The sequence below is a fragment of the Jezberella sp. genome (assembly GCF_964834465.1).
The window spans coordinates 57119-114789 of record NZ_CBAZRM010000012.1 but is presented as its reverse complement, the minus strand read 5'-3'; the positions used below and the strand labels follow the sequence as shown (position 1 = coordinate 114789).

The 57671-nt window shown below is 51.7% G+C and carries 55 protein-coding genes and 1 tRNA gene (2 of these 56 running past the window's edge); 27 read left to right on the top strand and 29 right to left on the bottom strand.

The genetic code is table 11. The features are described 5' to 3' along the window. From recJ to lysS, 4 genes are all read left to right on the top strand, one after another. A protein-coding gene (gene recJ / locus AC1W8Y_RS11000) for a single-stranded-DNA-specific exonuclease RecJ (RefSeq protein WP_482014519.1) crosses the window boundary here: on the top strand, positions 1-644 show its 3' end. The gene continues 1066 nt to the left of window position 1, outside the view; the window shows 644 of its 1710 coding nt (coding positions 1067-1710); the start codon falls outside the window, past its left edge; its stop codon occupies positions 642-644. Positions 645-746: 102 nt separating this feature from the next. Continuing rightward, positions 747-1851, top strand: a protein-coding gene (gene prfB / locus AC1W8Y_RS10995) for a peptide chain release factor 2 (RefSeq protein ID WP_482014518.1) whose coding sequence is annotated in 2 segments (ribosomal slippage) — positions 747-827 and positions 829-1851 — 1104 coding nt in all. Because the reading frame shifts where the segments join, the coding sequence is not laid out codon by codon here. Between the two features lie 2 nt (positions 1852-1853). Further along, positions 1854-2621, top strand: coding sequence for an SDR family NAD(P)-dependent oxidoreductase (locus AC1W8Y_RS10990; protein WP_482014517.1), 768 nt, complete (start codon positions 1854-1856; stop codon positions 2619-2621). Between the two features lie 3 nt (positions 2622-2624). Beyond that, positions 2625-4139 (top strand): lysine--tRNA ligase, encoded by a 1515-nt coding sequence (gene lysS / locus AC1W8Y_RS10985; RefSeq protein WP_482014516.1) that lies wholly within the window; start codon positions 2625-2627, stop codon positions 4137-4139. A 76-nt stretch (positions 4140-4215) separates the two neighbouring features. Here the strand turns inward: lysS and AC1W8Y_RS10980 are convergent, their stop codons facing one another. Beyond that, the gene (locus AC1W8Y_RS10980) at positions 4216-5847 is read right to left on the bottom strand and encodes a thiamine pyrophosphate-binding protein (protein ID WP_482014515.1); all 1632 of its coding nucleotides are present in this window, start codon (positions 5845-5847) and stop codon (positions 4216-4218) included. Positions 5848-5861: 14 nt separating this feature from the next. Further along, a complete protein-coding gene (locus AC1W8Y_RS10975; RefSeq protein WP_482014514.1) occupies positions 5862-6854 on the bottom strand; it encodes a tripartite tricarboxylate transporter substrate binding protein in 993 nt (330 codons plus the stop codon). Between the two features lie 199 nt (positions 6855-7053). On the opposite strand from AC1W8Y_RS10975, the gene AC1W8Y_RS10970 reads away from it, so the two are divergent. Then, positions 7054-7608 carry a metal-dependent hydrolase gene (locus tag AC1W8Y_RS10970; RefSeq protein ID WP_482014513.1) on the top strand — a complete coding sequence of 185 codons (555 nt, stop codon included), beginning with the start codon at positions 7054-7056 and terminating at the stop codon, positions 7606-7608. Here the strand turns inward: AC1W8Y_RS10970 and AC1W8Y_RS10965 are convergent. The 10 genes from AC1W8Y_RS10965 to uvrB all read right to left on the bottom strand — a co-directional run bounded on the left by AC1W8Y_RS10965 (position 7605) and on the right by uvrB (position 16818). Then, entirely contained in the window at positions 7605-8384 is a 780-nt protein-coding gene (locus tag AC1W8Y_RS10965; RefSeq protein WP_482014512.1) for a hydroxypyruvate isomerase family protein, read from the bottom strand. The genes AC1W8Y_RS10970 and AC1W8Y_RS10965 overlap by 4 nt on opposite strands. 62 nt (positions 8385-8446) lie before the next feature. Next, complete coding sequence (gene fdx / locus AC1W8Y_RS10960; protein ID WP_482014511.1) at positions 8447-8785, bottom strand: ISC system 2Fe-2S type ferredoxin; 339 nt, start codon at positions 8783-8785, stop codon at positions 8447-8449. A 55-nt stretch (positions 8786-8840) separates the two neighbouring features. After that, positions 8841-10700 carry a Fe-S protein assembly chaperone HscA gene (gene hscA / locus AC1W8Y_RS10955; protein WP_482014510.1) on the bottom strand — a complete coding sequence of 620 codons (1860 nt, stop codon included), beginning with the start codon at positions 10698-10700 and terminating at the stop codon, positions 8841-8843. An 18-nt stretch (positions 10701-10718) separates the two neighbouring features. Further along, complete coding sequence (gene hscB, locus AC1W8Y_RS10950; protein ID WP_482014509.1) at positions 10719-11252, bottom strand: Fe-S protein assembly co-chaperone HscB; 534 nt, start codon at positions 11250-11252, stop codon at positions 10719-10721. Positions 11253-11255: 3 nt separating this feature from the next. Beyond that, complete coding sequence (gene iscA / locus AC1W8Y_RS10945) at positions 11256-11579, bottom strand: iron-sulfur cluster assembly protein IscA (protein WP_482014508.1); 324 nt, start codon at positions 11577-11579, stop codon at positions 11256-11258. Between the two features lies 1 nt (position 11580). Then, positions 11581-11964: a Fe-S cluster assembly scaffold IscU gene (gene iscU / locus AC1W8Y_RS10940; protein WP_482014507.1), complete on the bottom strand. Its 384-nt coding sequence runs from the start codon at positions 11962-11964 to the stop codon at positions 11581-11583. Positions 11965-12004: 40 nt separating this feature from the next. Beyond that, complete coding sequence (locus AC1W8Y_RS10935) at positions 12005-13216, bottom strand: IscS subfamily cysteine desulfurase (RefSeq protein ID WP_482014506.1); 1212 nt, start codon at positions 13214-13216, stop codon at positions 12005-12007. A 24-nt stretch (positions 13217-13240) separates the two neighbouring features. Further along, positions 13241-13786, bottom strand: a complete 546-nt coding sequence (locus tag AC1W8Y_RS10930) for a Fe-S cluster assembly transcription factor (protein WP_482014505.1) — start codon at positions 13784-13786, stop codon at positions 13241-13243. Between the two features lie 198 nt (positions 13787-13984). Further along, positions 13985-14476: a low molecular weight protein-tyrosine-phosphatase gene (locus tag AC1W8Y_RS10925; protein WP_482014504.1), complete on the bottom strand. Its 492-nt coding sequence runs from the start codon at positions 14474-14476 to the stop codon at positions 13985-13987. Positions 14477-14709: 233 nt separating this feature from the next. Next, the gene (gene uvrB, locus AC1W8Y_RS10920) at positions 14710-16818 is read right to left on the bottom strand and encodes an excinuclease ABC subunit UvrB (protein WP_482014503.1); all 2109 of its coding nucleotides are present in this window, start codon (positions 16816-16818) and stop codon (positions 14710-14712) included. Between the two features lie 152 nt (positions 16819-16970). On the opposite strand from uvrB, the gene AC1W8Y_RS10915 reads away from it, so the two are divergent. After that, positions 16971-18170: an amino acid aminotransferase gene (locus tag AC1W8Y_RS10915; protein ID WP_482014502.1), complete on the top strand. Its 1200-nt coding sequence runs from the start codon at positions 16971-16973 to the stop codon at positions 18168-18170. Positions 18171-18297: 127 nt separating this feature from the next. After that, complete coding sequence (gene lexA, locus AC1W8Y_RS10910; RefSeq protein WP_482014501.1) at positions 18298-18993, top strand: transcriptional repressor LexA; 696 nt, start codon at positions 18298-18300, stop codon at positions 18991-18993. An 8-nt stretch (positions 18994-19001) separates the two neighbouring features. Here the strand turns inward: lexA and AC1W8Y_RS10905 are convergent, their stop codons facing one another. The 6 genes from AC1W8Y_RS10905 to AC1W8Y_RS10880 all read right to left on the bottom strand — a co-directional run bounded on the left by AC1W8Y_RS10905 (position 19002) and on the right by AC1W8Y_RS10880 (position 25572). Then, the gene (locus tag AC1W8Y_RS10905; protein WP_482014500.1) at positions 19002-19391 is read right to left on the bottom strand and encodes an RNA-binding S4 domain-containing protein; all 390 of its coding nucleotides are present in this window, start codon (positions 19389-19391) and stop codon (positions 19002-19004) included. 22 nt (positions 19392-19413) lie between these two features. Beyond that, complete coding sequence (gene lon / locus AC1W8Y_RS10900) at positions 19414-21870, bottom strand: endopeptidase La (RefSeq protein ID WP_482014499.1); 2457 nt, start codon at positions 21868-21870, stop codon at positions 19414-19416. Positions 21871-22051: 181 nt separating this feature from the next. Further along, positions 22052-23353, bottom strand: a complete 1302-nt coding sequence (gene clpX / locus AC1W8Y_RS10895) for an ATP-dependent Clp protease ATP-binding subunit ClpX (protein ID WP_482014498.1) — start codon at positions 23351-23353, stop codon at positions 22052-22054. Positions 23354-23419: 66 nt separating this feature from the next. After that, positions 23420-24088: an ATP-dependent Clp endopeptidase proteolytic subunit ClpP gene (gene clpP / locus AC1W8Y_RS10890; protein ID WP_482014497.1), complete on the bottom strand. Its 669-nt coding sequence runs from the start codon at positions 24086-24088 to the stop codon at positions 23420-23422. Next, entirely contained in the window at positions 24089-25399 is a 1311-nt protein-coding gene (tig, locus tag AC1W8Y_RS10885; protein WP_482014496.1) for a trigger factor, read from the bottom strand. Between the two features lie 86 nt (positions 25400-25485). Further along, positions 25486-25572 (bottom strand) — tRNA-Leu (locus tag AC1W8Y_RS10880). An 86-nt stretch (positions 25573-25658) separates the two neighbouring features. Between AC1W8Y_RS10880 and dapC the strand changes: the two genes are divergently transcribed. The 6 genes from dapC to AC1W8Y_RS10850 all read left to right on the top strand — a co-directional run bounded on the left by dapC (position 25659) and on the right by AC1W8Y_RS10850 (position 32518). Next, complete coding sequence (gene dapC, locus AC1W8Y_RS10875) at positions 25659-26852, top strand: succinyldiaminopimelate transaminase (RefSeq protein ID WP_482014546.1); 1194 nt, start codon at positions 25659-25661, stop codon at positions 26850-26852. Between the two features lie 57 nt (positions 26853-26909). Beyond that, entirely contained in the window at positions 26910-27731 is an 822-nt protein-coding gene (dapD, locus tag AC1W8Y_RS10870; RefSeq protein ID WP_482014495.1) for a 2,3,4,5-tetrahydropyridine-2,6-dicarboxylate N-succinyltransferase, read from the top strand. A 33-nt stretch (positions 27732-27764) separates the two neighbouring features. Continuing rightward, positions 27765-28673, top strand: coding sequence for a 50S ribosomal protein L3 N(5)-glutamine methyltransferase (prmB, locus tag AC1W8Y_RS10865; RefSeq protein ID WP_482014494.1), 909 nt, complete (start codon positions 27765-27767; stop codon positions 28671-28673). Further along, a complete protein-coding gene (locus AC1W8Y_RS10860; protein WP_482014493.1) occupies positions 28670-30631 on the top strand; it encodes an ATP-binding cassette domain-containing protein in 1962 nt (653 codons plus the stop codon). Before prmB ends, AC1W8Y_RS10860 begins: the two co-directional genes overlap by 4 nt. Before the next feature lie 152 nt (positions 30632-30783). Further along, positions 30784-32034 carry a dicarboxylate/amino acid:cation symporter gene (locus AC1W8Y_RS10855; protein WP_482014492.1) on the top strand — a complete coding sequence of 417 codons (1251 nt, stop codon included), beginning with the start codon at positions 30784-30786 and terminating at the stop codon, positions 32032-32034. Positions 32035-32044: 10 nt separating this feature from the next. Beyond that, complete coding sequence (locus AC1W8Y_RS10850; RefSeq protein ID WP_482014491.1) at positions 32045-32518, top strand: acyl-CoA thioesterase; 474 nt, start codon at positions 32045-32047, stop codon at positions 32516-32518. 34 nt (positions 32519-32552) lie between these two features. Here the strand turns inward: AC1W8Y_RS10850 and AC1W8Y_RS10845 are convergent, their stop codons facing one another. From AC1W8Y_RS10845 to purN, 4 genes are all read right to left on the bottom strand, one after another. Next, positions 32553-34820: a UvrD-helicase domain-containing protein gene (locus AC1W8Y_RS10845; protein WP_482014490.1), complete on the bottom strand. Its 2268-nt coding sequence runs from the start codon at positions 34818-34820 to the stop codon at positions 32553-32555. Next, on the bottom strand, positions 34817-36037 hold the full coding sequence (locus AC1W8Y_RS10840) for a DesA family fatty acid desaturase (RefSeq protein ID WP_482014489.1): 1221 nt from the start codon (positions 36035-36037) through the stop codon (positions 34817-34819). Before AC1W8Y_RS10840 ends, AC1W8Y_RS10845 begins: the two co-directional genes overlap by 4 nt. A 95-nt stretch (positions 36038-36132) precedes the next feature. Next, on the bottom strand, positions 36133-37413 hold the full coding sequence (locus AC1W8Y_RS10835; protein ID WP_482014545.1) for an RsmB/NOP family class I SAM-dependent RNA methyltransferase: 1281 nt from the start codon (positions 37411-37413) through the stop codon (positions 36133-36135). 127 nt (positions 37414-37540) lie between these two features. Continuing rightward, on the bottom strand, positions 37541-38200 hold the full coding sequence (gene purN / locus AC1W8Y_RS10830) for a phosphoribosylglycinamide formyltransferase (RefSeq protein WP_482014488.1): 660 nt from the start codon (positions 38198-38200) through the stop codon (positions 37541-37543). Between the two features lie 92 nt (positions 38201-38292). Here purN and AC1W8Y_RS10825 point away from each other — a divergent pair, with 92 nt between their 5' ends. From AC1W8Y_RS10825 to dut, 6 genes are all read left to right on the top strand, one after another. Continuing rightward, complete coding sequence (locus AC1W8Y_RS10825) at positions 38293-39246, top strand: bifunctional riboflavin kinase/FAD synthetase (RefSeq protein ID WP_482014544.1); 954 nt, start codon at positions 38293-38295, stop codon at positions 39244-39246. Beyond that, on the top strand, positions 39236-42085 hold the full coding sequence (gene ileS, locus AC1W8Y_RS10820) for an isoleucine--tRNA ligase (RefSeq protein ID WP_482014543.1): 2850 nt from the start codon (positions 39236-39238) through the stop codon (positions 42083-42085). Before AC1W8Y_RS10825 ends, ileS begins: the two co-directional genes overlap by 11 nt. Then, positions 42082-42555 carry a signal peptidase II gene (lspA, locus tag AC1W8Y_RS10815; RefSeq protein WP_482014487.1) on the top strand — a complete coding sequence of 158 codons (474 nt, stop codon included), beginning with the start codon at positions 42082-42084 and terminating at the stop codon, positions 42553-42555. Before ileS ends, lspA begins: the two co-directional genes overlap by 4 nt. Next, the gene (gene coaBC / locus AC1W8Y_RS10810; protein WP_482014486.1) at positions 42536-43738 is read left to right on the top strand and encodes a bifunctional phosphopantothenoylcysteine decarboxylase/phosphopantothenate--cysteine ligase CoaBC; all 1203 of its coding nucleotides are present in this window, start codon (positions 42536-42538) and stop codon (positions 43736-43738) included. Before lspA ends, coaBC begins: the two co-directional genes overlap by 20 nt. A gap of 122 nt (positions 43739-43860) precedes the next feature. After that, positions 43861-44292 (top strand): DedA family protein, encoded by a 432-nt coding sequence (locus AC1W8Y_RS10805; RefSeq protein ID WP_482014485.1) that lies wholly within the window; start codon positions 43861-43863, stop codon positions 44290-44292. A 53-nt stretch (positions 44293-44345) separates the two neighbouring features. Continuing rightward, complete coding sequence (gene dut / locus AC1W8Y_RS10800; RefSeq protein ID WP_482014484.1) at positions 44346-44795, top strand: dUTP diphosphatase; 450 nt, start codon at positions 44346-44348, stop codon at positions 44793-44795. A 13-nt stretch (positions 44796-44808) separates the two neighbouring features. Here the strand turns inward: dut and AC1W8Y_RS10795 are convergent, their stop codons facing one another. The 5 genes from AC1W8Y_RS10795 to clpS form a co-directional block, all read right to left on the bottom strand. Further along, a complete protein-coding gene (locus tag AC1W8Y_RS10795) occupies positions 44809-45408 on the bottom strand; it encodes a PqiC family protein (RefSeq protein ID WP_482014483.1) in 600 nt (199 codons plus the stop codon). Positions 45409-45416: 8 nt separating this feature from the next. Beyond that, positions 45417-47069: a PqiB family protein gene (locus AC1W8Y_RS10790; RefSeq protein WP_482014482.1), complete on the bottom strand. Its 1653-nt coding sequence runs from the start codon at positions 47067-47069 to the stop codon at positions 45417-45419. Positions 47070-47079: 10 nt separating this feature from the next. Then, positions 47080-48219: a paraquat-inducible protein A gene (locus AC1W8Y_RS10785; protein ID WP_482014481.1), complete on the bottom strand. Its 1140-nt coding sequence runs from the start codon at positions 48217-48219 to the stop codon at positions 47080-47082. Positions 48220-48229: 10 nt separating this feature from the next. Beyond that, positions 48230-50545 carry an ATP-dependent Clp protease ATP-binding subunit ClpA gene (gene clpA / locus AC1W8Y_RS10780; RefSeq protein ID WP_482014480.1) on the bottom strand — a complete coding sequence of 772 codons (2316 nt, stop codon included), beginning with the start codon at positions 50543-50545 and terminating at the stop codon, positions 48230-48232. 108 nt (positions 50546-50653) lie between these two features. After that, positions 50654-50974 carry an ATP-dependent Clp protease adapter ClpS gene (gene clpS, locus AC1W8Y_RS10775; RefSeq protein WP_482014479.1) on the bottom strand — a complete coding sequence of 107 codons (321 nt, stop codon included), beginning with the start codon at positions 50972-50974 and terminating at the stop codon, positions 50654-50656. Positions 50975-51238: 264 nt separating this feature from the next. Here clpS and AC1W8Y_RS10770 point away from each other — a divergent pair, with 264 nt between their 5' ends. Together AC1W8Y_RS10770 and AC1W8Y_RS10765 are read left to right on the top strand one after the other, a co-directional pair. Further along, positions 51239-51472 carry a cold-shock protein gene (locus AC1W8Y_RS10770; protein ID WP_482014478.1) on the top strand — a complete coding sequence of 78 codons (234 nt, stop codon included), beginning with the start codon at positions 51239-51241 and terminating at the stop codon, positions 51470-51472. Between the two features lie 33 nt (positions 51473-51505). Beyond that, on the top strand, positions 51506-51973 hold the full coding sequence (locus AC1W8Y_RS10765; RefSeq protein ID WP_482014477.1) for a DUF192 domain-containing protein: 468 nt from the start codon (positions 51506-51508) through the stop codon (positions 51971-51973). An 82-nt stretch (positions 51974-52055) separates the two neighbouring features. On the opposite strand, the gene sodB is transcribed toward AC1W8Y_RS10765, so the two are convergent. After that, positions 52056-52634, bottom strand: a complete 579-nt coding sequence (gene sodB, locus AC1W8Y_RS10760) for a superoxide dismutase [Fe] (RefSeq protein ID WP_482014476.1) — start codon at positions 52632-52634, stop codon at positions 52056-52058. Between the two features lie 85 nt (positions 52635-52719). Next, positions 52720-54063, bottom strand: coding sequence for an exodeoxyribonuclease VII large subunit (gene xseA, locus AC1W8Y_RS10755; protein WP_482014475.1), 1344 nt, complete (start codon positions 54061-54063; stop codon positions 52720-52722). 333 nt (positions 54064-54396) lie between these two features. On the opposite strand from xseA, the gene AC1W8Y_RS10750 reads away from it, so the two are divergent. The 6 genes from AC1W8Y_RS10750 to adk all read left to right on the top strand — a co-directional run. After that, complete coding sequence (locus AC1W8Y_RS10750; RefSeq protein ID WP_482014542.1) at positions 54397-55005, top strand: MotA/TolQ/ExbB proton channel family protein; 609 nt, start codon at positions 54397-54399, stop codon at positions 55003-55005. A 4-nt stretch (positions 55006-55009) separates the two neighbouring features. Further along, a complete protein-coding gene (locus tag AC1W8Y_RS10745) occupies positions 55010-55420 on the top strand; it encodes an ExbD/TolR family protein (protein WP_482014474.1) in 411 nt (136 codons plus the stop codon). Beyond that, complete coding sequence (gene lpxK / locus AC1W8Y_RS10740; RefSeq protein ID WP_482014473.1) at positions 55417-56523, top strand: tetraacyldisaccharide 4'-kinase; 1107 nt, start codon at positions 55417-55419, stop codon at positions 56521-56523. The genes AC1W8Y_RS10745 and lpxK overlap by 4 nt, the downstream gene beginning before the upstream one ends. Positions 56524-56528: 5 nt before the next feature. After that, positions 56529-56726, top strand: a complete 198-nt coding sequence (locus AC1W8Y_RS10735) for a Trm112 family protein (protein WP_482014472.1) — start codon at positions 56529-56531, stop codon at positions 56724-56726. Position 56727: 1 nt separating this feature from the next. Continuing rightward, positions 56728-57498: a 3-deoxy-manno-octulosonate cytidylyltransferase gene (gene kdsB, locus AC1W8Y_RS10730; RefSeq protein WP_482014471.1), complete on the top strand. Its 771-nt coding sequence runs from the start codon at positions 56728-56730 to the stop codon at positions 57496-57498. A gap of 82 nt (positions 57499-57580) precedes the next feature. Beyond that, positions 57581-57671, top strand: the start of a protein-coding gene (gene adk, locus AC1W8Y_RS10725; protein WP_482014470.1) for an adenylate kinase. The gene runs 563 nt beyond the window's last position; only the first 91 of its 654 coding nucleotides appear in the window; its start codon is at positions 57581-57583; its stop codon lies off the right edge, out of view.

Genomic DNA, 57671 nt, shown 5'->3' with positions numbered 1-57671 from the left:
CAAGCGTCTGTGTCTTTCATCCTGATTGGCATCAGGGTGTCGTCGGGCTGGTCGCGTCGAGATTGAAAGAAAAATTTTTTCGACCAACCTTGGCCTTTGCGCCTGCTTCGGACGACGAGATCAGAGGGTCTGGACGCTCCATCCCCGATGTCCATCTGAGAGACGCCCTGGATCTCGTTTCTAAAAGACACCCCGGTTTAATCAGAAAATTTGGCGGACACGCGATGGCTGCAGGTTTGACACTCGCGCGTGATGATTTTGACTATTTTGTGCCGGCGTTCGATGCTGCTGTCATTGAATTAACAGGTAGCAGCAGCTTTGAACCTCATATCGAAACGGATGGGTCGCTCGAATCAGGCTTTGCCAATGCTCAGGTAGCCGGCATGCTGAACCAAGAGGTCTGGGGGGCAGGTTTTGCCGCCCCACTTTTTTTAGATGAATTCACCGTTCGTAGCCAACGATTAGTCGGCGAAAAGCATCTAAAACTCAATCTCGAACGCGGTATTCAGCGTTTTGACGCCATCTGGTTCGGTCACGCTGACAGTCTGCCTGAACGCATTCGAGCTGCCTATAAACTTGAGCAAAATATCTGGAATGGGATGGTGAACGTTCAACTGGTCATTGAGTATGCGTGCGCCGCTTAAGATCAATCACCAATATATTTGCATGATTGCCCCAGTCTGCGCTCAAGTTCAACTGCGCTAAAATGGTCGGTTAATTGTGTAAATAGCCGGATATACAGAGAAATGGAAGCAGAACGTCAGAATATGATTGCCAGCCGTCTGGCTGATTACGCCGCCCGAGAGCTCGCACTTCGGGGGTATCTTTGACTACGAAGCAAAGGCTGAACGCCTGCACGTGGTCAATGCCGAGCTAGAAGATCCCACCGTCTGGAACGACCCAAAGCGCGCACAAGAGCTTGGGCGAGAAAAAAAGAATATTGAAGGTGTCGTTGACACCCTGACACAACTGGCACAAGCGATTGCCGACTCGGCTGAGCTCTTTGAATTGGCCGCTGCCGACGCTGATGACTCGACCCTTGAGGCCATTGAGCAAGACGCGGATCAATATCAAGCGAGTCTTGAAGGGATGGAGTTTCGCAGGATGTTCTCAAACCCTGCCGATCCGCTCAATTGCTTTCTTGATATCCAAGCGGGCGCAGGTGGGACCGAAGCTCAGGATTGGGCATCAATGTTGCTGCGTCAATACCTTAAATACGGTGAACGAAAAGGGTTCAAGGCTGAGTTGCTCGAAGAGTCAGACGGTGAGGTTGCAGGGATCAAATCCGCAACCATCAAATTTGAAGGCGAATACGCGTTTGGTTTTTTGAGAACCGAGTCAGGGGTGCACAGACTCGTTCGTAAAAGTCCGTTTGACTCTTCAGGTGGCCGCCATACGTCTTTTGCGAGCGTGTTTGTCTACCCCGAAGTAGACGATTCGATTGAAATTGATATCAATCCAGCAGACCTGCGTGTCGACACCTATCGTGCCAGCGGTGCAGGTGGGCAGCACATTAACAAGACTGACTCCGCTGTCCGGATTACCCACATCCCGACCAATATTGTTGTGCAATGCCAGAATGATCGGTCACAGCATCGTAATCGCGCCGAAGCGATGCAAATGCTCAAGTCACGCTTATTCGAACTAGAGATGCGCAATCGGATGGCAGAACAGCAGAAGATGGAAGATGCCAAAACAGACGTTGGTTGGGGGCATCAGATCCGCTCATATGTCCTTGACCAAAGCCGGATTAAAGATTTACGAACCAACGTTGAGATTTCCAATACGCAGAAAGTATTGGATGGCGATCTCGATCCATTCATCGAAGCGAGTCTAAAACAAGGGGTGTAATGATGGGGGTGTTGTTTATACTGACCGGGACGACCAAAGGCTTGGGCGAAGCACTCGCCAGACAAATCCTGATGAGCGCCTCAAATGAAGAACGTCATCTGGTCACACTGTCGCGAAAGCCTACCCAAGCGCTGACGGATCTTGCCACCAAACATGGGGTCAAACTCACCCACATCAACGTTGATTTGCAAGATGCAGTCGCCGTTAACCTCGCAACCAAACAGGTCAGTGACCTCATTGCAGCAACGCCAGTCACCTGGAAGCTACGGGTGATTCAGAACGCTGGCGTCGTCTCTCCCGTACTCGCCGCGAGCAAACTGACCGAGCTCGAGGTCATCAACACCGCGTTTCAAATTAACATTACTGCACCCATCGTGTTGAATGGATCCATTCTCTCAGCGGCTCAGCGCATGCTGGATAAGCGCATCATGCTGATTTCATCAGGCGCTGGTCGCTCACCCACGGCTGGATGGGGTGTCTACTGCGCCACCAAGGCCGCCATGGATCGCTATGTTGAAGTCGTCGCGCTTGAACAAGGCGACAAGCTTCGGATTACCTCGATGGCACCGGGCATTATTGATACCCAGATGCAGGTACAAATTCGCGAAAGCAATCCTGAAGACTTCCCTGCGATCGATCGCTTTAAGGGGTTTCATGAGCAAGGGCAGCTTGGCTCGGCTGAGACGATTGCCAGCCGTCTTCTTATCGCTTTCGAATTAGCCGAATACGGTTCAAAGCCGATCGACGATATTCGTCAATACACTTTCTAAATCATGACAGAACAAACTGCTCCGCAACACGACGAAAACCACCTGATCGCAGAACGACGCGCCAAGCTCGCCCTGCTGCGTGCGGGCGGCGTCGCCTTCCCCAATGATTTTGTCCCAACCGATCGCGCACAACCATTGCACGATAAGTACGGCAATGATGAAAAGCCTACTTTGGATGAAGCCAGACACCCCGCCTCGGTTGCCGGGCGGATGATGCTTAAACGTGTCATGGGCAAAGCGAGCTTCGCCACGTTGCAGGACAGTACTGGGCGAATCCAGATCTATTTGGATAGAAACTCACTGGGTGACGCGTTATACGATCATTTCAAGCAATGGGACATTGGCGACATCATTGCAGTCACAGGTTTTGTTTTCAAAACAAATAAGGGCGAATTGTCGATACACGCTTTAACCGCGAAAATTTTGTCCAAATCGTTGCGCCCCCTGCCAGACAAATTTCATGGTGTGTCGGATCAAGAAATTCGTTACCGTCAACGTTATGTTGATTTGATCATGACAGAGCAAACGCGCACCACCTTTTTGGCGCGTAGCAAAGCAGTCAGTGTCATTCGTCAAGTCATGACGGATGCCAGCTTTCTGGAAGTCGAGACGCCCATGTTGCATCCCATTCCGGGCGGCGCGGCAGCCAAACCATTCGAGACGCACCACAACGCTCTCGATATGCAGATGTTTTTGCGAATCGCACCTGAGCTTTACCTCAAGCGGTTGATCGTGGGTGGTTTTGAAAGGGTATTTGAAATCAATCGCAATTTCCGTAACGAAGGCGTGAGCCCTCGCCATAATCCCGAATTCACCATGATGGAGTTCTATGCAGCCTATGCAGACTACCAATGGTTAATGGATTTCACCGAAAACCTGATCCGCGAGACCGCCCTGCGAACCTGTGGCACTGCAACGTTGACTTACCAAGGTCGCGTGTTGGATCTGTCTCAGCCCTTTCATCGGTTGACCATTGTGCAAGCCATCATGCAGCATGCGCCGCAATATAGCGAAGCGCAATTGAATGATATCGAATTCGTCAAGCCAGAACTGAAAAAATTTGGCGTTGATATCCATGCCCCAAACTTTATGCATGCAGGATTAGGTGCCTTGCAACTCGCGCTGTTTGAAGAAACGGCAGAATCAAAGCTTTGGCATCCGACTTACATCATCGACTATCCCATCGAAGTGTCGCCGCTCGCCAGAGCGTCGGACACCCGACCTGGCATCACCGAGCGGTTTGAGCTATTTGCCACCGGACGCGAGATTGCCAACGGTTTCTCAGAGCTAAATGACCCGGAAGATCAAGCGGCACGTTTTCAGGCACAGGTGCATGCGAAAGACGCTGGCGACGAAGAGGCCATGTATTACGACTCGGACTACATCCGAGCACTGGAATATGGTATGCCACCAACAGGCGGTTGCGGCATAGGGATCGATCGTCTTGTCATGTTGTTGACTGACAGTCCCAGTATTAGAGACGTGATACTGTTTCCGCACTTACGAAAAGAGGACTAACCCGTCCTGTTCAAGCCGAGGTCTTTCGATGCAAAAGTTACATAATCCGCAGATAGACCTAGGCTGCCTAGTCCCATCAGCGTCTGATATTTGGAGCCGCCAAGCCATCAATTAAGATATTCAAGCATGCGGGCAATCGACTGGTTTGAGCTCTCTGTGCAGCCGCTAACACCTCTGCGGGGTCAGTGACAAGTTCGCCGTATCCCCCAAAGGCCGAACACACCTGATCATAACGCGTGGGCAAGAGTTCACAGCCAATCGTTCGAGACGCACCGTATTCGCGAAGTTGAATTTGATATTCGGCATTCCAGCGGGCATCGTTGCCAATAACAGCAACGAACGGCGCTTGATACCGCAGCGCAGTATCCAGCTCAGCACAATGAAAACCAAAGGTGCCATCACCCATCACGGCAACGACGGGCGTATTCGGGAAAGCCAGGCTTGCTGCCACGGCAAAGGGCAATGCAGAGCCAATCGCGCCAGCAACACCGTTAATCACACGGTTGGGTGCATGCAGGCATGCTTGAGCCCATTGCCCGATTTCACCCCCATCGCTCACCAATACAGCATCGGGGTGTGCATCCAGCAACGCCTGAAGCGGACGCAACGCTTGAACGGGATGCATCCCCTGGGGGCTAGTTGCGACGTCGGCCCATTGGCTAGGTCGAAACGCAATTGCGCTCTCCACCTGCGCCAGCCAACTCGCGTGAACCGGCGATCTTGTTGCGACACCAAGTAAGGCCTCCATGGTGGAGGTCAGATCCGACAGCGCCCATTCAACCAGACGGTGACCGACGTTGAGCTTGCTACGATCAATTTCAGACTGCTCTGCGTCAATCTGTACGAACTGCGCGGCCGCAGAGATCGCGGGGGCTTGACCGAATTTCAGCGTGAAATCTAACCGTTTACCGAGCAGCAAAATAAAGTCGGCTTGTGCCAACACTTGAGCAAAAGCACCTAGGCTTGGATCACCCACCCCACGTGGGCTTTCCATCCCGACCACGGGGATACCCAGCGCCGTTTGAAGCTGGTCTAGTGTTGCACGCCCTGCCCTTGTCATCGATTGTGGGCCAACCAACACGAGTGGTTGCTTTGCCGTTTGTAGACGGTTGATGAGGGATCGCGCCAGCGCTGGGTCAAGCGGTTGTGACACGGGCGCACAATCGGCCTTGCCAGGAAGAGGGGTTTGCTCGGCAAATTCAGCGTCAAGCACATCGTTAGGCAGGCTCAAATGGACAGGGCCCGGGCGACCACTCGCAGCCAGCTGAATCGCTCGGGCAAGCTCTCTGGGTAGCGCCTGTACACTCGACGCTGTCCAAGACCCTTTGGTCAGTGGTTCAGCCAGATCAGCCTGCCGCATCTCTTGAAACGCGCCCCTACCCAGCTGGTTATTCGGGGCATGGCCTGACAATAAGACAACGGGTGAATCACTCATGGCTGCCGTGTAGAGAGCGCCCACTGCGTTCGCGTGACCCGGACCACCGGTGACCAGCGCGATCCCCACCTCACCGGTCAAACGAGCCCATGCATCTGCCATATGCACAGCAGCGCCTTCATGCCGGGTGTGGATCAACTCAATGCCAGAGGCGAAACACGCATCGAACACCGGCATAATGTGATTGCCCGACAACGTAAAGATACGTGTGACGCCTTGGTTTTTTAGTGTCTGAACAAGTGCGTCGGCACCGCGAAGTTTTGGGGTAAACATAAGTGCTGCTCTTATTAATTGAGGTTGATGTTTAACTGTTGACCCAGTCGCTGGTATAAATCATATTGATCCATCACAAATTGCCGAGTTTGCTCAGGCGACAGCAGATGGGGCACACCGCCATAGGTCGCATTCGCATTGAGCCAAGATTGATTCTGGTGAAGATCACTGAGCAAACTGACCCAACGATTCGTTGCTATCTTATCCATGTTCGCTGGCCCAGCCAACGCGCTCCAACCGACAATTTGTTCAAGCTGTGGATAGCCTAACTCTCTCGCTGTGGGGATATCTGGCAAGTCAATGAGTCTGGATGTCGTTGTCGTCACCAGCGCGCGCAGGGCGCCTGACTGAATATGATTTAAGGAGGAGCTCAAATTGCCGCAACTAAAATCGACCTGATGTGACATCACGGCCACCACGGCTTCTGAACCACCCTTATAAGACACATGAGTCGCCTGATCAGGGCTCAATTGCAATAATTGAAACAACAATTGAGGCCCGAGTTGTTGGATTGAACCAACCCCTGCCGAGCTGTAGTTCAACTTACCGGGTTTGTCGCGCAATGCGCGAATCAAGTCAGAAAATTGCTTGATACTTGAATCGGCGTTAACGACACAAACGACCGGATTCAATTCGAGCAACCCTAAATAAGTAAAATCTGCGGGTAAATAGCCAACCCCTGTTTTCAGGGCGGGCAAGATCGACTGAGATCCAATACGAGCCAATAGCAAGGTATAGCCATCGGGGTTCGCGTCGCGCGCAGTGTGTGTCCCTAACGCCCCACTGGCGCCAGCTTTGTTGACAACCACCACAGATTGCCCAAGCGTTGCGGTCACTGCCTGCGCCAGGTTGCGAGCAGAAAGATCTGCATCGCCGCCCGCAGCAAAGGGGGCAATCAGTGTGACCGCATGGGTGGGATAAGCGGATATCTCAACAGCGCGACAGCCTTGCGGGTTCAAGGCAAATAAGCAACAAACAACCAGCAGATAAGCGATCCGGCACATCATGGTTTGGTCTCCTTTTGTCGCTCAAACAAACGAGCTTTTTTTTTGCTTTTATCTATTACAACAGGACTTTGAATTTCTTGTCTGACATACCTTCAACATCTCGATGCCCATGGTGGTGTTGCACCCGTGATGACCATGAGCATTTGGCGTATATTCTGGGGGCGATTAATGACCGATGCCGACACCTCCAGGCTCTATTATGCCCACCCTATTGACTCACGCGGCAGTACCACTTGCCATTGGCATTGGCCTAGGCAAAAACGAGATCTCTCAACGTCTGGTGATCGCGGGCATCTGTGCGTCAATGCTTCCGGATCTTGATGTCTTGGCATTTCGGTTCAATATTGTATATGACAACGCCTTAGGACATCGAGGGGCCAGTCACTCGATCGTTTTTGCGTTGTTAATTGCCTGCGTGATGTTGTTTTTTTCGAGATCCTTGAGATCGACACCGTTAAAAACATTTGCGTTCATTTTCATGAGCGCGGTTTCGCACGGGTTACTCGACGCCTTGACCAACGGTGGGAAAGGCGTTGCGTTCTTATGGCCATTTTCAACTCAACGCTTCTTTGCTTTTTGGCAGATGATTGAAGTTTCCCCGCTGAGTTTGAAGCGGATATTGAGCGCTTCGGGTCTCAAGGTCTTGGCGTCAGAACTGACTTGGGTCTGGGTGCCCGCCATCGCTCTCTGTGCACTGCTGATAGTCTCGCGATTGGCGTTCATGAGAAAAAGCGACAGCAGGACAGCTGACTAATGATGGGTATATGGCCTCATCCAGCCTAAGCCCGCCTCAACGCTTGCACGAGGTTTGTACTCTGCGCCAATCCAACCCTGGAAGCCGAGCGCATCGATATGAGCAATGACAGCTTCGTAATTGATCTCGCCTTCATCGGGTTCTGCACGACTAGGGACTGCAGCAATCTGGATGTGCCCAATATGGGGCAGAAACTGCTCGAGTTTCTTCATCACATCGCCTTCAGAAACACCCACATGATAAACATCGAACATCAACTTAACGTTATCTCGTTGGCACGCGGACCGGATCGCATTCGCCTGTGACTGGCGAGAATAGAGATACGCAGGTTTATCTCGCTCATTGATGGCTTCTAACAAAATGGTGATGTTTTTCTCTGCAGCTAAATCAGCCGCCCATTTCACATTTTCGATCATGGCAAGAATACCCTTGTCGATCATATTGGTCGCAACCACACCAGCCATGACATGTATTGCACTCGCCCCGCTGTCAACACACCATTGCAAGGTTTGTTGAAACCCTTTGCGAAAATCTTTCTGACGACCGGGTAATCCAGCAAGCCCTGACTCGCCCAGACTGGTATCACCTAAAGGCGTATTGATCCCCAGTAAGGTAAGACCAAGTTTTGCGCAAGCCGCTTTCACCTCTGACGCTGGGGTTTCGTAGGGCCAATGTAGTTCAATCGCTTTGAAACCTGCGGCTGACGCCTTCTCAATCCGTTCGAGCAAGGGTAGATTCGCCCAAAGAAATCCCAAATTAGCTGAAAACCGAGCCATTCATTTATCCCTTTTTTTTGTTAATGACTTTTTATTCATGACTTTTTATTCATGACTTTTTATTAATGACTTTCTTTGGCGTGATTAATCGTGTAGCGGGGGATCTCAATAACCAAGTCGATCTCTGCTAATTTGGCTTGGCAGGACAACCGGGAGGTGGTCGAAAGGCCCCAAGCACGATCCAGCAAATCCTCTTCCGCGTCCGTCGCAGCCTCTAACGAAGCGTACCCTTCTTTGATGATCACGTGACAAGTCGTGCAGGCACATGAGAGCTCGCAAGCGTGTTCAATCTCGATGTGGTGATTTAAGAGCGCGCGGCAAATTGACTGACCAGCGGGGGCCTCAATTGTTGCGCCGTCAGGACAAACATCAGGATGCGGTAAGACAGTTATGTTAGGCATATTCGAAGGTCAAAGGTCAAAATTCAGGATTCACAGCCGTCGTAAATTGATACCGTCAGGTAATGTCGTTGAGTGATTTACCCGTCAACACGGCTCGGATACTCCGATCCATTCGTTTTGCCGCAAAATCATCCGTTGCGCCAGAGAGTGCCTTGGTAGCGGCTCTGATGGTCTCAGCATCGCCGGTATCGCAAGCCGTTTGAGTATTCGACAGTAATTGCTCAATATGTTTGAGCGCTTCGGTAGACAATAGATCACGATCGGCCATCAGCGCGCCGCGAACAGACTCAATTAACCCAGTCGCTTCGACCTGCTGTTCGCGCAGCATGCGTGCTTTCGCATCGTCATCCGCCTTGGACAAAGCGTCAGACAGCATTTTTGCAATCTCATCATCCGTGAGACCGTAGGACGGTTTCACCGTCACCGACGCCTCGACCCCCGAGACCTGCTCTCTTGCTGTGACGCTGAGCAACCCATCAGCATCGACCTGAAACGTCACACGAATCCGAGCCGCGCCTGCGACCATCGGTGGAATATCACGTAACTCAAACTTGGCCAGCGATCGGCAATCCGACACCAGATCGCGTTCTCCCTGCACGATATGCAAGGACAAGGCCGTCTGGCCGTCCTTAAACGTGGTGAACTCTTGGGCCCTAGCCACTGGGATGGTGCTATTTCTGGGGATAATATGTTCGACTAGTCCACCCATGGTTTCTAGGCCAAGGGTCAACGGCGTCACATCGAGCAGTAACCAATCATCATCACTGCCTCGGTTACCTGCCAGTAAATTGGCCTGCAAGGCAGCCCCGAGAGCAACCACTTGATCTGGGTCCTGATCAATCAGAGGCTCAGATCCGAACAAATCCTTGACCTTGGCGCGCACGATCGGCATACGGGTCGCGCCCCCCACCATCACCACCCCTTTCACGTCCCTCGCCGTCAGCCCGGCGTCTTGTAATGCCCGCTTGGCGCTGACGAGCGTTCGATTCACCAAGGGGGTCGAAATTTGCTCAAAATGTGTTCGGTCAAGCGATAAACTCAACTCGCGACCTGCAACCACGAGCGTCTCTGATGCGGTCATTCGATCACTGATTGCCTCTCGCAGGCGCCGTGCGGCCGACAGCATGGCTCTACGATCTCGTAACGACAGCTGGCCAAGGGCATGTTGAGCCACAAAGTCATTGACGATCAATTGATCAAAGTCGTCTCCGCCTAGCGCTGTATCACCACCTGTTGCAATCACCTCAAAAACCCCGCGTGTAAGACGCAGTAAAGAGACGTCAAAGGTGCCGCCACCCAAATCATAAACCGCGTAAACCCCTTCAGATCCATGATCCAAACCGTAGGCAATGGCTGCGGCTGTGGGTTCATTTAATAAACGCAAGACATTCAAACCGGCCAGACGTGCGGCATCGCGCGTTGCTTGACGTTGCGCGTCGTCAAAATAAGCAGGTACGGTAATGACGGCGCCGACCAGATCGTCGCCCAGGGTCATCTCTGCCAGTCGCCTTAGCTTGTCGAGCACCTTCGCTGCAACTTCGACGGGTGAGATTGACTCAAATGTGGTTTTAATACGAACCGATTGGCCATCTTCAACAAAGTCATAAGGCATCTGGGTTTGCATGGCATCGGCATAAGATCTGCCCATGATGCGTTTAATTGACATCAGCGTGTCGGCCGGATGTGACCCAAGCTCGTCGAGGGCGTCCACGCCCACCTTGTATTGCTGGTGTTCGCCAACAAAGACCACAGAAGGCACCAGTAAGTGGCCGGCTTCATCAGCAAGTACCTCTGCCACACTGCTTCGCACCGATGCCACCAAACTATGGGTGGTACCCAGGTCAATGCCCACAGCGCTGCGTCGTTGATGGGGTGCCGGGGACTGTCCGGGCTCAGAAATTTGCAATAAGCTCATTGTTCAACTTTGTGGATATCAGTTCGGACGGCTGTCTGTCTCGTGAGAGTTGGCCTGACGGATTTGAGACATCAGCTTCTCGAGAAACATCCACTCGCGAATCTTGATGGATGCACCCAAGTAATCGGCGTGAGACAACAACACCCCACATTGACGGATTAATTCGGTCAGCGATTGAGACAACTCTGCTTCGAAATGGGCGATTGCCGTCGCATCACCCGCCTCGGAAATCTCATCCAATTGCTCATGCCATTGCATTTGTTGAAGCAAGAACTCAGGGCGCATGGCGGTATTGGTCTCAGTTTGCAAATCGATCCCCGCAAGCTCACATAAATAGGCCGCCCGCAGCAACGGCTGTCGCAAGATCCGATAGCCCTCGTTCGCCCGCGAGCTCCATTGCATCGCTACCCTGCGCTCTGCGGCTGACGCAGTCGCGAATTTGTCGGGATGAACGGCCAAAGCGACGCGCTTCCATGCCTGCTCTAGTTCGGTCGCATCCAGCGTGAAAGAGCGCGGCAGGCCGAACAACGCAAAGTAATCAGTATCGTTCACAGCTTAAACAGTGAAGGATTCACCGCAGCCGCAGGTCGCTTTCTCGTTAGGATTACGAAACTTGAAGCCTTCGTTCAAGCCTTCCCGAGCGTAATCGAGTTCTGTCCCATCCAAATAAGACAGGCTTTTGGGATCAATAAAAACTTTGACGCCAAAGCTCTCAAAGACCTGATCCTGATCAACGGGTTCATCGACATATTCAAGCTTATAGGCCATGCCCGAACAACCGGTCGTTCGAACGCCCAAGCGCAAACCAATGCCTTTACCGCGCTTTTGCAAATATTTACCGATGTGATCGGCAGCTTGTGAGGTAAGTGTGACAGCCATATCAACCTGCGTGCTTTTCTTTGTAGTCTTGGACAGCCGCTTTGATCGCGTCTTCTGCCAAAATTGAACAGTGAATCTTGACGGGGGGCAACGCCAACTCTTGGGCAATTTGCGTGTTACGAATCGTCAGTGCTTCGTCGAGTGTCTTGCCTTTTACCCATTCGGTGACCAACGAGCTGGATGCGATGGCTGAGCCGCAACCATAGGTCTTGAACCGTGCATCCTCAATGATGCCGGCGTCGTTCACACGGATTTGCAACTTCATCACATCGCCACAGGCGGGCGCACCGACCATCCCAGTGCCAACGCTTGCGTCGCCCTTATCGAACGTGCCCACATTGCGGGGGTTTTCGTAATGATCTAGTACTTTTTCGCTATAAGCCATGGTGATTCTCCAGTCTGTAGATTCTGTGTGCAGGCGCTAATTAGTGCGCTGCCCACTGAACGGAATTCAAATCGATACCCTCTTGTGCCATTTCCCAAAGAGGAGACATATCGCGCAGTTTGCCGACACGTGCTTTCAGCAGGTCAACCGCGAAATCAATTTCCTTCTCTGTTGTGTAGCGACCGATCGTGAATCGGATCGAGCTGTGCGCCAGTTCATCGTTGCGCCCTAGCGCACGCAACACATAAGAAGGCTCAAGACTCGCCGAGGTACAGGCCGATCCGCTCGATACGGCAATCTCTTTAATTGCCATAATCAGTGACTCGCCTTCAACATAATTAAAACTAACGTTCAGATTGTGAGGCACACGATGCTCAAGATCGCCATTCAAATACACCTCGTCCATCTGCGATAGCCCTGCCCACAGGCGATCACGCAGCATGCGGATACGTTCATTCTCAGCACTCATCTCAAGTTTGGCGAGATGAAAGCACTCACCCATCCCGACAATTTGATGCGTCGCCAACGTGCCAGAGCGAAAACCTCGCTCGTGACCACCGCCGTGCATTTGCGCCTCGATACGGATACGAGGCTTACGACGCACATACAAGGCGCCTATCCCTTTCGGACCATAGGTTTTGTGCGCGCAGAAAGACATGAGATCTACTTTCAACACCTGCAGGTCGATCACAACCTTGCCCGTTGCCTGAGCGGCATCGACGTGAAAAATCGTGTTGTTTGCGCGACAAAGCTCACCCAGTGTGGCTATGTCTTGAATCACGCCAATCTCGTTATTCACAAACATCACGGATACGAGCACCGTGTCTGGACGAAGCGCCGCTTTAAACACATCCAGATCGATCAGACCGTTTTCTTTGACGTCAAGATAGGTGACTTCAAATCCCTGTCGCTCTAGCTCACGGCAGGGGTCGAGGACTGCCTTATGCTCTGTTTTAACCGTAATAATGTGCTTGCCACGTTCTGCGTAAAAACCAGCGGCACCTTTGATCGCGAGATTATTGGATTCAGTAGCGCCCGATGTCCAGATGATTTCTCTGGGATCCGCATTGACCAGCTCAGCCACTTGAACGCGGGCGTGTTCCACAGCTGCCTCGGCTTCCCAGCCATAAGCATGACTGCGAGACGCAGGATTACCCGCATGCTCATAAAGCCAGGGCACCATTTTATCCACCACACGTGGATCGACGGGTGTTGTCGCCGAGTAATCAAAATAAATAGGAAGCGTTGACATGAATACTCCGATCACGAATAGATGTTAAGCAGTTGCGTGCGACACACGTTTGGTTACATCACCAGAACCATTTGCGTTGGTCGGGTCTGTGTGGCCGATGGAACTGACCATCACACCAACCCCCTTGGTTGTGCTTTCAGCCAATTGCCGGATACGTTGCTGGTCAACCAGGTCTTGAACAGAAACAGAATCCAGGAAATCAACCATTTTTCGGTTCAGCGCTGACCACAACTCGTGCGTCATGCAAATCCCTGGTTTACCGTCAATACCGGTATTACAGTCCGCCTTACCACTACAGTTCGTGGCATCGAGAGGCTCATCAACGGCAAAAATAATATCGGCTACCGTGATTTCACGAGCGAGTCTTGCCAAGTTATACCCACCGCCTGGGCCACGAACGCTTTCAACGAGTTCATGACGGCGTAATTTGCCGAACAATTGCTCAAGATAGGAGAGTGAAATATCCTGCCGCTGGCTGATCGCAGATAACGTAACCGGACCGCTTTGCTGACGCAACGCTAAATCGATCATTGCCGTAACTGCAAACCTGCCTTTCGTCGTAAGCCTCATGACAGCATCCTTAAGATAGACCTTTATCGATCAGCTTAGAGGCAACCCCTCAATCCGATCAAGCGTAACGGTTAACCTAGTAATATAGTCAAGTATAACAAATTCCCGACTAATTTACTAGGGTAATCGATATATGACGTGCAGAAAAAGGCTAAAAAAATACCGCGTCACGGCGCGGTATTTTTTTCTGAGTGACGATCAGGCAGCTTGGTACTGTGTTGCGCGCTTGCGAACCAGTTCAAGAACACCTTGGCAGGCGTCTTCGAGATAATCCAGTACTTTATTGAAACCCTCGGGGCCACCGTAGTACGGATCTGGCACCGTTGCTTCTTCGAACTCATTGGCAAAACGCATCATGAGCATCAGTTTGTGCTGATGCAGTTTGGGACATTGCTGCTGCAATGCAGAGAGGTTTTCCCAATCCATCGCGAGGATCAAGTCATATTCGCAGAAATCTTCAGCGCTGACCTGCCGAGCTTCACCGTGACTAATTTCGTAGCCACGTTTACGCGCAGCAGCGACTGCTCGGGCATCCGGGGCCTCACCGACGTGAAAATTGTGTGTACCCGCCGAATCAATGCCTACAACGTCGGCTAAACCAGCCTCGTTGAGCAAATGGCGGAACACGCCTTCAGCCGAGGGCGAGCGGCAAATATTGCCCATGCATACGAATAGAACTTTTGTCATCATGGTGCATATTGTGCGGGGAAACCCGTAACTTGTCTAGCGATTTTTGTGTAAAAAACAAGCTAAGAAAAATAATTATAAATTCAAAATATTTGTTATATTTCAATTATTTATTTATTGAATATGAAATTTTACATTAACATCATTATCAATATTTAAACATCTCCATAACTACCTCAGCAATTTGTTACTGATAGATTTCACCACGATGGTTCATTTTGACCTCAAAAAATGTGTTATGCCCCATAACGGAGCACTTGATCTTGCAGGGTTTTAAGACGATCTCTCACCGCTGCAGCCTGCTCAAACTCAAGATTTTTGGCATGATCGAACATCATGCGCTCGAGTCGTTTCATCTCACGCGCCACCGCCTTTTCATCTTTCAGCAACTCAAGAGGGATGGCTTCGATTTCTTCTTCGTCGGCGGTGGGTACCAAGATGCCATCAATCAGCTCACGAACGGCCTTTCTGACACTACGGGCTTCGATCCCATGTTCGATATTGAAGGCAAGTTGAGTGTCTCGGCGCCGCTGGGTTTCACCGATCGCGCGGTTCATTGAATCAGTCATTCGATCAGCGTAGAGAATCGCCCGTCCATTCAGGTTGCGCGCGGCACGCCCAATCGTCTGGATCAAACTTCGTTCAGAACGTAAAAAACCTTCTTTGTCCGCATCCAAGATTGCCACCAGCGATACTTCAGGGATATCCAAGCCTTCGCGCAGCAAGTTAATGCCAACCAAAACATCGAAAACCCCGAGTCTCAGATCTCGCAAAATTTCGACTCGTTCTACCGTATCAATGTCTGAATGCAAATACCGAACCCGAATGCCATGCTCATTGAGGTAGTCAGTTAAATCCTCAGCCATGCGCTTCGTGAGCGTGGTCACCAGTACGCGCTCTTCGACGGCGACTCTCAACTTGATTTCACCCAGCAAATCATCGACCTGAGTGCGTGCCGGACGAACCTCAACAATGGGATCTACCAATCCGGTCGGACGAACCACTTGTTCGACCACATTGTCGCTATGCGCTTGCTCGTAATGACCGGGTGTCGCTGATACGAAGACACACTGACGCATCCTTGCCTCGAACTCCTCGAGTTTGAGCGGGCGATTATCAAGTGCCGACGGCAATCTAAAACCATAGGTCACCAAGGTGTCTTTACGAGCGCGGTCGCCTCGATACATACCGCCAAGCTGTCCGATGGTGACATGGCTCTCATCGATAAACATCAAAGCATCGCTCGGCAGGTAATCGATCAGCGTTGGCGGAGGATCGCCGGGAGCCGCACCTGACAAATGTCGAGAATAATTCTCAATCCCTTTGCAAAACCCAAGTTCGACCAACATCTCTAGGTCGAATTTTGTGCGTTGCTCAATCCGTTGCGCCTCAACGAGATGCCCTGCGTCAACGAAATATTTCGTCCGTTCACGCAACTCATCCTTGATGGTTTCGATGGCACGCAACACCGTGTCTCTTGGCGTCACGTAATGGGAGCCCGGATAAACCGTGAAACGAGGAACTTTGTGTTTGACTTTGCCGGTGAGCGGATCAAACAGTTCAAGCAACTCTACTTCGTCGTCAAACAGCGATACCCGAAGCGCAAGCTCGGCACTTTCTGCTGGAAAAATATCAATGGTTTCGCCCCGCGCCCTGAAAATACCGCGCGTAAATTCGAGATCGTTGCGCTCATATTGCATCGCCACCAGCCGAGCGAGTATCTCGCGCCTGTCGATTCGATCCCCCACGCGCAAAATGAGTACCATGGCGTGGTAATCGCTGGGGTTACCAATACCGTAAATGCACGAAACTGTACCAACAATGATGGTATCCCTTCGCTCTAGCAGACTTTTGGTGGCAGATAGTCGCATCTGCTCGATGTGTTCATTGATCGATGAGTCTTTTTCAATAAACAGATCCCGAGTCGGCACATACGCCTCAGGCTGGTAATAATCATAGTACGAGACAAAATACTCAACCGCGTTCTTGGGGAAAAACTCTCGCATTTCGGCATACAGTTGCGCGGCCAGGGTTTTATTCGGTGCCAACACAATGGCAGGCCGCCCGGTTCGAGCGATGACATTGGCCATGGTGAAGGTCTTACCTGAGCCGGTAACGCCCAACAGTGTCTGACTCATCAACCCATCATTGATCCCCTGCTCTAACTGGTCGATCGCTCGGGGCTGATCACCGGCTGGTGGATAGGGTTGAAAAAGATGGAACGGGCTGTCGGGATAATCCACAAATCTCGGCCCAACACTGCCTGCCACAATGGGCTTGTAGGTGTCGTCTTTGAGGTCGTTTTCGCCTTGAGCGAGCGGGATGGGTGTATCTTCGGTGGTCATGCTAGACTTATTCCGTGAGCCCCCTGAACAGGGGTTAACCATACATTATGTTCTGACTAGATGAAAGCGTCCACCCCAACCTGCGGACACTCAGCCGGAATGACTGTTTACCTTTGATTCCTTTAAAAGCACCCATTTTTTTTAAAACACTCATGAGCACCCTATTCCAGTCTGTTGAACTCGCCCCCCGTGACCCGATTCTTGGCATGACCGAGCAATACAATGCTGACCAGAATCCAGCAAAAGTAAATCTTGGTGTCGGGGTGTATTACGACGATCAAGGTCGCATCCCTGTCCTCAAGGCGGTTGCCCTAGCTGAGGCACAGCGTGCTCAAGCTGGCGCCGCACGTGGTTATCTCCCAATTGAGGGGATCGCAGGCTACAACCAGGCTGCGCAAAAACTGTTGCTCGGTAAAGACTCGCCGCTGCTAGCGGCCGGGCGAGCGCTGACCTTTCAGGGGCTAGGTGGTACCGGTGCCTTGAAAATTGGGGCCGACTTTATTCAACAATTGGTGCCAGGCGCAAAGGTGGCGATCAGCAATCCAAGCTGGGAGAATCACCGCGCGTTGTTTGAGCGAGCTGGTTTTGAGGTGGTCAATTACCCGTACTACGATGCGACTACTCACGGTGTCGATTTCGCTGCGATGGTGGGCTTTCTCAAAGCGCTGCCACCCCAAAGCGTCGTCGTCCTGCACGCCTGTTGTCATAACCCAACGGGCGCTGATTTGACCATCGAACAATGGCGCGAGGTAGCCCAAATCGTCAAATCGGGTGATCTGATTCCTTTTCTGGATATTGCCTATCAGGGCTTCGGTGATGGGGTCGATGCGGATGCAGCCGCAGTCAGACTTTTCGCCGACATGGACATCACGATGTTCATCAGTTCATCTTTTTCTAAATCGTTTTCCTTTTATGGCGAGCGCGTTGGCGCCTTAACGATCATCACAGGTAGCAAAGATGAATCGAGCCGCGTGCTGAGTCAAGTCAAGCGCGTGATCCGGTCTAATTACTCAAATCCGCCGACTCACGGTGGCACAATCGTCGCATCCGTCTTGAACTCGCCTGAGCTCGCGGCCATGTGGGATCAAGAGTTAGGCGAAATGCGTGACCGCATCCGCTTAATGCGTCAACAATTTGTTCAGAAACTCAAAGCGCACGGTGTCAAACAAGACTTTGATTTTGTACTCAAACAACGCGGTATGTTTTCTTATTCGGGGCTCACAGCCGCTCAAGTGGAACGCATCCGCGCAGAACACGGTATCTACGCATTAAGTAGCGGTCGAATTTGTGTCGCTGCCCTTAACAGCCGCAATATCGATAGAGTCATTGCAGCGATCGCTTCCGTCGTTTAAGCGACATAACGTCCACGAACCGGCCTCCTCTGATGGTCGGTTCGGTCTCTGGGTATTGACTTGCCTTTCTGCCCGATCAAGGTCACAATACAGCCTGTATATAAACACAGCACCGTATGAGGCAAGCATGGCAACCCTACTGACCGAGCGTCAACAGCAAATTCTGGATCTCATCCGGCAAGCCGTCGCCCATACTGGCTTCCCTCCTACGCGGGCAGAAATTGCCCAAACGCTAGGCTTCAAGTCGGCCAATGCCGCAGAAGACCACCTCAGGGCCCTTGCAAAAAAAGGGGTCATTGAATTAACGGCGGGTGCTTCGCGAGGTATCAAGCTGACCGACGCCGCGCGAATGTACGAGAATCTTCAAGAATTTGATTCCGCAGATGACCCAGTCAAATACAGGCATGACGTGTCTGCCCCTCAGGGTCTGGGGCAACTGATCTTGCCCGTGGTTGGCCGAGTTGCTGCGGGTCATCCAGTTCTGGCCATTGAAAATATTGAACGCGAAATCAATGTGGATCCCGCGCTGTTCACTCAAACACCCGATTACTTACTGATGGTAAAAGGGCTGAGCATGCGTGACGCAGGCATCTTGGATGGGGATTTATTGGCAGTCAAGAAGGCGACCGACGCGAGAAACGGTCAAATCGTGGTGGCGAGAATAGACGATGAAGTCACCGTCAAACGCTATCACAAGAAGGGTTCGATTATCCAACTGTTGCCAGAAAATCCAGATTTCGACCCGATTATCATCGCATCAGACCAAGATTTTTCAATTGAAGGCATTGCGGCTGGATTGATCCGAACCTCACCCCTGCAATAGACAACAAGTTACAGATCGCGCCAGCTATCCAAGTGGCGACGATCGCGCTTGGTCGGTCTACCGTCGATGGTGTTTGATGGTTCTCGATAGAAACGGTGATTTTCTGCTGCTTGCTGTCGCTTGAGGGCACTCTCTGGTGTTTCTTCAAAAAGCAAACGCGCCAGAGCGGCGCTGCGCCTTATATCAGTAATACCGCGAACAATCAGTTCAGTCCTATCCTGTTCTCTGACAATCAGCAGTCTGTCGCCGACTTTGACCCCTCGAGCCGGTTTCGCCCGATCGCCGTTGACATGCACTCGACCGGCCTCAATCGATGCAGTGGCTAGGGATCGCGATTTGAAAAACCGCGCTGCCCAAAGCCACTTATCAACTCGAACTGAATCCGAAAACTCAATCACTCGTTCACACCAGCCAACAAGACTAGTGTTTCAACACGGGATCTTCGCCTTCTGCCGTGTCCGGTTTAGCGGTGACAATCGCTTCCTCATGAACGGGCGCCTCATCTGGTATCGGTTGAGGCGCACGCTCTAAGGCAACGGCTAAGACTTTGTCGATCCAACGCACGGGCACAATGTCGAGGTGATTTTTAACGCTGTCAGGGATTTCAGCAAGGTCTTTGACGTTTTCCTCGGGAATCAGCACGGTTTTAATGCCGCCACGATGCGCCGCAAGCAACTTCTCCTTCAGACCACCAATGGCCAAAACTTCACCGCGCAACGTGATTTCACCCGTCATCGCAACATCAGCCCGAACTGGAATATGCGTCAAAGCTGACACGATCGCTGTCGTGATCGCAATGCCAGCAGATGGGCCATCCTTAGGTGTCGCGCCTTCCGGGAAATGTACGTGGATATCACGCTTCTCGAACAAGCTGTCAGCAATCCCAAGCCTTCTTGAACGAGCGCGAACCACTGATCTGGCCGCCTCGACAGATTCTTTCATGACATCGCCAATTGAGCCCGTACGCTGTATCACCCCTTTGCCGGGCATATCTACGACTTCGATCGTGAGAAGATCGCCGCCCACCTCAGTCCACGCCAAGCCAGTCACTTGTCCGATCTGATTGTCTTTCTCAGCCATACCAAAGGTGAACTTTCGCACACCCAGGTAATCGTTCAAGTTGTCAGCATTCACCAACACCTGAGGTAATGGCTCTTTACTTTTTGCAAGCCGATGAGCCTCGGCATCTGCCAGTAATTTTTTAACCACTTTACGGCAGATCTTGCCGACTTCACGCTCTAAAGAACGCACACCAGCCTCTCGGGTGTAGTAGCGCACAATATCACGAATGGCCGATTCATCGACCACCAATTCATCGGGCTTGACGCCATTGTTCTTCATGACCTTAGGCAACAGGTGATCTGTTGCAATATGAATTTTTTCGTCTTCGGTATAACCCGACAAACGAATGACTTCCATACGGTCGAGCAACGCTGCCGGGATGTTCAGGGTGTTACTCGTCGCAACAAACATGACATCCGACAAATCAAAATCCACCTCTACATAGTGGTCTTGAAACGTGTGGTTTTGCTCAGGATCGAGTACCTCAAGCAAGGCCGAGGCTGGATCACCCCGAAAATCCATGCCAAGCTTGTCGATTTCATCGAGCAAAAACAGTGGATTACGGACTGCAACTTTGGTCATATTTTGAAGGATTTTGCCCGGCATTGACCCAATGTAGGTGCGTCGATGACCGCGGATTTCAGCTTCGTCCCGCACACCACCCAAGGCCATCCGTACAAACTTACGGTTGGTTGCTTTGGCAATTGACTGACCCAAAGAGGTTTTACCCACGCCTGGTGGTCCGACGAGGCACAAAATCGGGGCTTTCACCTTGTCAACGCGCTGTTGTACCGCGAGGTACTCAAGGATGCGCTCTTTCACTTTGTCTAAGCCGTAGTGATCATTATCCAAGACCGACTCAGCATTCGGGATAGAGTTATTAACCTTGCTCTTTTTACGCCAAGGCAGGTTGATCACCGTATCAATGTAGTTACGAACGACCGTTGCTTCGGCAGACATCGGCGACATCAACTTCAGCTTCTTTAGCTCGCTATCGACTTTCTTGCGAGCATCTTTAGGCAATTGAGCCGCTTGAATCTTTTTCTCAAGCTCTTCAATGTCAGCCCCTTCTTCACCCTCGCCGAGCTCTTTCTGAATGGCTTTCACTTGCTCGTTGAGGTAGTAATCGCGCTGGCTTTTTTCCATTTGCTTTTTGACGCGGCCGCGGATGCGCTTTTCGACTTGCAGGATATCAATCTCTGTCTCAAGTTGTGAAAGCAAAGCCTCAAGACGCTCAGAGGTACTCACAATTTCGAGCATCTTCTGCTTTTGCTCGAGTTTCAACGGCAAATGAGCCGCGATGGTATCTGCCAAGCGACCAGCATCATCAATGCCACCCAGAGAGGTCAGAATCTCAGGGGGAATTTTCTTGTTTAGTTTGACGTATTGCTCGAATTGCGCAACGATCGCCCTGCGCAACGCTTCGACTTCAGAGCCGGCAGACACATCGGGAGCAATCGGCAAAACTTCTGCGGTAAAGTGCGTCTCTGAATCCTGGATTGCTGCCACACGGGCCCGTTGCGATCCCTCGACAAGCACTTTGACGGTGCCGTCAGGCAGCTTGAGCATCTGTAAAATAATGGCGACACAACCAATTTCATAGACGTCATCGGGGGTTGGATCATCTTTGCCTGCTGATTTTTGCGCGGCCAACATGATGCTTTTACCCGCCTCCATGGCAGCCTCAAGCGCTCTGATTGAACGCGGACGCCCCACAAACAAGGGGATCACCATATGAGGGAACACCACCACGTCGCGCAGGGGAAGCAAAGGTAAATTAATTAACTCGGAAGGAAGGGTCTGATTTCCAGACATAAGTAAATCCTAATCAGTTCTCGGCAAATCCGAACAGGGCAAAGCAGCCGTCGCGATACCCGTAATATCACTACAGTTCTGTTATGTAGACGATAGCCTAAATTTCAAGGTTTTTTTCAAACAGTCGAAAAAAAAGCCTTCAAAACGAATGAAGGCTTTTTAAAAATGGCGCAGTCTATGATCACGCTGCAGCATCTTGAATGTTGCGGCGACTCGTCTCGGCCGGTGTCGCGTCTGTCTCTTCACCGTAGACTAAAAGAGGTTTGCTCTTACCGTCAATACATGTGTCCTCAACAACCACCCGTTTGACATTACCTTGGGTAGGTAATTCATACATGGTATCGAGCAAAGCGGCTTCGAGAATAGAGCGTAAGCCACGAGCACCCGTTTTGCGCTTAATCGCTTTGAGTGCGATTGCCTTTAAGGCGGCAGGACGAATCTCGAGCTCAGCCCCCTCCATGGCAAACAGTTTTTGAAACTGCTTAACGACTGCATTCTTGGGCTCGGTCAAAATCTGAACCAATGCATCTTCGTCTAGCTCTTGAAGCGTTGCAACCACAGGGAGACGGCCAACCAACTCGGGAATAATGCCAAATTTGACCAAATCCTCGGGCTCAACCTCTAAGAAGGTATCACCAGTCGATTTTTCGGATTTTGCGTCCACCGATGCACTGAAACCAATGCCTGAGCGTTCGGTACGATTGCGAATGACTTTTTCAAGACCATCAAACGCACCACCAACGATAAACAGGATATTGGTCGTGTCAACTTGGACGAAGTCTTGATTGGGATGCTTGCGTCCCCCTTGCGGAGGAACAGAGGCAACTGTCCCTTCAATCAGTTTGAGCAGTGCTTGCTGCACCCCTTCACCGGATACGTCTCGGGTGATAGATGGGTTATCTGATTTGCGTGAAATCTTGTCAATCTCATCGATGTAAACAATCGCTTGCTGCGCCTTATCCACTTCATAATTGCAGTTCTGCAGCAATTTTTGAATGATATTTTCGACATCTTCGCCGACGTAGCCCGCTTCTGTCAGCGTGGTCGCATCGGCCATCACGAAGGGGACATTCAATTGGCGCGCGAGCGTCTGCGCTAGCAGTGTCTTGCCAGAACCCGTGGGCCCGATCAGCAAAATATTGCTCTTTGACAACTCGACATCGTCACCTTTGATGTCACCATGCCGTAAACGCTTGTAATGATTGTAGACAGCGACAGCAAGCACCCGTTTTGGCGCCTCTTGACCAATCACATACTGATCGAGAAAGGACTTGATCACTGCTGGTGTTGGCAAATCTGACTTAATCGACGCACGGGCACTGGCCTGAGCTTCTTCGCGAATAATTTCGTTACATAAATCAATACATTCGTCGCAGACGAAAACAGACGGTCCAGCGATCAGCTTTTTGACTTCCTGTTGCGTCTTGTTACAAAACGAACAGTGCAAAACTTTTGCAGGGGCTGAACCTTTCTTCTCTGTCATATCAATCCATCACCGCTATTTTTTTTAAAATCACTGATTAACAACAACCGAAAACAACCAAAGCGCTTATTTAGCTTCTGCCGCCGTCTCAGCTCGTGAAAACAAGACCTTATCGATCAAACCATAGGATACCGCGTCTTCTGCAGACATAAAGTTGTCTCTCTCAGTATCCTGCGAGATGCGCTCAACGGACTGCCCTGTCTTTTCAGCAAGAATTTTGTCAAGACGAGCACGCAGATCGAGGATCTCTCTGGCTTGAATCTGAATATCGGTCGATTGCCCTTGCGCGCCACCCGATGGCTGATGAATCATGATGCGCGAATTTGGCAGAGAAAACCGTTTGTCTTTTGCGCCTGCCGCCAGCAAAAAAGCGCCCATGCTTGCAGCCAACCCTGTACACAGGGTAGATACGTCTGGTTTGACGAAATTCATGGTGTCGAAAATGGCCATCCCTGCGTACACTGACCCACCGGGTGAGTTGATATACAGCGCGATATCCTTGTCTGGATTTTCGGATTCAAGGAACAACAGCTGCGCAACCACTAAATTTGCCGACTGATCATTGACGGGGCCCACCATAAATATCACGCGCTCTTTGAGCAAGCGAGAATAAATATCGTAAGACCGCTCGCCTCTGCCTGACTGTTCAATCACCATCGGTATGTAACCGAGACCCGTCGGTGTGACGGATGAACCGCCATGCATTGAGGCGTAAAAATCAGTGAAGCGTTGCATTTAACGGTTTCCCATGATGTCTTCGAATGGCACTTCTTGGTCGGTTACCTTGGCTTTGCCCAAGACAAACTGAACAACGTTATCTTCGAGCACAATGCCTTCGACTTCAGCACGGCGTGCACGATCAGTCAAATAATAGCTGACGACTTGAGCCGGCTGCTCGTAGCTGGCGGCAAACTCTTCGATGCGCGCACGAACTTGCTCTGGTTTAGCCTGTAATTGCTCTTTAGCAATCAGTTCAGACACCAATAAACCAAGCTTCACGCGGCGTTCGGCCTCTTCGACAAACTCCTCAGCAGGAATCGGCATTTTGTCTGCATCTGGAAAGCCACGCTCTTTTAACGACTCACGGGCTGCTGCGATGCGATCTTGCACTTCGCTATCCACCAAGGCCTTGGGAACCTGAAAACTCGCCGCCTTGGCCAAGGCATCCATCACATTGGTTTTGGTTCGCGCTGCGGTGCGAGCTTTGCTTTCGCGATCGATGTTGCCACGAATGTCTGCCGATAATTTTTCGATATCACCGTCGGGCTCACCCAGCGTCTTGGCAAACTCTGCATCAAAGGCGGGCAACACGGGTTCGCCGACTTCCTTCACCGTGATGGTGAACTCAGCCGTTTTACCAGCGACATCTTTACCAGCGTAATCGGCGGGGAAACTCAATGCAAAAACCTTGCTTTCGCCAGCCTTCATGCCACGGGCGGCCTCTTCAAACTCAGGCAGCATACGCCCTTCGCCCAAAGTAAACGAAAAGTCGTCTGCTTGACCACCATCGAACGGAACACCGTCGATTTTGCCCAAAAAATCGAGCGTTACTTTATCTTGATCTGCGGCTGCGCGATCTTCGCGAGCAACAAAGGTTGCACGCTGTTTGCGTAGAATGTCGATCGTGCGTTGAAACTCATTGTCGCCCACCGCTGTCACGACGCGACTGACTTCAAGTGCCGTGATATCTGGTACCTCAACGACTGGATAGACTTCGAATGTCGCTAGAAAGGTGAGGGTTTCATCAGAAGTGGTCTCTGCCTTTGGCTCAAGCTTGGGGGTACCCGCAATGCGCAACTGCGCTGCACTAACCGTTTCTTGCAACTTGTCACCAACTTGCTGGTTGATCACATCATAGCGAATGCCAGGGCCATGCATGCGCTCAAGCATTGCAACGGGCACTTTGCCCGGACGAAATCCCGCCGCCTTAGCTGTGCGCGACACTCGCTTCAACTCGGCCTGCACGGCCTGCTCGATCTGAGCCATGGCTACAGACAATTCAACGCGGCGCTCAAGGCCGGACAGAGTTTCAACCACTGGTTGCATGTAGAGACCTACCAAACAAAGATAAGAAAAATAAGAAAAAGCTTGGCTCAGAACGCACGACTAAGCCAAACCACTCATTCATAAAATGGTGCGAAGGGGGGGACTCGAACCCCCACACCTGTTACGGCGTCAGGACCTAAACCTGGTGCGTCTACCAATTTCGCCACCTTCGCAATAGCCGACTATTGTAACGCACCCTGAGAGTATCAATCCTGACCGTGGATACCCTAAAGCCAAGCTGATGGTTAAAATACTCACCATGAATCCGAGACTGCAATCCTTACAGCCCTACCCATTCGAAAAACTGCGCGCCTTGATTGCCAGCGCTAATCCGGCGTCTGCGAGCATCAAGCCAATCAATTTATCGGTGGGTGAACCGAAACACGCAGCACCCCAGTGCGTCAAAGATGCCGTGGTGAACGGTCTTGCCGGGCTATCCCTGTACCCAGCGACCAAGGGTGAACCTGGCTTACGCGAGGCGATTGCCAACTGGATGGCGCGTCGCTATCAAATGCCAGCGCTTAACCTTGAAACGCAGGTATTGCCGGTTTTAGGGTCGCGAGAAGCCCTGTTCGCTTTTGCCCAGACGATCTTAAATCCGGTTGAAGGCGCTACGGTGGTGTGCCCTAACCCCTTCTACCAGATCTACGAGGGTGCTACCTTACTGGCGGGTGCACGACCCTATTACGTCAACAGCGACCCGGAGCAAAATTTTCGGACGGCGTGGGAAACCGTGCCCAACGAAGTCTGGGCTAAAACGCAGTTGGTCTTTGTTTGTTCGCCGGGTAACCCAGCGGGCAACGTGATGAATCTCGCCGACTGGAAATACCTGTTCGACTTATCGGATCGGTTTGATTTTGTCATCGCTTCAGACGAGTGCTATTCAGAGATTTATTTGGATGAGTCCGCACCGCCGTTGGGCGGCATGCAGGCGGCTTATCAACTGGGTCGCTCTGATTACAAAAACCTCGTGAGCTTCTCTAGCTTGTCTAAACGCTCAAATGTGCCAGGCATGCGCTCTGGCTTTGCGGCAGGGGATGCAACGCTCATCGCGAAATTTTTGCTCTATCGCACTTACCACGGCAGCGCAATGTCACCCGTCGTCTCTGCCGCTAGTATCGCTGCTTGGTCTGACGAGGTACACGTCATTGACAACCGTCGGCAGTATCGCGACAAATTCGATGCGGTGCTGCCCATTCTGGCGCCCGTCTTAGCGGTCAAACGTCCAGATGCCTCTTTTTACCTTTGGGCAGGCACACCCGGATCCGATACTGACTTTACGCGAGACTTGCTCGCCGCCACAGCGGTGACAGTGCTGCCAGGCAGTTTTGTGAGTAGAAACAATCACGGCATCAACCCTGGTGAAAACCGAATTCGGATTGCCTTAGTCGCCCCGTTGAATGAATGTGTCGAGGCGGCGCACCGCATCGCAGATTTCGTTCGCACGCAGTAACTGGTTTTTTTTAGCAGTAGTCCCTCTTCTTTCAACCGCATAGCTACAGATACTCATATGACTCTCGACCTCCAAACGACCATCGAACAGGGCTGGGAAGCCCGCAGCACCATCAGCCCAAAAGAAGCAGATGCCAGCATCAGAGAAGCCGTCGAACATGCAATCGATGCATTGGATACAGGACGGCTTCGCGTCGCAGAGAAAGTCGACGGCAATTGGGTGGTGCATCAGTGGCTCAAAAAAGCAGTGTTACTTTCGTTCCGGCTGAACGAAAATGGCATCATCGGTCAGTCGCCTGTGCAGTTTTACGACAAGGTGCCACTGAAGTTTGCAGACTTTGGGCGCACTGCATTCGAAACGGGTGGCTATCGCGTCGTCCCGCCAGCGGTGGCTCGTCGCGGTTGCTTCATCGGTCGAAACGTGGTGTTGATGCCATCCTATGTGAATATTGGTGCCTACGTCGATGAGGGCACCATGGTTGACACCTGGGCGACAGTCGGTTCATGCGCGCAAATTGGTAAAAACGTTCACCTCTCGGGTGGCGTGGGTATCGGTGGTGTGCTTGAACCTTTGCAAGCGAATCCAACGATCATTGAAGATAATTGCTTTATCGGCGCCCGCTCTGAAGTCGTCGAGGGGGTGATCATTGAAGAAAATTCAGTGCTGTCGATGGGGGTATTTATTTCGCAAAGCACCCGTATCTACAATCGCGAAACCAAAGAAATTACGTATGGCCGCGTGCCGTCAGGGTCGGTCGTCGTCCCTGGGTCTTTACCTGCTGAAGACGGCAGCCACAGCCTGAGTTGCGCCGTCATCGTCAAACGGGTCGATGCCCAAACGCGTGCTAAGACCAGTATCAACGATTTGTTGCGCGCTTAATGACTACCCGCTCAAACAAACAGGTTGCTAACCATGTCTGATCGAAACAGCGCTGCACGTGCTGTTCTGGTCACCGTGAGAGATCTGATTCGCTTTGGCGTGTCGCGTTTCAATGGGCATCAGCTATTTTTCGGTCATGGATCCGACAATGGCTGGGACGAAGCGGTTTACTTAGTGTTGCACGCCCTACATCTGCCCGCGGATCAACTCGATCCTTTCATGGATGCGCATGTGTTACCCGACGAGAAAGAACGGGTGCTTGATTTGATCGATCGCAGGTGCATGGATCGAGTCCCGGCTGCATATTTGACCAACGAAGCATGGTTGCAAGGCTATCGATTTTTTGTCGATCAGCGGGTCATTGTGCCTCGTTCACCCATTGCAGAGTTGCTGGTGGCACATCTGAGCCCATGGATTCCATATCCGGATGATATTTCACATATTTTGGATTTATGCACGGGGTCGGGTTGTCTGGCCATCATTGCAGCGCATGAATTTCCAGATGCGGTGGTTGACGCGACTGACATCTCCAGCGATGCACTTGAAGTGGCAAAAATCAACGTCCAAGAACACGGATTAGCCGATCGCCTGAGTTTGTACCAAGGCAGCCTGTTCGAGTCACTTAACGTCAATCGTCGATACGATCTCATCATTTGCAACCCCCCCTACGTCAACAGTACGACGATGGATCAGTTGCCAAAAGAGTATCTTCACGAACCTCGACTGGCACTGGCAGGTGGCACCGATGGGATGGACTTGATTCGCAACATCATCGAACAGGCACCACAACATCTGTCCGAGCAGGGCATGTTGCTGCTCGAACTCGGTCACGAACGCGCTTATTTCGATGCAGCGTTCCCTGACTTAGCACCCATGTGGCTCGACACCACTGAGGCGACCGATCAGATTCTGTTACTGACTCGCGAGCAACTCCTCACGTGATTCGCGCAACAGGTCTTACCATTCGTCGAGGGGCTAAGGTGCTACTCGACACGACTGATTTCGTGGTTCATCCGGGCGAACGGGTGGGCATTGTCGGCCGGAATGGCGCCGGCAAAACCACCCTGTTTGCGCTTTTACAAAAAGAAATGGATGCCGACGCTGGACAACTCGACGTCCCGTCAGGTTGGCGTATTTCGAGCGTCAGACAAGAAATAGCCGCGTCTGACTCGCCTGCCCGAGAGTTCGTCATTGATGGCGATACCCGACTCCGTCAATTGCAGTCAGAACGCGCTTCGATAGACGCGACCGAGAATGCAGGCCACCGAATCGCAGAAATCGAGGCCGAACTCATTGAAGTCGGTGCCTGGAGCGCCACGTCACGTGCTGAGCAACTGCTCGCTGGGCTCGGATTCACGCCAGCGCAATGGGGAGCACCCGTGGATAGTTTTTCTGGGGGATGGCGCATGCGTCTTGCACTCGCACGAGCGCTCATGTCGCCCTCTGAACTTCTGCTGCTTGACGAACCCACCAATCACCTGGATCTGGATGCCATGCTCTGGCTCGAGCGCTGGCTGACAGCCTATGCGGGCACCGTTCTGCTTATTTCACACGATACCGAGTTTTTGGATGCTGTTGCGCAAACCATTTTGCATATCGATCAAACCAAAATGGTTCGCTATAAGGGTGGATATAACGACTTCCTGGTGCAACGCGCAGAACGGCTTCGATTGACGCGGATCGCCCACGAACGGCAAGGCCGTGAGACTGCCCGTCTACAAGGATTTATTGATCGCTTTAAAGCCAAGGCATCCAAAGCTAAGCAAGCCCAAAGCCGTGTGAAAGCCCTCGCGCGAATGGAGCAACTCGCCCCTATTTATGCCGAGTCCGGTATTGATATCCGCATTCCCTCACCCGCAGAGATGCCAGATCCTTTGTTGGTGATGGACGATATGGAAACGGGCTATCCCCAAGCCAATGGTCTGCCACCCATCAGCATTCTTAAAAACATCAAGCTGATGATTCGGGGAGGAGATAGAATCGGCATCCTGGGGGTCAACGGTGCGGGCAAAAGCACCTTGGTCAAGACGCTGGCAGGCGAGTTAAGCCCCATCCGAGGCGAGCGGCGCGCGTCCCGTGGTCTAGAAATTGGCTATTTTGCTCAGCATCAGCTTGATATGCTAGATCTCGACAGTAGCCCACTTGAGCATTTGGCACGCTTGGCGCCCCAAACGCGTGAACAAGAGCTACGCAATTACCTCGGCGGTTTCGGTTTTGGTGGGGCGCGTGTCACCGATCCGGTAAGACCCATGTCTGGTGGTGAAAAAGCGCGTCTGGCGCTGTCATTGATTGTCTGGCAAAAACCAAACCTTCTACTACTCGATGAGCCTAGCAACCATTTGGACGTCGAGACCCGCGAGGCACTGACGCAGGCCTTGGCTGAGTTTGGTGGCAGCATGCTGTTGGTCTCCCACGATCGTCATTTACTTCGCACCACGGTCGACAGCTTCTGGATTGTGGCTCACGGTGCCGTTCAGGCGTTTGATGGTGATCTTGAAGACTACAAGACGTGGCTGGCCGACCACCAAGCCGCTGAACGCAAACGTCAAGCCTCACAGAGTACTGTCGGCAACCCGCGCAATGAGCTGACAGACGCGCCCATTGACCGCAAACAACAAAAACGCCTCGATGCCGAAACGCGTCAGCAGATGGCTGTGCTACGTAAGCCACTCGAGAAGAAGCTCGCGACGGTGGATAAACATTTGCAAACCACGCAAGAAGAACTGAGTCGTCTTGATTCGTTAATTGCCGATCCGGATTTTTACGCTGACTCTCGTCAGCAAGAACGTATCCTCGCCTTGACGAGACATGGTGAACTGTCCAAACAACAAGAAACACTCGAAGAGCAATGGCTTGAAGTTCAAGAGGCACTTGATTCGCTAGAGCAAAAAACTAAATAGCGCTTTACTTAAAGGCCCTAAGAACCGCAATGGTAAAGGCTATCCGCAACATTCATTATGGTTAACCCGTATGCAATCGGTGTTCAGCCGGGATGAAATACTGCAATAATTCCGCAACATTCAAATCAGCGTCGCAAATCGCGTAGGGCATCATGAAAAAAAATTGGTATTCGACACTTTATTTACAGGTTCTCGTTGCGGTCATCATTGGCATCCTGGTGGGGCATTTTTACCCTCAGCTCGGTGAAAGCATGAAGCCGCTGGGCGACGGCTTCATCAAGCTGATAAAAATGCTGATCGCACCAATTATTTTCTGCACGGTGGTGTCAGGCATCGCCGGCATGGAGAGCATGAAATCGGTGGGCAAAACGGGGGGCTATGCCCTGCTGTACTTTGAAATTGTCAGTACTGTCGCCTTGATCGTCGGATTAATCGTCGTCAACGTGTTGACACCTGGTGCCGGCATGAATGTTGACGTCAGCACCATCAACACCAAGGCAATTTCGGCTTACACCGGGCCGGGCAAGATGCAGACCACCACCGACTTTTTGCTCAACATCATCCCCAATACTGTCGTGGATGCCTTTGCCAAAGGTGAAATTCTGCAAGTGTTGCTGATTGCGATGATGTTCGGTTTTGCCCTCCACAAGCTGGGCGACACCGGTAAATTAGTATTTGATTTGAATGACAAAATTGCAAAGATATTCTTTGGTATTGTTGGGATTGTCATGAAGGTCGCTCCCATCGGGGCTTTCGGCGCCATGGCGTTTACTATCGGCAAGTTCGGGCTGGGCTCATTGGTTTCTCTTGGCAAACTTATGGGTACTTTTTACCTGACTTGTTTGCTTTTTGTCTTTGTTGTGTTGGGACTCATTGCCAAATTTCACGGATTTAGCATTTTTAAATTTGTGAAATACATCAAAGAAGAACTCTTGATCGTCCTGGGTACCTCATCTTCTGAAGCAGCGTTACCTGGGATGATCGACAAAATGGAAAAGCTCGGCGTCAAAAAGTCGGTTGTTGGCTTAGTGATTCCGGCGGGTTATTCGTTCAACTTGGATGGCACATCGATTTATCTCACCATGGCGGCCGTGTTTATCGCGCAAGCGACAAATACCCATCTCGACTTGATGCATCAAGTGACGTTGCTCTTGGTCCTTTTACTGACGTCTAAAGGTGCTTCAGGCGTGACAGGAAGTGGTTTTATTGTGTTGGCGGCCACGTTGTCCTCAGTGGGCCACGTGCCAGTGGAAGGACTCGCGTTGATCCTTGGTATTGATCGATTCATGTCAGAGGCACGCGCCCTGACCAATCTGGTCGGCAATGGGGTCGCCACAGTTGTCGTGGGCAAGTGGTGCGACGCTCTTGATGAAAAGCAATTGCAAATTGGTCTGAGCAAATAGGCGATTGTTCGTGACAACAGACCCGTCGAATCCAAAGCGCGCATCGCAGTGGTTAAAAACCGACTTCAGTTTTTTTGAGTCAATTACCCTGCGGTGGGCAGATAACGATAGCTATGGCCACATTAACAATGCCCATTACTATTCATTTTTTGATACGGCAGTCGATGCTTTTCTGCTTCAGCGTGACTACCGAAAATTTTTGAACGGCGAACGGCAAACCTTGGTCGTCGCATCGGAATGCCGTTATTTCACGCAAGTATCGGCACCAGGCTGGATTCGGGTCGGCGTGAGGATTGGCAAGATAGGCAAAAGCTCAATCACCTACGAAGTTGCCGTATTTACGGATGATCAAGACCTTGCCGCCGCGCAAGGTTTATTCGTGCATGTTTGTGTTAATCGAGAGACACAACGCCCTGTGGCGCTGCCAACTGAGTTTTTAACTGCCGCTGGCTTGAACCCGTCTCCTCAACAGGCATCGTTTTGAGCACCTGACAAGTTCTATGTCGACCGAGAAAACCTCAGCCTTGGATGATGTCAAGTTTAGCGATACCCAGGGCTAAGGTTTTAGTGCCTGCATCCCTGAACTGAATTTGGGCTTGCGCCTCCATCCCAGACCCTGAGAGGCCGATGATCGTGCCTTCTCCAAACCGGCCGTGTTTCACGCCCTGCCCTATCCTGAATTGTTGAGCCCCTACTAACACGCCGCTCGTCGGCGTGCGAGGTGCAACAGGCGCGCGACTTGAAACCGTCGCACGACCTGAGGAAGCCCATCTTGGCTCGCCGCCCAGTCCACCGAGTGAGACCTGCTGCTTCGGGGTCAGCCATTTAAGGTGTTCTTCGGGTATTTCTGACAGAAACCGCGATCGCATCGGGTAACGGGTTTGGCCATGTAGCATTCTGCTTTGTGCCAAACTGAAGTACAGACGTTCGCGCGCACGAGTAATCGCCACATACATCAAGCGACGTTCTTCTTCTAAACCTGCGGGCTCGAGCACACTATTTTCATGGGGGAAAAGCCCCTCTTCCATCCCTGTCAGAAAGACCGCATCAAACTCAAGCCCCTTCGCCGCATGTACGGTCATCAACTGAATCGCTTGCTGACCGGCTTGCGCTTGGTTATCACCGGCTTCTAACGCCGCATGTGACAAAAAAGAAGCCAGGGGAGAGATATTTTCTGCGGGTGTCAGACCATCCTCACCCGCACCAGCGTCACGACTCACCCACTGCACTGGCTCACCAGCAGGCAAGCCGTCGAAGTGCTCTTCGATTGAAAACACAGTGGCGGCAGTGACCAGTTCGTTAAGATTTTCGATCCGGTCTGCGCCTTCTTTGTCGGTCTTGTAATGAGCAATCAGCCCACTGTGCTCAATGACGTGCTCAACCAACTCAGGCAAGGGCAAACCCCGCGTAGCTTCGGCCATTTGACTGATAGAAACGAGAAACTGTGCAAGATTACTGCCGGCTTTACCTGGCACTCGGGCAACCGACGCAGCAAGAGATGTGTCGTAAGTTCTCGCCTGATCCATCAAAGACTCAATGGTTCGAGCACCTATCCCGCGAGGCGGAAAATTCACGACACGCACCCAAGAGGTATCGTCATCAGGGTTACAAATCAACCGCAAGTAAGCCAGCGCATGTTTGATTTCTTGACGCTCAAAAAAACGCAATCCACCGTAGACTTTATAGGGAATAGCACTCGAAAATAATGCATGTTCAATCACTCGCGATTGGGCATTGCTTCGATAGAGAATCGCGATCTCGTGTCGCGACCGACCTTCAGCGACCAAACTACGAATTTCATCGACAATCCATTGCGCTTCAGCAAAGTCGCTCGGTTGTTCGACCACACGGATCGGTTCTCCTGCCCCTTGCTCTGTCCAGAGATTTTTACCAAGTCTGCCGGTGTTATGACTAATCAACGCATTCGCCGCATCCAGGATATGGCCGTAAGAACGATAGTTTTGCTCAAGACGAATCACAGCCCCTTTGGCAAAGTCGCGTTCAAAATCAGCCATATTACCGACGTTGGCACCACGAAAGGCATAAATCGATTGATCGTCATCCCCGACGGCGAAGACGGATGCCCCATCCCCAGCCAGCAAGGTCAGCCAGCGATATTGCAAATTATTGGTGTCCTGAAACTCATCGACCAGAATGTGCCTGAACCGTCTTTGATAATGGTTGCGAATGGGCTCGTTGCGACTAAGCAATTCATACGCACGCAATAACAATTCAGGGAAATCGACCACGCCTTCTCTCTGGCACTGAGCCTCGTAAAGCGTGTAAATTTCGATCATACGACGGCGAAAACTATCGTAGGCCTCGACGTCAGGTGGCCGTTGACCCTCTTCCTTTGCACCGTTAATAAACCGCTGCACATCTCGCGGAGGATATTTCTCATCGTCCACGTTATTGGCTTTCAGTAACCGCTTAATGGCAGCGAACTGATCGGCTGTATCGAGTATCTGAAATGCCTGAGGCAGACCCGCGTCTCTAAAATGAGCACGTAAAAGTCTGTTGCACAGGCCGTGAAACGTCCCAATCCACATGCCACGGGTATCAATCGGCATGATTGCGCTGATGCGCGCCAACATCTCGCGTGCCGCTTTATTCGTAAACGTCACGGCAAGAATACCCAGAGGACTTGTCTGGCCAGTCTGAATCAACCAAGCCATGCGGGTGGTGAGCACCCTTGTTTTACCGCTACCGGCGCCTGCCAACACGAGCGCATGCCCCAGGGGCAGCGTAACCGCCTCGCGCTGGGGCTCGTTGAGCTTATCGATCATGCCGCATAGCGGCGTAGACGTAACGCGAATTCCTCCAGACTGGCAATGCCACTTTGCTGAGCACGTTGACACCAAGCTTGCAGGTCTTGCAAGAGTTGATCACTGGTTGCCGAAGAACTATCCCAGAGTTTCGTCAGATCATTTCTCATTTGCATGAGTAAGGCTAATGGCTGAGTTTGCGACAAGGCTGCATCGATACGCTCGCGCTCTGCCAGCGAGAGAGTTTCATCACCTCGGCCGATCCACTGGGTTGCTTCGGCCAGGGCGACCGCATTCTGGTCTGTCAACCCTCGCGTATCACTCGCCTGTGATCTCAATCGTTTGAGTTCGACGCTGCAGGCTTTTTTCATGATGCCCGAATACCGCGCGAGAATCTCGTAGCGATGGGCGATAACACCCTGTAGCGTGCCCAGATTCACCATACTCTCGGCACTGCTGTTCTCTAACTTGACCCGTGGGGCGACCTTCTTAATCTTGACCAAACCAAACACTTTCAAGCAGCAAATATAAAACCAGCCAATGTCGAACTCATACCATTTGCTGGAGAATTTAGCGGATGAACCATAGGCGTGGTGATTATTGTGCAGCTCTTCACCCCCGATAATGATGCCCCAAGGTGAAACGTTCGTGCTCGTGTCAGGACTAGCGAAGTTGCGATAGCCCCAGAAATGCCCAATCCCGTTCACGACACCTGCCGCCCAGAAAGGAATCCAAGCCATTTGCACAGCCCATACAGTCAAACCAACCGCACCAAACAGGATCAAATCGATTGCCAGCGTGATCAAGATGCCGGTCGCACTGAAACGGCTATACACATTGCGTTCGACCCAATCATCAGGTGTACCGTGACCGAATTTTGAAATAGTGTCTTGATTTTTTGATTCGCCGCGATAAAGTTCTGCCCCAGCGAACAGCACTTTATTGATGCCGTAAATCATGGGGGAATGGGGATCCCCTTCACGCTCGCAACGTGCGTGATGTTTACGGTGGATCGCTACCCATTCTTTGGTGACCATGCCCGTGGTGAGCCACAACCAAGCCCTGAAGAAATGCGCCACCGCAGGGTGAATATCGAGACCGCGATGTGCCTGTGCACGATGTAGAAAAATCGTGACGCAAATGATAGTGATGTGCGTCACAGCCAATGTATAAAGCGTGACTTCCCACCAACTGGCTTGAAGCAGACCACCCGCAACAAAATCTAGAATAGCTTGCATATTGTTTGAGCTTTCTCGGTAAAAATAAGTTGAGAGATATTTTATCTGATCCGACCAGATTGTGTCCGATTTATTTCAAGTTTATTATCCTAAAATCAATCATTTGTCGCTATTTCATCAACAATTTCAGGCATTTCACTCACATCTTCAATCAACAGCTTCTTTCGCTCGAGGATTGCTGCAAAAAAGCCATCAGTCCCGTGAACATCTGGCCGCAGCTTTAAATAGGGCCCTTCTATTTGCAAAGCAGCGCGGGCCGCCAGGATAGGCGCGGCGTCAATCAACTCAAAATCAGGGTGCGCTGCCAAGAATCGCTCTATTTGAGCTTCATTCTCTTCCGTCAAAATGCTACAGGTGGCGTAAACCAACCGCCCCCCCGGGGCGACGCATCGAGCAGCACTTGTCAGGATCTTGGCTTGCAAAACCACAAGCTCTTGCAAGCTCTGCAATGATTGGCGCCATTTAAGATCTGGATTTCGTCTGAGCGTACCCATACCACTGCATGGTGCATCAACGAGAACACGCTGCGCTTTACCGGCCAACCGTCGCACTCGGCTGTCATTTTCGTGATCAATCACCACCGGCACAATGTTCGACAAACCGCTTCGGGCAAAGCGAGGTTTGGCTTTCGCCAAACGGGCAGCAGAGACATCAAAGGCGTACAGACGACCCGTTGAACGCATTAAGGCACCCAACAACAACGTCTTGCCACCAGCACCAGCGCAAAAATCAATCACCATTTCGCCCCGTTTAGGGCCTACCAGTAAGGCGAGCAACTGACTTCCTTCGTCTTGCACTTCAATCAGGCCATGCTCGAACTGATGCCACTTGTTCATCGAAGGGCGGCCAGCCAGCCGGATCCCCCAAGGCGAGAAAGGAGTCGCCACCGGCGAGTGTCTGACAGCGTTACCTTTGGTGAGGTCGGCGAGCATTTCGTCACGATCGGCTTTCATAGGATTGACACGGATATCTAACGACGCGGGTTGATTCAAGGCATGAACCAAAGCGGGCAGATCATCAAAATTGTTGAGCCGGTCATAAAGCCAGTCAGGCAAACTTTCTCTGACGGGCAAGGGCAAAGAGGCAGGATCAATCTGATCGATACGATCCAACCACGCCTGCTCGCCAGGATCGAGCACCTCATAGATGTTTTGGCGCACTTTGGTGGCGGCCAAACCTTGAATCGCCAAGCGACGGATCGCCGGACCCACGCCACTCTCACCCAACTGTCGATACCTTCTTAAATGGCGAAGCACGTCATACACTGCCTCGGCCACATCGGCTCTATCCCGCACCCCCAAACCGGGATGAGCTCTGAACCAGTGTGAGACCACTGAATCGGCCGCAAAGCGCCAAGTCAACACCTCATCGAGCACCTGCCGCACTTGTTCAATGCGAACCGCCATTAAAGGCAATCTGACATTGGGTTTGGCCGGCGCTGAGAAGCGCTGGCTGTCTGAACGCCTGTCTGAAGTGCCCGCTTTAAAATCTTTAAAACTTGAATTACTCATCGTTACCACCAAAGAAAACCTGCTGTGCGACACCCTCTATCTTGACTCGTTGATCATGCGTCAAACTGATCAATCCTTTTGCGAGCCATTCAAGCACTTGCCCGTAGACCAGATGCTCAACCCTGCGCACGCGAGCGGATAACGACTCAACCGAGTCACCTTCGACGACAGCGACCAGCCCTTGCGCAATAATCGGCCCCTGATCCAGCTGAGAGGTCACAAAATGCACGGTACAACCATGCACTTTGACCCCGCGCTCCAGTGCTTGCTGGTGGGTATGCAAGCCGGGGAAAGCTGGCAACAAGGACGGATGAATATTAATAAGACGCCCTTCATAGCGTTTAACAAAACCAGCTGTCAGCACTCGCATGAACCCAGCGAGCAACACATAATCAGGAGAAAACTGATCCACACAGGCAGCCAGGGCATCATCGAAGGCTTCGCGTTCGGGGTAATCTCCGGGCACCACGACATGCGTGGAAACGCCATGCTGCGAAGCCCACTGAAGGCCAGAAGCATCAGCTTTGCTTGAGACGACAGCCACTATTTCAGCATTTAACTGCTGATTGCGGCACCGATTGACCATCGCCTGCATGTTGGTCCCCTGGCCAGAAATCAGCACAACAAAACGGCGGCGAACTGCGACAGGCATAGATATCTCAAGACAAATCAACGTGAGATTGTAAACTGTCAGGTGTGGAAACCGCTAACCTTCAAACACACTCACCGATTTCGACCTCCTTGATCGCGATTCCCCGCCAGTCTGGGCAGGTTGCTGATCGACCTCAAACGGCATTATCGATTGGCAACTTCGATGGCGTGCATCTCGGTCATCAAAGCATGCTTCGACGACTATGTGCCGAGGCAGCCGAGCAACGTCTGCAGCCAGCCGTACTGACGTTTTCGCCGCACCCGCGAGAGTTCTTCGCAGATATCTCACGACGGCCTGAGCTCGCCCCCACCCATATCTCGGGTTTGCGGGACAAAGTGCAGACGCTTCTGACTTTTGGGGCTCAACGTGTTTATATCGCTCGATTTAATCGCCATCTGGCCAACATGGCTGCCAAGTCGTTCATCGAAGACTTGTTGATCAACACCTTGAATGTCCGATGGTTATTGGTCGGTGATGACTTCCGGTTCGGGTCTAAACGCTCGGGGGACATCTCTCTTTTACGTGAAATTTGTGGGCAATACGGGATAGACGTTCAGACCCACGCCGACGTCGTCGACGCTAAAGGTCATCGCATTTCCAGCTCAGAGGTGAGGACGGCGCTGTCTGTCGGGGATCTATCCCAGGCAAGTGCCTTGTTAGGCCGCAATTTTGCCGTTTCGGGACACGTCATTCACGGGCAAAAGCTGGGCAGAACGCTGGGGTTTGCGACAATGAATATGCACGTGACACATCGCTGTGCGGCTCGCTCTGGGATCTACGTGGTCTCGGTGCATGGTCTGGACGACAAACCGATGCCAGGTATCGCCAGCCTTGGCGTACGACCAACCGTGCTCGACGATGGGCAGATCCTTCTTGAAACCCATGTGCTAGATCGGCACCTGGACGCATACGGTAAACTTGTCACGGTGGAATTCCTGCAACATGTCCGGGACGAAGAGAAGTTTCCGGATTTAACAACCTTGACCGCCGCCATGGATGCCGACAGGCAGCATGCGCGTGCATATTTTGCGCTTCATGGACTATAAAAAAACCCTCAATCTTACCGATACCCCTTTCCCCATGCGTGGAGATCTCCCCAAGCGTGAACCTGTCTGGGTCGAGCAATGGCGAGAGAAAGGCGTGTACGAGGCGATACGCAAAGCGAGTCAAGGCAGACCGAAGTTCGTTTTGCACGATGGTCCTCCCTACGCCAACGGCGATATCCATATTGGTCATGCTGTCAACAAAATTCTGAAAGACATCATCGTCAAAAGCCGCAACATGGCAGGTTTCGATGCCAATTACGTGCCGGGTTGGGATTGTCATGGCATGCCCATTGAAATCCAGATTGAGAAAAAATTCGGTAAGCATTTGCCAGTCGCTGAGGTGCAGTCAAAAGCGCGTGCCTATGCCCTCGAACAAATCAGTCGGCAGAAAAAAGACTTTGCCCGTTTGGGGGTGATCGGCGACTGGGATCATCCCTATATGACGATGAACTTTAGTAACGAGGCCGATGAGATTCGAGCCTTGGGACGTATCCTCGAGAAAGGCTATGTGTTTCGTGGTCTCAAACCTGTCAACTGGTGTTTTGACTGTGGGTCTGCCTTGGCGGAAGCTGAAGTTGAATACGCTGAACGCACAGATCCTGCCGTCCATATCGCCTTCCCTTTCGCCGATCGGGCGGCGCTTGCCCACGCGTTTAATCTGCCCGATGTGGGTGCGGGTGCGGTCGTTATCTGGACGACTACGCCCTGGACAATCCCTTCCAATCAAGCGATCAATATCCATCCCGAATTTGATTACGCGTTAGTCAAAATCACACCGGCAAAACCGACGGGTGAGTTTTTGTTGCTCGCTAAAGATAGAGTTGAAGATTGTCTTAAAGAATGGTCATTAACAGGCGAGATTATCGCAACCTGCAAAGGCCAAGCGTTGTCGCTGATTAACTTCCATCATCCGTTAGCCGGTTTTGACGCTGCCTACGATAGGCTGTCACCGATTTATCTTGGGGAGTACGTCACGCTAGACACTGGCACGGGTGTAGTGCACTCAGCACCAGCCTATGGCATTGAAGACTTTTTGTCCTGCAAAGCGCACGGGATGAGAGACAGCGATATTATCAGTCCAGTCATGGGCGATGGTAAGTATGCATCCACGCTAGCCGGTTTTGGCGGTCTGAGCATCTGGGATGCCAATCCAAAAATTGTGGCGGCACTCGAGCAAGCGGGGACGCTTATTAAGCAAGAGCCTCATCGCCACAGTTACATGCATTGTTGGCGTCACAAGACACCCATTATTTACCGAGCGACCAGCCAGTGGTTCGCTGGCATGGATATCACCCCTAAAGGCGACGGACACACGCTGCGTGAAACCGCGCTGTCGGCCATCGAAGCGACTGACTTCTTCCCCGCTTGGGGCCGTGCTCGGCTGCATGCCATGATTGCCAACCGACCGGATTGGACACTGTCGCGGCAAAGGCAATGGGGGGTGCCAATGGCATTCTTCATTCACCGAGAAACAGGCGAATTGCATCCGGACACGCCAACACTCTTAGAAGAAGTCGCCAAGCGGGTCGCGCTCGGAGGCATCGAAGCGTGGCAGACCCTTGATCCCACCGAGTTGCTCGGTGAAGAGGCAGCCCTTTACGAAAAAAATCGCGATACGCTTGACGTATGGTTCGACTCAGGCAGCACACACGCCACGGTGTTGGGAGGGCCAGGCAACGGCAGCCCTGGCTCACATGGGACAGACCTCTCATGGCCTGCAGATCTCTATCTTGAGGGTTCAGATCAACACCGTGGATGGTTTCACTCATCCTTGCTCACGGGTTGCATGTTGAATGGACGAGCGCCCTACAAAGCCCTGCTCACCCATGGCTTTGTCGTGGACGGACAAGGCCGTAAGATGAGCAAGTCAGTGGGCAACGTGATCGCGCCGCAGAAGGTGTCTGATAGTCTTGGGGCAGAAATTCTGCGTTTGTGGGTCGCCAGTACAGACTATTCGGGTGAGCTGACCATCTCTGATGAGATCTTGAAGCGCGTCGTTGAGGGCTACCGTCGTATCCGCAATACGCTGCGCTTTTTGATGGCCAACCTGTCAGATTTTGATGCCAAGGCAGATGCCTTATCGGTCGATCAGTTACTGGAAATTGATCAATACGCCATCAGCATGACTGCGGCACTACAGACTGAGATTTTGAGCTACTACGATGGCTACGACTTCCATCCAGCCATGGCACGCCTGCAGACCTTCTGCTCTGAGGATCTCGGGGCGTTTTACCTCGACGTTCTCAAAGACCGGCTTTACACGTCGGCCCCAAAGAGTGTGGCACGCCGATCTGCGCAGACTGCTCTGCTGCACATCACGCAAGCCTTGCTCAAGTTAATGGCACCCATTCTATCGTTCACGGCAGAAGAAGCTTGGGGCATTCTGGCGGGCTCGACGCTGAAGCATTCGCCAGAACAAACAGGGGTGACGATTTTTACTCACACCTACCATTCGATTCCATTTATCGAAAATGCTGATGTCCTCCAATCAAGGTGGGCAAGACTGCGCGAAATTCGCGCGCTGGTCATGCGTAAACTTGAAGACTTGCGCACGGCTGGCAGCATTGGTTCATCGCTTCAAGCCGAAGTGGATTTCCTGGCCTGCGGCGATGACTTGGCTCTGTTGCAGCACGTTGGCGATCAGTTGAAATTCATGTTGATTGTTTCTCGGGCAACGGTCGCGGCGGGCGCTGGCGAGCTTGATATTCAGGTGTCACCTAGCGAACAGACAAAATGTGAACGGTGCTGGCACCTCACCCCTGACGTGGGCGTCGATCCCACTCAGCCGACCATTTGCAAACGATGCGTCGATAGTCTTAGCGAAGGGGCAAGCGCTTGATCGTTTGGCTTGCGCTCTCTGGCGTGTTGATCTTGCTCGATCAGTTGACCAAGGCATACGTGCAAAATCTGCTGCGATTCGCTGAGCGTGTCAATGTCTTGCCAATATTCGATATCACGCTGCTCTACAACAAAGGCGCTGCTTTTAGCTTTCTTGCAGATTTTGGCGGTGGGCAAAAGTGGCTGTTTATTTCGATCGGCGTCGCAGCTGCATTGATCATTTTGTGGCTCATGAAACGCCACACGCATCAAAGACGATTCATGTTGGCGCTATCATTGATTCTCGCTGGCGCCATTGGCAACGTCATCGATCGTGTGCTGCAAGGTCACGTGGTAGATTTTCTATTGTTCTATTGGCGAGATTGGTATTACCCCGCCTTTAACGTTGCGGATATTGCGATTACTTTTGGCGCAATTCTCCTTGTGCTCGATGAAATCCTGCGAGGCTTACATGCAAGACCTGCAAAATAAACGGATTGTGCTGGGATTGACGGGCGGAATCGCTTGTTACAAGAGTGCCGATTTTGTCAGAAGGCTGATAGAACGCGGTGCGACCGTTGATGTGGTCATGACAGAGGCGGCGACCCACTTCATTACGCCAGTGACCATGCAAGCCCTGTCAGGTCGACCTGTCTTCATTAGTGCCTGGGATGCGCGTATCCCAAACAACATGGCTCATATCGATCTGAGCCGAGGCGCTGATGCGATTATCGTTGCACCCGCATCAACGGACTTTATGGCAAAACTTGCCCATGGCCATTGCGACGATTTGCTGTCAACGCTATGTATCGCACGCAATTGCCCACTGCTGGTCGCACCTGCCATGAATCGCGAAATGTGGGGCGCACCAGCGACGCAACGTAACGTCAAACAATTACGCGAGGATGGTGTTGTCATTTTAGGTCCCGGGTCTGGTGCGCAAGCGTGCGGCGAGACGGGCGACGGCAGAATGCTTGAGTCTGATCAGCTCGTTGCAGAAACCATCGCCTTCTTCACCCCTAAGACATTGGCAGGCAAACGTGTGCTGATCACGGCGGGTCCCACTTCTGAGCCAATCGATCCGGTTCGTGTTTTGACCAACCGTTCGTCTGGCAAAACGGGCTATGCGATTGCCTTGGCCGCAAAACAAGCAGGGGCCGAGGTGACATTGATCTCTGGTACAACAGCATTGAACTGCCCCTACGGTGTGTCTCGAATCCAAGTGCAAACTGCGCAACAAATGTATGACAACGTGATGCGTGTAGCCAGCGCGCATGATGTATTCATTGGCGTCGCAGCGGTTGCAGATTGGCACGTCTCCAATGCGCAAGCCAATAAAATCAAAAAGACGAGTCAGGCGAACGAGGCACCTACCCTCGAATTTGCACCTAACCCCGACATTCTGGCCGCTGTCGCGGCCATACCAGATGGCCCCTGGTGCGTTGGTTTTGCGGCGGAAACCGAGAATCTGTCGCAATATGCTCACCAGAAGCGCCTTCGGAAAAATATCCCTATGCTGATTGGTAACCTGGCTCAGCATGTGATGGATGCCGACCAAACGGTGGTCGCTATTTTCGATGATCAGGGTGAGCACCCTTTGCCCCCTGGGGATAAGACACAGGTCGCCAAGCTGATCGTGCAGGCAATCGCCGATCGTCTGCCCAACCAGCATTGACTTAACAAACTCATCGCGCCAAGCCCGCTATCGAAAACTTCGTTCAACAAGCGTCTCAACTGATTCAGGACCATCATGAGTGGGCCGCTTGGATCGTTTTTTTCATCACGCTGGGAGAGTCCATGTTACTGATTGGCGTGCTGATCCCTGGCACGACCGTCTTACTCTTATGCGGTGGATTATTGGGTAGCGGGGTCTTACCAGTCATCCCCGTTGTTGCTAGCGGTATCCTCGGGGCTATCTTGGGAGACGCCCTCTCTTATTGGATTGGACGATGGGGGGGTACCGCATTATTCAGAATGCGCTTATTTAAAAGACACCGACGTACCGTTGCAAGAGCTCGATTGTTCTTTCGGCGTTATGGTCTGGCTTCTATCTTTATCGGACGATTCATGGGGCCCATCCGTTGCACCATTCCCACAGTCGCCGGGGCATTAAAAATGGCGCATTGGCGTTTTCAGGCAGCGAATGTGGTGTCTGCCATCGTCTGGGTACCAGTCCTGTTGGCTCCCGGCTATCTGGCCGTTGAGGCGTCGTTACATGGGTTAACCTGAGCATTCAGACATCCCTTTATTTTTCGTATAACCACATTACCGCGATCATTGCCATGAAGACCATCGATGTAAAAGTGCTCGATTCACGCATGCTGAATCAATTGCCAGCATATGCAACGCAGGGCTCTGCAGGGTTAGATTTAAGAGCCTGTCTGGATGAACCACTCACGATCAAACCGGGTGAAACGCATTTGATCCCAACAGGTTTAGCCATTCACGTTGCTGACCCTGCGTATGCTGCCGTAATCCTTCCTCGCTCAGGTCTTGGACATAAACACGGGATCGTGTTGGGCAACCTCGTCGGACTGATTGATTCAGATTATCAAGGCCCATTAATGGTGTCAGCGTGGAACCGGGGTCAGACAGCCTACACCATGCAGCCTTTAGAGCGTTTGGCACAGCTTGTCGTCTTACCTGTCGTTCAAGTTCAATTCAATCGGGTCGATGAATTCGGTACATCAGATCGGGGTTCGGGCGGGTTTGGCAGCACCGGTGCCGCATGATCGCGGCACCAAGCTATAGTGTTTTACAGACCGCCGAGGAAGGTACCGCTTGGGTCTGCAAGCCAATCGCAATCAAATCCGCAAGTTTGCCAACGTTTTTTTGCTGAGCAAGAACCAATTCAGAAACCCCTGGGTTCACGGTTTCTCTCAGTTGCGCAAAACAACTTAAGGTCTTCTCGCTACCCGCGAAACTGATTTGCCAAACGACAGACATATCCGCGTACTGGCCAGCTAACATTTCAAAAGATCGAACAGCTACCCGAACGCGAGTGTGGCGTTTGTCATTGATCGCCAAATTAAGATTTTGCTCAGGAGGGAACCCAAGCTTTTGAGTCAAGCCTTTAGACAATGCATTTTGTATCTGTCCGGACAGAGGTGATGCCCAGCGGTCATACTCAAGCATCAGCAAGCGACCGTCACGCTCTTGAACCATTAGAGGGATCTGATCAACATCAGCCGGGACGACAACCTCGCCAAGCACGTAGGCACCCATCGGCTTGGCAGCGCTGGACACGACTTGATCGCCCCCCACACTCATTAAGGTGTAGTAGTTAGAGGGTGTCGAAGCGCAGCCTGCGAGTGTCAACAAGGCCAGTAAACCTAATTGTTTCATTGAGTATTTCATCGGTTTTGTGCTCCGAGCGTTTCGCGCGAATAGTTTTTCGTATTACGGCCTCGCAAAATCGCGTCAGGCTGCATTTGTAGCGTGTCAGTCAGACTTCTGATTGAATGCAAACCACGTGTCAGCTCTTCAAGCATGACGCTAATATTCTGTGACAACTCGCTTCCTGGTGCGATCAACGAATCAGCGTGTTCTAACACCACATTGGCGTTCTTGAGCGCACGAACCAATTCCGGTGCCACACTTTTATCGATACCAGCCGTTAAATGATTCACGGTTTTCAAAGCAGTATTCAAATTGTTGCCAATCTCTTCATAGGGCACCTTGTCGAGTTTGGCCACAATACTGCCCAGTTGAGATTGGAGTTCTTCGATACTATCCGACGGGCGAGTGGGCATCGCGAAGGGCAAACTCGGCTTGACCGACACTCGTTTCACCTCGGGGAACATCGCCAACGTGACATACAACTGCCCCGTTAAGATATTGCCGACACGCAGCTGCGCACGCATTCCAGCAGCCACCAGATCAGACATGGTCTTGGTCACTTCATCGACGGTTCGCTTTTGCTCAACAATCCGTTCGTACTCTTTCCCTAAGCGATGGAAGTAAAGGCTACCTGTCACCACGGTCGCAAAAGTCGCTGTCTTTTCATCAAAGTCGATTTGAACGTCGTCGATTACCCCAAGGTCGATCCCTCTAAAATCAATCGGTGCCCCCTTCACCAACCCTTTGGTGGATTGGGCAAACCTCATGACGATGGGCATCGTTAAACCCTCGGGCTCGCTTCTGGCATCTTTGATGCTATCAAAAAGTTTGAATGGCACAGCCTTATCGGCTGGTTCACCTTCAACCAAGCCAAAGTTCTCAAACGCCAACCCACCCGCAACAATCGACGCAATCGATTCGGTATTGACTTCGACACCCTGAGCGCCAAAGCTCACATTGATCCCGCTCGCATTCCAGAAGCGAGTTCTCTTGGTCACAAATTTATCGTAAGGGGCATTGACGAATACATTGATGATCACAGCATCACCGGCTTTATTAAGCGCGTAATCTGTCACCAATCCAACTTGCACCCGTTTGTAATACACGGGAGACCCAGACTCTAACGAACCGAGATTGTTGGTTTTAATCGCAAAAGACGTACCAGGCTGATCATTAAAGATGGGCGGCGGGTTTTCAAGACCGACGAAACTCTTTTTAGTGAGTTTTTCGTTACTCGGTTCAGCAGAGTCCACGGCGATATAGGCCCCGCTCAGCAGCGTACTGAGACCCGACACGCCGCCAGCACCAATGCGCGGCTTGACCACCCAAAATTTTGCAGTCTCATGCGCAAACCCTTGCGCCTCTTTTTGCAGCTCAACAGTGACGATCACCCCTTCGCGCTGGTCTGACAGTTTGATATCTTTGACAAGGCCAATCACGACATCGCGGTAGCGAACTTGGGTTTTACCGACTTCTAGTCCGGTGGCAGCACCGAAAGAGATCGTGATGGTCGGCCCGCGCTTGTTGTAGGCGCTCCAGACGATAGACAGACCAATCAACACGGCAACGATGGGTACTAGCCATATCCAAGCCAAATTGCGGCGCTTTTTGCGTGTCACGATCGGCTGGGGAAGTTTTTTATCTAAATTGCTCTGTGCGTCCGGCATGCCGGCTCCTCTACTTTAAAAAACTTCTGTGTCCCGCTCGGCGCCACGCCAGACGAGGGTCAAAGCCAATGGCTGCGAGCATGGTGAGCACGACAACACCACCAAAGGCGGCCGCCCCAGCCGAGGGCTCTATGCTCATCAATGACCCAAACCTCACCAGCGCGCTCAATAATATCACTACAAATACATCGATCATGGACCACTGGCCAATCAACTCAACAGCCACGTACAAGCGCGTGCGCTGCTGTAATTGTTCGGGATGGCCTTTTTGCGCTCTCCACAATAACAAGGTCATCGCAGCGAGCTTAAAAACAGGGACAACCATACTGGCGGTGAAAACGACAGCGGCGATATCCCATGCACCTACCTCGCATAATTCGATCACCCCACCCATGATGGTATGCGAGGACTCACCCTGCACGCCCGTAATCAGCATGATTGGCAAGACATTAGCCGGGATGTACAACACTGCGGCTGCGCTGAGCAACGCCCAGGTTCTCGAGATGACTTCAGGAGAGGGTGGTTTGATGGGTTTTTGTGGTGCAACCGATAGCCCCATATCGACCATCATGAGGTAGATGTTCTGGCTATCGAGACGCCCGATGAAGGTGAGAAGAATTGTCGCAAACGCTAATGCAAAAAAACCCACTTCAGGCGTGAGTGATGCCAGGTCGGCCATCTTGACGGATGCCACCAGAATCCCGGTCAACAAAACAGGCACCATGCACCAGTGCCGCAAATGATCTACAAAACGCAGTGCAAGCTCGATATGTGCTGGCACTCGATTGAACGTCAGTGGGACAAAAATCCACAGTAACGTGAACACATGCAAGAGCGGAAAGAAAAACCCCACTGCAAACGTGAGCACGGCCACAGGCTCATAGCCTGTGGACCAGGTCACCCTGACGGCATCGAAAAAACCAGCGCTTTGCTTAAGCCCCTGAAAGCCCAAAATAGCGACGGGAAAAATATTCGCGAACGCCAGCGCGATGACGGCCGTCACCAGTAATGCAAACCAAGCGCTCGGTGTCATCGCCGAGAAGGTTTCAAGCACCGTGCCGCAACGGGAACATCTGGCGCAGTCACCTGCTTGCAATTGCGGGCGCTGATAGTGAGCACCGCAACCGTGACAATGAAGACTCAAAACCATCCGACAACCTTCAGTGAACTAGCTCAGTTTCCTGATCAGAGCCAGTAGGCGTTTTAGCCACCTTGGGGGGGATAGTACCAAAACTAAGTTTCACCTTTGCGTCTTCATCCACATCGATCGTGACAACGCCACCGTCAACCAGCTGACCAAATAACAGCTCGTCGGCCAAGGCGCGTCTGATTGTGTCTTGAATCAGTCGTTGCATCGGACGCGCGCCCATCAAGGGGTCAAAGCCAACTTTAGCGAGGTGATCACGTAAGGCATCCGTGAACGTCACATCAACACGCTTGTCGTGCAACTGATCTTCGAGTTGCATCAAGAACTTGTCTACTACGCGCAAGATCACATCTTTCGACAGTGGTGCAAAGTGAACAATAGAGTCGAGTCTGTTGCGGAACTCTGGTGAAAACAAGCGCTTGATATCAGCCATCTCATCACCCGCTGCGCGAGTGTTTGAGAACCCGATATTGGGTTTGCTCAACGCTTCTGCACCAGCATTTGTTGTCATGATGAGAATGACATTTCTAAAATCTGATTTGCGACCGTTGTTATCCGTGAGCGTGCCATGATCCATGACTTGAAGCAGGATATTGAAAACTTCTGGGTGCGCCTTTTCGATTTCATCGAGTAGTAACACGCAATGTGGTTGCTTATGAATTGCCTCGGTCAGTAATCCACCTTGGTCAAAACCGACGTATCCTGGTGGGGCGCCAATCAAGCGAGAAACGGTATGGCGCTCCATGTACTCAGACATGTCGAATCTAAGCAATTCGATCCCCAGCGTGAAGGCCAGCTGCTTAGCAACTTCGGTTTTACCCACACCTGTTGGCCCGGATAACAGAAAGGCGCCAATAGGCTTTTCTGGCCGGCCCAAACCTGATCTCGCCATCTTGATCGCAGCCGACAGTGCGTCGATAGCAGCATCCTGACCAAAAACAACTGTGCGCAAGTCTCGATCGAGTGTGGCAAGCTTACTGCGATCGTCGCTCGATACCGTCTGGGGAGGAATGCGCGCGATCTTGGAAATGATGCCCTCGATCTCGACTTTTCCGATCACCTTTTTCTGCTTGGATTTTGGCAACAATCGCTGCGCGGCACCAGCCTCATCGATCACGTCAATGGCTTTATCGGGCAGGTGACGGTCATTAATATGGCGCGCCGACAATTCGGCTGCAGCCGTCAGCGCAGCCGCCGAGTATTTGACCCCGTGGTGAGTCTCGAAACGCCCTTTTAAGCCACGCAGGATCTGGATGGTCTGCTCAACCGTTGGCTCAGCAACATCAATTTTCTGGAATCGCCGAGAAAGCGCCGCATCCTTCTCAAACACACCGCGAAACTCAGTGTAGGTCGTCGCACCGATGCAGCGCAACTGACCTGACGACAACGCGGGCTTTAACAAATTCGAGGCATCTAGTGTCCCACCCGAGGCCGATCCTGCACCAATGAGTGTGTGGATTTCATCAATGAAGAGGATGGCATTGGGATTGTTTTTTAATTGCTTGAGCACGGCTTTTAACCGTTGCTCGAAATCGCCGCGATATTTTGTGCCAGCAAGCAACGAGCCCATGTCCAAAGAAAACACCTGAGCGTCTTGAAGAATCTCAGGGACTTCATTGCGCGTAATTCGATACGCCAAGCCCTCCGCAATGGCGGTCTTACCGACGCCAGCCTCGCCCACCAGCAAGGGATTGTTTTTGCGCCGACGGCAAAGAATCTGAATGACGCGTTCGACTTCTGCCTCGCGACCAATCAAAGGATCGATCCGGCCCGCATTTGCCGCTGCGTTCAAATCTTGAGCGTATTGATCAAGCGGTGACTGTCGGTTGTCTGAGGCTTCCTCGCCGACTGTCTGCGGATCTTTGGCTGAAGGTGAGGCCTCGGCCGCTGCCTGTTTACTAATACCGTGCGAAATGTAATTCACGACATCCAGACGAGTGATACCTTGTTGTTGCAGGTAATACACGGCGTGTGAGTCTTTCTCACCAAAGATGGCCACCAACACGTTTGCCCCCGTCACCGGTTTCTTTGATGCGCCGCCAGCAGAAACATGCATGATGGCTCGCTGAATAACACGTTGAAAGCCGAGCGTCGGCTGAGTATCGACCTCAGCCCCAGCGGGGATCACAGGGGTGTTTTCAGTGACAAACTTGCGTAAGTTCTGTCGCACTTCGTCCATATTGCAGGCACACGCTTTCAGAACCTCGACCGCCGCGGCATTATCCAGCAGTGCAAGCAACAGATGCTCGACTGTAATAAATTCATGCCGAACAGAGCGGGCCTCTACGAACGCCATATGCAGGCTAACTTCAAGCTCTTGGGAAATCACGTTTCCTCCGTCCTTCTCGTCATGTTTACTTTCACGATTTCATTCTATGCCTTTCAGACATCGAAATCAGGCTTGTACACACATTTTGTAATGTTTTTGAAAAAAAATTTACAGGCTGGTGGGTTCCATCACACATTGCAAAGGGTGCTGACGTGCTCTGGCGTATTGTGAAACTTGACTGATTCGAGTTGCGGCAATGTCTTCGGGATAGATACCGCACACGCCCTTACCATCGTGGTGAACCTGCAACATGATCAGCGTTGCTTGCTCTTCGTTTTTAGAGAAGAACTTCTGCAAAATATGCACGACAAACTCCATGGGCGTGTAGTCATCATTGAGCAACAGCACCTGATACATCGGCGGCGGCGCAGTTCGGGCAGCCTGTTTGTCTAAGACTAAATCGGGAGGCAGATCAATTCGCGTAGCCATAGTCGATATAAGGGCAATCCATTACATGCGGGAGATCACAAAATTGTGTTTTTTTGGTACAACAGGATGTGCTCGTATTTATTTGTCAACTCAAGGACTTAGCGCCTCGTGAGGATCGATAAAACAGCACGGATGCATCTTACTCGCCCAGAGTGCCCTCAATTTTAAAAATAAGACTAAACTTTACTTGGCAATTTTGGGCTTTTAAGAAGCAATAACCACTTAAGTATGTAGTTTATACAAAACGTAAAGAGGCAGGTCAGTATGTCAGATGCAAATGCAGGCTCAGGGGTAAAAGAAAGCGGCACCGTCAAATGGTTTAACGACGCCAAAGGTTTCGGCTTTGTAACGCCAGACAACGGTGGTGAAGATTTGTTCGCGCATTTTTCGGCTATCCAGATGAACGGTTTCAAAACGCTCAAAGAAGGCCAGAAAGTGCTGTTCGAAATCACGCAAGGCCCGAAGGGCAAACAAGCAACAAACATTACCGCCCCTTAAACTATGGGGTCTAATCCCCTGCTTGAGGTTGTTATGTTTATTGAAAAATCTGGGATGGCCAGGCGTCGAGTCAAGGGTCATCTGACATTCTTCGTCTTGTCAGCCCTGCTCGCTCTGGTGACCCCTGCGCTGACGATCGCTCAAACGTTACCCACCAAAAAACTGACGGCAGGGATGCATGTTGTGACTGCTGAGGTGGCTGCCAACGAGGCCGCTCGCATGAAAGGTTTGATGTTCAGAGAGTCACTTGAACCCAACCACGGCATGCTATTTGTTTTTGAGCAGCCCAACGTGCAATGCTTTTGGATGAAAAATACGGTATTGCCGCTGTCTATCGCGTTCATACGAGCGGATGGCGTCATTACCAATATTGCCGACATGGCCCCCATGACAGAAACCTCTCATTGTTCGACCGAGCCTGTGCGCTACACGCTCGAAATGGAACAAGGCTGGTTTACAAAGCACGGGGTTTCGGCGGGAAAACAGCTGGGCGGTTTGTAGGCCTAGATGCAAACCGGCCCGGAATCACCGGGCCGATTAACGATCTACTGAGGGGTCTCAAGCGCAAGACCTGAAAGGCCGGTTAGCCCAAGTTCTGTGCTGCGAAAGACCAGTTCGCTAAGGCCCAAAAGCTTTCGAGATATTTTGGCCGAGCATTACGATAATCAATGTAATACGCGTGCTCCCAGACATCACAGGTCAACAAGGCAACGTCCGTGGTCGTCAGCGGCGTCGCAGCATTGCTCGTATTGACAATATCAAGTGACCCATCGGCTTTCTTGACCAACCAAGTCCAGCCAGAGCCAAAATTACCGGCAGCAGATTTGTTGAACGCCTCTTTAAATGCTGCAACACTGCCCCACTTAGCCGTGATGGCTTCAGCCAATTTGCCTGTGGGCTCACCGCCACCGTTGGGCGACAAGCTATTCCAGTAAAAGGTGTGGTTCCAGACCTGAGCCGCGTTGTTAAATACACCGCCAGAAGATTTTTTGATGATCTCTTCCAAGCTTAAAGATTCAAACTCAGTGCCTGGGATCATGTTGTTCAAGTTTGTCACATAGGTCTGATGGTGCTTACCGTAGTGAAACTCAAGTGTTTCTTTTGAAATCGTGGGTGCAAGTGCATCCATCGCATAAGGAAGGGGTGGGAGCGTGTGAGCCATCGCAGCGAAATCCTAATGAGGGTTAAGACAAAACAAAAGGCAATTATCTAAGCCTATTGTATCGGACGAATAACATTCAGCAAGTTCAAGTTGAAACGTTGACCTTGAAATTGCCATCCGCCACCATCACGTTAAGCGACTGGCCCGGCTGCACAACGGTGTTTGACTGGATGACAACACCTGCGTTGTCCAAAACAATCGCATAGCCACGCGCAAGCGTGTTTTCGGGACTCAGGGCGTGTAGTTTTCCCTGAGCACTATTTAACTGATTGTGTCGTATCGTCAGTCGCTGGTGATAGCTGGATTTAAGTGCCTGTGTTGATCGCAGAAGGCTCGCGCTTTTTGCGGTGACATCCGGGCGGGAATATAACAAGTCACGTCTGGCGACGTTGAGCCGCACGTCAGTCGCATAGAGATTTTTCTGGCTTGCCGCGACAAGCCGCGCGGCCAATGCCCTCACGCGTTCAGACTGATGCACTAAGCGCTGTTCAGGCGAAATCAAACCTGCACTTGCACGATCAATGCGTTGCCAGAGCCGCTCAATCAAACGCTGATGTGATCGCTGAATCGTTTGGTAAGCATGGGTCAACCGAGCCACCAGCGCGTCGCGCGTGTCGCAGACTAGTTCTGCAGCGGCCGTAGGCGTTGGAGCTCTCAAGTCCGACACAAAATCGGCAATGGTGAAATCGGTTTCGTGCCCAACGCCCGTCACGACAGGAATCACACTGGCAGCGATATCACGCGCCAGCGCTTCATCGTTAAAGGCCCATAAGTCCTCGATACTGCCACCGCCTCGTACCAGCAACAACGTATCTACTTCGGCTCGATCACAGGCCAAGGCAAGCGCGTGCCGCAACTGCAAGGGTGCATCTGCCCCTTGCACCATCGAAGGATAAATAACAATCGGGATATGAGGCGCGCGGCGATTGAGCGCGGTCAACACGTCTTGCAGTGCAGCAGCCGACAGTGACGTAATCACGCCAATCGCACGAGGACGCCGATTCAGTGCGCGCTTGTTGGTGGCCTCAAACAGCCCTTCTTTTTGCAAACGATCTTTCAAGGCAACAAAAGCCTCAAAGAGATTACCCTGCCCTGCTCGGCGCATCTGCTCAACTTGCAGCTGAAATTCGCCGCGAGCCTCGTAAAGCGTCGGTCGGCACTTGACTTCAACTGCGTCGCCGGCCCGCGGCGTAAACCCGGCGGCGATTGCCCGTGTACGAAACATCACGCCGCGCACCGAAGCCAAATCGTCTTTTAATGTGAAATACCAATGACCAGATGAGGCGGCCATAAAGTTTGAAATCTCACCCGCTACCCAGACCGTGTCAAAATCGCTTTCAAGAAGATCACGAATTGCTTTGTTTAGTCTTGAAACTGTCACAATCTGTGGCGTTAAACCTTGACTGTTTACCTGACTTCCAATTGTCATAAGTGTTTCAAGCCTAAATGTGTCCACAGAACGTGATGAATGAGAGTAAGTCATTAAGCTGCTTGGTATATTTCGCCTAGTTTACAAAAGCTTACGATTAAATATACATAAGCCATTGAATTATAAAGACTATTCAAAAAGATACCGCTCGTTGCGTATTTTTTGATCACCCTCGTGAAACACCAAGAATATCCACGTTTACAGGTGATACGCACAGAATTATCCACAACTTCTGTGGATAATTCTTGGTCAATCTTTACACTTGCCAGATTAGGCATCTCGCCCTTACGATAGCGGTCAGCTAGATGCTATTTCAACATGTCGAGGTTTGCTTTGCAGTCAATTGTTTTACAGGCGGGATGGCCTATTTGGTTTTTGGTAGTGCTCTCTATCGCCATGGTCGCCATCGTTATCGAAAGAAGCCTGAGCCTCCGCAGCAAACGCATTCTCCCTCCTCTGCTCGCCAGCACGATGCTCGCGCACTTGCAGTCAGATGACGATCATTCAACCACACTGACCAAGATTGCCGCCTTGTCACCGCTGGGCGCGGTGTTGGTTGAAACCTTTAACCGAAGTGATCTAGCACCCGAACAACGCCGCATCGCCATTGAGGATGTAGGCCGTGTGCAATCGCACTACATGCATCGCTATCTGCCCGCGCTTGGTTTAATTGCCAGTATTGCCCCCTTGTTGGGATTGTTTGGTACCGTGGTGGGCATGATTGAAATTTTTGGCTCATATCGTGCTGACGGCACAGATCCGACTCAACTGGCTCGAGGGATCTCAATCGCCCTTTACAACACCGGTTTCGGTATCCTGATTGCCATCCCTGCAATGATGGCGCACCGGTACTTTAGATCTCGCATCGCCGACTATCTGATCCAAATGGAGCAAGCTTCGCGACAGCTCGATGAGGCTTTATCGATTGGCTCGCGAGGCTAGTGCAATGCGATTTTCGACGAGCCAGGAAAGCGACGGCCCAGACATCAACCTGATTCCGTTGATCGACATTTTGTTGGTCATGCTGATTTTTCTTGCAGCGACCACCACTTTCGCACCCAACGTCGCGCTAAAGGTTGCCCTCCCGAAAGCCAGTACCGTTGAAAAAATGCCCTCTGAACTGATCCTCGCGATTAATCAGAGTGGGCAATATGCGCTGGGCGGTGAGTTGATCGTGGGTGGCCTCATGGAAGAAATTGCGACCGCGCTAAAGGGTGCCAGTGCCAAGCCAGAAGATGCAACGCTGGTGATTTACGCAGATGCCATGACGCCGCATCAATACGTCGTGACTGCCATGCAAGCCGCCAAAAGAGCTGGGATTGGCCATGTGAATTTTGCCACCCAGGCGCACGATTGAAAACGCGTGGATTGACGACCTTCATCCACCAGTGGGTTCAGCAGCTGTGGTTGACTCGTCAACCGATTTCGTGGCTACTGATGCCGCTGACCCTTTTGGTCGAAGTCATCCTAGCTATCAGGCGTTGGTATTACACACGATGGTATCGAGCAGTCTTCAGCACCGCAAAGCCTATCGTCGTGGTCGGTAACCTCTACGCAGGCGGCACTGGAAAAACGCCGGCAACCATCGGTATCGTCAAACTGCTGCAGCAAAAAGGTTGGACACCTGGGGTGATCAGCCGAGGTTATGGCGCTCGATCTACTGCGCATCCCCGTTGTGGCGAAGGGCAGCTTGACGCAAGTGACTTCGGCGACGAACCCGCTTTGATCGCCCGATTAACCGATGTGCCCGTTTGTATTTTCCCCAAGCGCGAAGTAGCCGCTCTCAAACTACTGACGAGCTACCCTCAGGTTGATGTGCTGATCTGCGATGACGGTCTTCAGCATTTAGCCCTGGCACGTGACCTTGAAATCATTGTGCAAGACCAACGAGGTACCGGCAATGGATGGGTGCAACCCGCTGGCCCATTACGTGAGGGGGTTCACCGACTCGGTGCTGCTGATGTGATTATTACCAATCATCGAAATGCCGTTGCACGAGGCACGAACAACGACACGAGCAGCCAGGTGGTATCGCCGACAAACCATGCGCGACAAGTGGCCATGTATCAAGATGTGCTGGGGATGCGGCACTTGGCATCAGGCGAGTTGCTGACACTGATGCAGTTTTTAGACCGTTGCGAAAAAAAGCACATCGGTGCAGCAGCGGCGATTGGTGAGCCAACACAGTTTTTTCAAGGGCTTCGAGAGCTGGGCATCTCGCTGACACAAACGCAAGCTGCCAGCGATCACCTTGCCCTTGATGCCGAATTGTTAGCCTCTTTCGAGTGCGATGTGGTGCTCATCACTGCCAAAGATGCCATCAAATGCGATCGCCAGCTCGACGATCGGCTTTGGGTAGTAGACGTTGAAACCCGTTTTGATGACCTGACGTTTGTCGACTGGCTCAACGACAAATTGTTTCAGATTCAGCAAGACAAAAAGCGCTTGGGATTACAATAAGGCTTATGGATACTCGTCTACTTGATATTCTTGTTTGCCCAATCTGCAAGGGCAGGCTTCACTTGGATCGCGCTTTGGCAAAGCTCATTTGCAAAGCCGACCGTCTTGCCTATCCTATTCGCGATGGCATCCCTATCATGTTAGAGAACGAGGCAAGCAAGCTGGACGACACCGTCGAGCTGGATCCTGCTGAACCCAATTGAGATGACCAGTTCGTTTCGTGTCATTATTCCTGCTAGATTCGCATCTACACGGCTGCCCGGAAAAATGCTGGCCGACATCGGTGGCGTGCCGATGGTTGTCCGTGTGGCTCAGCGCGCTTTGTTATCGAATGCAAAGCAAGTCACCATCGCGGCTGATCACCCAGACATCATTGCGGCAGCTCAGTCCTTTGGCATTCACACCCTGCTGACGTCTTCAACACACCCCACCGGGACAGATCGGCTGGCTGAGGCGGCAGATCTGCTCGGGCTTGAGAACGAAGATATCGTGGTGAATGTACAAGGCGACGAACCCTTGGTCGATCCCGAGGCGATTAATGGCGTGGCAACATTCTTGGCCACCGACGCTGGTGCCCACATTGCCACTTGCGCCGCGCTGATCAAAGACCCAGCGTCCTTGTTCAATCCAAATGTTGTCAAGGTCGTGTGCAACAAGGCTGGCAGAGCGCTCTATTTTTCGCGTGCACCCATCCCTTGGCATCGTGAGTCTCTGGCGACGGGTCAGAAAATCCTGGCTCCCAATTTGCCTGCACTTCATCATATTGGCCTGTACGCTTACCGCTGCGGATTTTTAAGAGAGTTTCCCAAACTTGAGCCTGGTGTCCTAGAGACAATCGAGTCACTAGAGCAGCTTCGGGCGCTCGAAAATGGTTTTCAGATTGCTGTAAAAACGCTTCCTACCCTACCTTTTGCAGGCATTGACACTGCAGAAGATCTGGCAAGCGTTCGCGCCTTGGTCGAACAATCCCGATAAGGGTGGTCAAGCTTGGGCAGCAGGTGCTGTGCTCTTACGGCATAATGCGAGTATTACGTAAATATAAGACTCGGGAGTTTTCATGCGCCTCATACTACTCGGCCCACCTGGTGCTGGTAAAGGCACACAAGCCGCATTCATCAAAGAAAAGTTTGGTATCCCTCAAATTTCAA

Coding starts and splice junctions, on each gene's coding strand:
- AC1W8Y_RS10990 (WP_482014517.1), top strand. CDS start 1,854: ATGGGGGTGTTGTTTATACTGACCGGGACGACCAAAGGCTTGGGCGAA.
- lysS (WP_482014516.1), top strand. CDS start 2,625: ATGACAGAACAAACTGCTCCGCAACACGACGAAAACCACCTGATCGCA.
- AC1W8Y_RS10980 (WP_482014515.1), bottom strand. CDS start 5,847: ATGTTTACCCCAAAACTTCGCGGTGCCGACGCACTTGTTCAGACACTA.
- AC1W8Y_RS10975 (WP_482014514.1), bottom strand. CDS start 6,854: ATGATGTGCCGGATCGCTTATCTGCTGGTTGTTTGTTGCTTATTTGCC.
- AC1W8Y_RS10970 (WP_482014513.1), top strand. CDS start 7,054: ATGCCCACCCTATTGACTCACGCGGCAGTACCACTTGCCATTGGCATT.
- AC1W8Y_RS10965 (WP_482014512.1), bottom strand. CDS start 8,384: ATGGCTCGGTTTTCAGCTAATTTGGGATTTCTTTGGGCGAATCTACCC.
- fdx (WP_482014511.1), bottom strand. CDS start 8,785: ATGCCTAACATAACTGTCTTACCGCATCCTGATGTTTGTCCTGACGGC.
- hscA (WP_482014510.1), bottom strand. CDS start 10,700: ATGAGCTTATTGCAAATTTCTGAGCCCGGACAGTCCCCGGCACCCCAT.
- iscA (WP_482014508.1), bottom strand. CDS start 11,579: ATGGCTGTCACACTTACCTCACAAGCTGCCGATCACATCGGTAAATAT.
- iscU (WP_482014507.1), bottom strand. CDS start 11,964: ATGGCTTATAGCGAAAAAGTACTAGATCATTACGAAAACCCCCGCAAT.
- AC1W8Y_RS10935 (WP_482014506.1), bottom strand. CDS start 13,216: ATGTCAACGCTTCCTATTTATTTTGATTACTCGGCGACAACACCCGTC.
- AC1W8Y_RS10930 (WP_482014505.1), bottom strand. CDS start 13,786: ATGAGGCTTACGACGAAAGGCAGGTTTGCAGTTACGGCAATGATCGAT.
- AC1W8Y_RS10925 (WP_482014504.1), bottom strand. CDS start 14,476: ATGATGACAAAAGTTCTATTCGTATGCATGGGCAATATTTGCCGCTCG.
- uvrB (WP_482014503.1), bottom strand. CDS start 16,818: ATGACCACCGAAGATACACCCATCCCGCTCGCTCAAGGCGAAAACGAC.
- AC1W8Y_RS10915 (WP_482014502.1), top strand. CDS start 16,971: ATGAGCACCCTATTCCAGTCTGTTGAACTCGCCCCCCGTGACCCGATT.
- lexA (WP_482014501.1), top strand. CDS start 18,298: ATGGCAACCCTACTGACCGAGCGTCAACAGCAAATTCTGGATCTCATC.
- lon (WP_482014499.1), bottom strand. CDS start 21,870: ATGTCTGGAAATCAGACCCTTCCTTCCGAGTTAATTAATTTACCTTTG.
- clpX (WP_482014498.1), bottom strand. CDS start 23,353: ATGACAGAGAAGAAAGGTTCAGCCCCTGCAAAAGTTTTGCACTGTTCG.
- clpP (WP_482014497.1), bottom strand. CDS start 24,088: ATGCAACGCTTCACTGATTTTTACGCCTCAATGCATGGCGGTTCATCC.
- tig (WP_482014496.1), bottom strand. CDS start 25,399: ATGCAACCAGTGGTTGAAACTCTGTCCGGCCTTGAGCGCCGCGTTGAA.
- dapC (WP_482014546.1), top strand. CDS start 25,659: ATGAATCCGAGACTGCAATCCTTACAGCCCTACCCATTCGAAAAACTG.
- dapD (WP_482014495.1), top strand. CDS start 26,910: ATGACTCTCGACCTCCAAACGACCATCGAACAGGGCTGGGAAGCCCGC.
- prmB (WP_482014494.1), top strand. CDS start 27,765: ATGTCTGATCGAAACAGCGCTGCACGTGCTGTTCTGGTCACCGTGAGA.
- AC1W8Y_RS10855 (WP_482014492.1), top strand. CDS start 30,784: ATGAAAAAAAATTGGTATTCGACACTTTATTTACAGGTTCTCGTTGCG.
- AC1W8Y_RS10845 (WP_482014490.1), bottom strand. CDS start 34,820: ATGATCGATAAGCTCAACGAGCCCCAGCGCGAGGCGGTTACGCTGCCC.
- AC1W8Y_RS10840 (WP_482014489.1), bottom strand. CDS start 36,037: ATGCAAGCTATTCTAGATTTTGTTGCGGGTGGTCTGCTTCAAGCCAGT.
- purN (WP_482014488.1), bottom strand. CDS start 38,200: ATGCCTGTCGCAGTTCGCCGCCGTTTTGTTGTGCTGATTTCTGGCCAG.
- ileS (WP_482014543.1), top strand. CDS start 39,236: ATGGACTATAAAAAAACCCTCAATCTTACCGATACCCCTTTCCCCATG.
- coaBC (WP_482014486.1), top strand. CDS start 42,536: ATGCAAGACCTGCAAAATAAACGGATTGTGCTGGGATTGACGGGCGGA.
- AC1W8Y_RS10805 (WP_482014485.1), top strand. CDS start 43,861: ATGTTACTGATTGGCGTGCTGATCCCTGGCACGACCGTCTTACTCTTA.
- dut (WP_482014484.1), top strand. CDS start 44,346: ATGAAGACCATCGATGTAAAAGTGCTCGATTCACGCATGCTGAATCAA.
- AC1W8Y_RS10795 (WP_482014483.1), bottom strand. CDS start 45,408: ATGAAACAATTAGGTTTACTGGCCTTGTTGACACTCGCAGGCTGCGCT.
- AC1W8Y_RS10790 (WP_482014482.1), bottom strand. CDS start 47,069: ATGCCGGACGCACAGAGCAATTTAGATAAAAAACTTCCCCAGCCGATC.
- AC1W8Y_RS10785 (WP_482014481.1), bottom strand. CDS start 48,219: ATGGTTTTGAGTCTTCATTGTCACGGTTGCGGTGCTCACTATCAGCGC.
- clpS (WP_482014479.1), bottom strand. CDS start 50,974: ATGGCTACGCGAATTGATCTGCCTCCCGATTTAGTCTTAGACAAACAG.
- AC1W8Y_RS10770 (WP_482014478.1), top strand. CDS start 51,239: ATGTCAGATGCAAATGCAGGCTCAGGGGTAAAAGAAAGCGGCACCGTC.
- AC1W8Y_RS10765 (WP_482014477.1), top strand. CDS start 51,506: ATGTTTATTGAAAAATCTGGGATGGCCAGGCGTCGAGTCAAGGGTCAT.
- sodB (WP_482014476.1), bottom strand. CDS start 52,634: ATGGCTCACACGCTCCCACCCCTTCCTTATGCGATGGATGCACTTGCA.
- xseA (WP_482014475.1), bottom strand. CDS start 54,063: ATGACAATTGGAAGTCAGGTAAACAGTCAAGGTTTAACGCCACAGATT.
- AC1W8Y_RS10745 (WP_482014474.1), top strand. CDS start 55,010: ATGCGATTTTCGACGAGCCAGGAAAGCGACGGCCCAGACATCAACCTG.
- AC1W8Y_RS10735 (WP_482014472.1), top strand. CDS start 56,529: ATGGATACTCGTCTACTTGATATTCTTGTTTGCCCAATCTGCAAGGGC.
- kdsB (WP_482014471.1), top strand. CDS start 56,728: ATGACCAGTTCGTTTCGTGTCATTATTCCTGCTAGATTCGCATCTACA.